The following is a 56,769-nucleotide window of genomic DNA, read 5'->3' as shown; positions in this document are numbered from 1 at the left end:
GCGACCGGCGTTCTCCAGGCAGTTCATCTCCGCGTGGTGGATGACGCTGCCATCTTGGACCCGGCGGTTGTGTCCCGTCGCGATGAGCTTCCCGTCGATGAAGAGGGCCGATCCGATCGGGATCCCGCCCGAGGCGGCTCCCGATCGCGCAGCGTGTATCGCCGGCAGCAGTTGGGCTCGAGGATCGTCGCTCATCTTGTCCGTGCCCTTCTATTACGCGGCCGGCCTCGGTCGCGATACTACGGTTGCGTTGTGTCCAACGTAGATCCCCTTCCCGATCATCCGGCCCCGGACAACCCGTCGGGAAAGCTCGTCCTGCTGCGTCATGGCGAGACGGAATGGTCGAGAGAAGGCCGGCACACCGGACTGACGGACATTCCCCTCACCGCGCGCGGGGAGGACCTCGCGCGGAGAGCCGGCCGGTTGGTCGCCGGCTACGACTTCGCACTGGTGCTGACCTCGCCGCTGCAGCGCGCGCGTCGCACAGCCGAGCTGGCGGGCCTGCACGCTGAGGTGGATCCGCTCCTCGTCGAGTGGGACTACGGCGGCTACGAGGGGCGCACAACGCGCGACATCCGTGAGGAGCTGGGTTACAACTGGAGCGCGTTCACGCACGGCGTGATTCGTGGCCGGACACCCGGCGAGACCGTGGAAGAGGTCGCTGCGCGCGCGTCGCGGGTGCTCACGCGAGTGCTGCCCGCGATGGCCGAAGGTGATGTCGCCCTGGTCGCGCACGGCCACATCCTGCGCATCCTGACGGCCGTCTTCCTGCGGTCTGCACCGCGCTTCGGCGCCCAGATCACGCTGGATGCCGGATCGGTGTCGGTCCTCAGCTTCTTCCGCGAGCAGCCCGCCATCCTGTCGTGGAACTACGGGCCCGAGCTGCCGATGGCGCCCTCGGAGTCATGAACCGGATGACCGGAACCGAGTCGCACCGGGTGCGCGGCGTCGTCAGCTCGCTGCTGGCCAGCGTCCTGTTCGGCGCGATGTTCTACCTCTACGGCGTCGTGGACGCGTCCGCGGAGTCGCAGTTCGGCTGGCGCATGATCGTCACCGTCCTCTGCTATGCGGCGGCTCTCGTGACGATGGCCGGACGGCGGGCGCTCGGGGAGCTGTGGACCGTCCTGAAGTCGGCCTGGTGGATGACGGTCGTCCTCGTCGCGCTGAGCGCGATGGTCGGCTTCCAGATGTGGCTTTTCGCCTGGACGCCGGGCCACGGGTACGCGCTCGACGCCTCCCTCGGCTACCTCTTGCTGCCGATCGCGCTCGTGCTCATCGGCCGGCTGTTCTTCCGGGAGCGCGTGAGCCGCCTGCAGTGGGTCGCCGTGGTGATCGCGGTGGTCGCGATCGCGGCGAAGATCGCGTTCACGGCGGCGGTGTCGTGGGTGACGTTCGCGATCTGCATCGGGTACGCGGTCTACTTCATGGTGCGGCGGCACACGCAGCTCGACCTGCCCGCGACGTTCGGTGCGGAAGTCGTCATCCTGCTCCCCGTCGCCATCCCGTTCGTGCTCTTCGCGCCCGCAGCGATGACGACCGGGGGCGCGATCGCCGTGATCGCGGCCGGGTTCGCGGGGACGCTCGCAATGACGGCCTACCTGACGGCATCCCGTCTGCTCGCGCTGCCCCTCTTCGGCCTGCTCACGTACGTCGAGCCGGTGCTGATGTTCGTCGTCGCGCTTCTGCTCGGCGAGCGGCTCAACGCTCTCGACATCGTCGTCTACGGGCTGCTGGCGGTCGCCCTGACCGTTCTGGCCGTCGACGGGTTCCGGGCCTCTCGAGGATCGTCGGCCGTCGAGGGTCCTCTCTGAGGAAGCCCTCAGAAGGCGATGGGAGTGAGCCGCGCTCGCACGAACAGCCCTCGGAGCGCCAGCGATCCGCCGGGTCGGAGCAGCGCGGCGTCGAGTCGATTGCGGGTGTGCCCGTTGACCACGCAGTCATCCCGGAGTGCGACGAGGACCACGGTGCTCCGATCACCCGAGGTGACCGCCGGGGCGTCGCTGAGTTCGATGTCCACGCTCCACGAATCCCGCCGCGTCATGACGTTGAGATCGAGGAATCCATCGTGGTTCGGGCGGGCGGACACGTCGTCCTCGCCGTCGAACGTCACGATCTGCTCGGGCGCGAGATGGAGTGCGCGGCCGTTGATCGTCAGATCGACCCCGCCGGTGCCGAGGGCCACCTGATCGCGGCGCACGCCGGGATAGGAGCTGTACGGCTGGGTGCCGCTCAGCTCGGCGATGCTGACGCGCCACGTCCACGCGCCGGCCGCGTCCGCGTCATCGAACACGGGCCGCGTGACGCCGAGCCCGTTCTTCCACGGACGCGGCTCGATCAGCGCGTAATCCACGTACGTCGGGGTGCTCACGCGATGATCGTACGCCGAGTTCACCCGCCCGGCGCCCGGGTCAGGGCAGTGTCATAAGTCGCGGTCGAAGAGTTTTCTCTGCAGGTCGCGCACCTCGTCCGCGAGGTCCGGATCGGGGCCCGAGACCGGGATGCCGGGGGCGATCGCGGGGATCGGAAGAGGAAGCACGGGGGATGCGGCCGCACCCCATTCCGCGCGCCAGGCACTCAGCTGCTCCGTGCTCGTCGCGTAGACGATCCGGCCGAGTCCGACCCACGCGTGTGCGGCGCTGCACATGGGGCAGTGCTCTCCCGAGGTGTAGACGACGCTCGCGGCGCGCTCGGTCGGCGACAGGTTCGCGGCCGCCCAGCGCGCGATCTCGAACTCGGGATGCCGCGTGGCATCCCCGCCCGACACACGATTGCGATCCTCGAAACGGACGGCGCCGGCGGCATCGATGAGCAGCGATCCGAACGGTTCGTCTCCGTCGTCCAACGCCTCGCGTGCGAGATCGACGCAGCGCCGCAGGTGCCTGCGGTCGACGGCGGACAGGGGTGGATGCAGGTCGGGGGAGCTCATGACGCCACCGTACGCGAGTGGCAGACAGGCCTGGCGGCTTGTCGGATCGAGGCATCCGAGCGCGGTCCTCGCGCCCGGCGCTCGACCGGAGAAAATCGACCGATCTAGGATGAGAGGATGCCTCGCCGAGTGGCAGATCTCCGCGGCCGGGCGCAGTCGCACCGGATGCGTCTGCTGCGCGGCGTTCCGTGCCGATGGCGCGGCTCGGAGCCGGAGGGGCCGCAGGCGCGAATGTGATCGTCGTCTCGGCGGTCCTCGTCGTCGCGACGCTCGTCGTCATGACGGCAGGCTGGGTGCCGCCGGTGATCGCGCTCGGCGGAGCGATCGTCATCGCGGGGCTTCTCGGAATCGCCCCCGCCAGCGCGCTGTTCGGCGGTCTCAGCAATCCCGGGGTGATCACGGTTGCGGCCATGCTCGTGATCGCGAAGGGCATCGTGCAGACCGGAGTCGTATCCCGGGTCGCGCAGACCCTGCTGCGGACGACGAGATCTGCGGTGGGCGCGCTTCTGCGGCTCGTCGTCCCCGTCGGCGTGGCGAGCGGCCTCATGAACACGACGCCCATCGTGGCGATGCTCATCCCCGCCTCACGCACGCTCGAGCAGACCCGGGGCATCCCCGCCCGTGAGGTGATGCTGCCGATCGCCCACATCACGACCCTCACCGGGACGATCACCCTGATCGGGACCAGTTCGAACCTCCTCATCGCCGGCATCGCGGGGGAGCGGGGCGTCTCGATGACGATGCTCTCGTTCGCTCCGATCGCGCTGCCCGCCGCGGTCGTCGGCGCAGCCGTCGTGATCACCTTCGGTCCGCGGATGCTGCGCGCAGACCAGGCTCCCTCGGCGCCGCGGCTCGACTGGCGGGTGGAGGTGGCGGTCGGCGATCGGGCGCTCGTCATCGGGAGAAGCGCGTCGCAGGTCGGCCTCGACAGCGCACGCGACTACAAGCTGCTCGCCATCCTGCGCGCCGGTCGGACGCTTCCCGCCGCGACTCCCATCGCCGAAGGGGATCGACTCGTGTTCGCCGCCTCCGAGGCAGGCATCCCCTCCCTGTGGGAGAGCCCGCACCTGGGGCACGCATCCCACCGTCTGTTCGCCGTCTCGGTGAAGGCGGGGGTGACCGGCACCCTCAACGACCTCAGCGAGTCGACCGACATCGACGTGATCGCCGCCCGTACCCGGTCGCTGCTGCGTGCGACCGATCTCCGCGCGGGCGCGACGTGCTACGTGACGGCTCCGTCCGCCGAGGTCGTCGATGCCAGCGAGTACGTCGCCCTGTGGCAGAACGCGGGAAGTCGTGCACCGCAGCCGGGACGCACGTGGACCGCGCTGCTGATCCTTGCGGCGGTCGTGCTGACGGCGTCGTTCGGGCTCGCGCCCATCGAGTTCACGTCGATCGCCGGGGCGATTCTGATGGTGCTCACCCGGGTGCTGACTCCGCAGTCGGCGGCCCGCGCGCTCGACTGGAACACCCTGTTCATCCTCGCGGGCTCGGTGGGGCTCGGCGCCATCGTGATCGAGAGCGGTCTTGCGTCGCTGATGTCCGCCGCGATCAGCCGGATCGTCGGAGATGATCCGGTTCTCGTGGTCGTCGTCTTCGCGATCGTGACCGCGCTGCTCACCAACGTCATCTCGAACGCGGCGGCGGCATCCATTCTGACTCCCGTTGCGATCACCGTCGCCCTCACCGCGCACGTGGATCCGGTCGTCCTCCTCGCCGTCGTCGGAACGTGCATCTCCTTCACGTTCCTCAACCCCTTCGCGCACCAGACGAATCTGATGGTGATCGGCCCGATCGGCTACACCACCGGGCAGTTCGTGCGTGTCGGGATCCCGGTCCTGGCTGCGGGGCTGCTGGCGACGTGCGTCACCGGGGTCCTGTTGGCGTGACCCGCCGCATCGGCCCCGCCTACGGCGTGCACACGTAGAGGCCGGAGACGCCCGCATCCGTCACTTGCGTGCAGTTCTGCTGGACCCACGAGCGGATCTGCGCGGCGTCGCCCGATTCGGACTGGCCGACTCCGCCGCCGAAGCCGCCCTGATCCGAGACCATCACATACTTCAGCTCCCCGCCCGCGACGAGCGTCTGGAACGCCGCGAACGTCGGCGCCGGATCGGTTCCGTTGAATCCGCCGATCGGGAGCACCGCCTGCCCGCCCGAGGCGGTGATGAGGCTCGCCGCGCTCTGCGCGCCGAAGACGGCGACCAGGTACTTCGCCGACCCGCGGTTCTGCTCGAGGTAGGACAGGAGGGTGGAGGATGCGGCATCCCCCTGCCCGCCGCCGAAGCCGCCGCCCTGGCCGGCACCGCCGGGGGCGCCCTGCGCGGGCACGCCGTTCTGGCCGCCGGGACCGCCCTGCCCACCCGGCGCACCCTGACCGTTCTGTCCGCCCGGGCCCGCCTGCCCGCCTTGGCCGTTCTGCCCGCCGCCGATGCGCGGTGCGCCCTGCCCGCCGAATCCGCCGGCGCCGCCGAACCCGCCCATCCCGCTCATGTCGGAGACGCCCCCCGCGACCGGGTTGATGGAGCTGGGATTCCAGATCGTGACGACCGACCATGCGAGCGGTGTGAGGAGCATCGCGATGCCTGCGACGAAGGGCGTGACAGCGCGGACGACACGCTCGCGCTCCCATCCGATCATCGCGATCGCGACGCCCGCGGCGAGGAACTGCATGACCGCGAACACGGTCGAGTATGCGGCTCCGGCTGAGGCGTACGCGAAGGAGATCACGAGCGCCGTGACGGCCGCGGTGCTGACGAGTGCCATCTGCGCCCAGCGCACCCGACGGCGGCGGGCGACCGCGAACGCGACGCCGAGCGAGAGCGCCATCGGGATGGCGAGTGCGGCCGTGTAGAACTGGTGCATCCCGGCGACGACGGAGAACATGCCGGCGAACGTGACGAGCCAGACGCCGAGGAACACCGTCACCGCGGGTCGCCAGCGCAGCACGGCGAGCACGACGATCCCGAGGATCGCGACCGGCAGCAGCCAGGCGATCTGCCCCGCGAGCTGCTCGTTGAAGAGACGGAACGCGCTCGCGTCGCCTGAGAACGGGGGAGTGAACGATCGGTAGGCGGAGGCATCCGCCGTGCTGTCGCCGAAACGGCCGAGGCCGTTGTAGCCGAACACCATCTCCCACGGATCGTTGTGCAGCGTCGACCCGATGTAGGGGCGAGCGGATGCCGGCACCAGGGAGACGATCACGATCCAGACGAGCGACGCCGCGAGACTCACGGCACCCGCGACGATGGTGTGCCAGATCTTCCGGATCCACGGCTGCTTCGTGCAGAGGTACGCCGCCGCCAGCGCCGGCCAGACCGCCCACGCCTCGAGCATGTAGGTCTGGAACGACAGCGCGATGAACAGTCCCGCGATGAGGAGCCAGCCGAAGCTCGGGCGGGTGAGCGCCTTGACGGCGGCCCATGCGGTCAGCGCGAGTCCGAGGACGAAGAAGGTCTCGGGCTGGTTCGAGCGCGAGACCGCGACGAGGATCGGGGTCGTCGCGACGGCGGCACCGGCGAGGAGGCCGGCGGTCGGACCGGCGAGCCGCTTCCCGGCGAACGCGGTGAGCAGCGCGGCGCCGACCGCCGCGAGCGCGTTCGGCAGGATGATCGTCCACGTGGAGAACCCGAACAGCTTGACGAACAACGCGGGGATCCAGAAGGAGCCCGGGATCTTGTCGAGCGTCACCGTGCCGGCCGGATCGAACGCGCCGAAGAAGAAGTTCGACCAGTCCTGGCTCATCGACAGGGCGATCGAGGCGTAGTACTCCGATCGGGAGCCGCTGCCGACGCCCCAGACCGTGAGACCGGCAGCGAGCAGAGAGAGGATCACGAGGCCCCATACCCACACCGACCCGAGGCGCCGCGCAGGCCGAGCGGCCAACGCGGTCACGGGTGTGGCGAGCGGCGGGCCCGGTACGGCGGGGGCGGGCGGGATGGTGATGGTCATGAAGCGAAGGTATGCGCCGGATCGCGGTGCGCTCTTGGTGCCGCTTATGCGATTCCTGTGGGGGCCCGGCGGCATACTGGGCCGATGAGCGATGGAGCTTTCGGTGCCGCGCAGAGCGCCGAACTGAGGGAGCTGCGCCGACGCGCCTACGGGCCGGGCGCCGACATCTTCGACGATCCGGTGGCACTCGCGCGCCTCGAGGAGCTCGAGCAGGCGACCACCCGGACGGCGGTGGTCGTGGCTGTCGCGGACGCCGGCTCTTCACCTCCCGAGTCCGAGGCTGTCCCCGCCATCGGCCTCATCGCCGAGACGCCGTCGGAGCTCGAGGATCCGGTTCCCGCGACAGATCTTGCGGCCGTCGAGACGCACGCTCCATCCGAAGCGCTCCCCGCGGAGGCGGGCGGGGCGGATCGCGGCAGCGCGACCGAGACACCGCAGGATCAGCAGACCGCCGAAGGCGCGCCGGCATCGCCGCGACGGGCGGCCCTCCGTCGCGTCGTGTCGCGCGCGACCGGCACGCGACGCCGCCGGGTCGTGTTCGGTGTCGCAGCGCTCGCGGCGGCCGCGCTGGCCGGCGGGGCGGTCGGATGGGCGACGGCGCAGCCGAAGGTGGACCGCGTGCTCGCCCCGACGTCCGAGCGGCGGGCGATCGACACGGAGAACGAGCAGTACCTGACGGATGTCTACGGCATCCGCGGCAAGCTGCGCGGCCATGAGCGCATCGGCGGACTGCGGGTGTGGACCGCCGAATCCGAAGCGGGCTCGCCGTGCCTGGTCGTCACGTCGAACGGCGTCCCGGACTATGTCCTCGGAGTCGGGTGTGCGCCGGCGCCCCTCCTCGCGTCCGTGGACATCCAGATCTTCCCGGGCATGGTGGACACCGGCCTCGGGCTGCGCGACCAGTCCGTCATCCGCTTCGTCCGCGCAGGCGATGACGTCCGCGTCACGATCGGAGCCGTGCCGCCCGTCCTGTCAGTTCAGTGAGGCTCTCCCGGGCCAGACGCTCGTAGTCGAGGTTGTCGTCGCTGCCGGCGACCAGGAGCGCCGTGATGGCCGCCGCCCAGGCGCGCCCGCGCACCCACGTGTCCGCGTCGACATGCGGCGAGGCATTCATGAACGCGCGCCTGCCGGGCCCGTCGAAGACGAGCCACGCGGCGGCGAGGTCGTAGGCAGCGTCTCCCGCGGTGATGTCGACGAAGTCGATGATCGCCACGAGCTCGTCGTCCCGCGCGATCAGGTTGGCGGGGTGCGCGTCCCCGTGGATCCACACCGGCGCGCCCTCCCACGCAGGGGCCGCGAGTCCCGCCTCCCACGCCGCGACGAGGGCCGCGTGCTGATCCGGACCGACCCGCTCCGCGCAGGCTTCGAGTCGCGTGGCGACCACCTCTGCACGGTCGGCGAACGGAACTCCGCGATAGGGATTGCGCGGATGCCACTCGGGGGCGGGGGAGTGCAGCGCTCCGAAGGCGGCGGCGAGACGCGCTGCCCACCCGCGTCGGCGCTCGCGGGAGACGTGGATGCCGGAGGTCCCGGCGAAGAACGGCACCACGGTCCACGTCCACGGGTAGCCGGCGGCCGGCGCTCCCGTCGCCACGACCGCGGGAACGCGGACGCCGGTCGCCTCGACGGCGGGGGCGACTGCGGCGAGCGAGCGCGACTCGCCGTCGAGCAGCGCCGCCACCTCCGCGCGCCGCGGCAGGCGCACGGCGAGGTCGTCGCCGAGCCGCCAGATGCTGCAGTCCCAGCCGTCCGCGACATGCGCGATCGGCAGGTCCGCGGCATCCGGGATCCCTTCGATCGTGCGTACGAGCGCGCGCACGAGGTGCGCGTCGATCGGGGTCTCCGCTGCGGGTCGGCCTGCCATGTCAGACGTCGGCGGAGTCGCCGGGATCGAGCTCGACGTACTCGCCGCCGTTCTGCTCGACGGCCCACGCGAGCCGCGCGCGGTGCATCACCAGACCGATCATCGACAGGGTCATGTCGTGGGTGCCGAACAGCCGCCGCGGTTTCACGGCGAGGACGTAGTCCATGGCCTCGCCGATCTTCAGCCACGGGGCGCCGACCGGCGCGGCGAGCAGCTTCACATCGACACCCTCGGGAACCGCGTACGAATCACCGGGGTAGTAGAACTCGTCGTTGACGAGGACCCCGACGTTGTCCACGACCGGGAGGCTCTTGTGGATCACGGCGTGCTTTCCGCCGAAGAACCTCAGGGTGAACGGGTCGAGCTCCACGGTGTCGCCCGGATGGACCTCGGTGACGTCGAAGGCGGACGCCGCGGCCACGACGCCCGCAGGACCGAAGATCGGGATCGGGCCGGTGTACTTGAGGATCCGTTCGAGGTGCTCGGGAGTCCAGTGGTCCTGATGCTCGTGCGTGATGACGATCCCGACGACGTCGTGGAGGTCCGTGAAGGGGGAGGTGAACGATCCGGGATCGATGATGAGCGCCTTGCCGCCATCCTCGACCAGCAGCGCGGCGTGTTCGTGCTTCGTGACTCGCATGCTCCGAGTCAAGCGCGCGAGAGCCGCCGCGACAAGCGAGAAGCCCGGTCCAGTGGACCGGGCTTCTGGTGTTGGTGACCCCAGCGGGATTCGAACCCGCGTTACCGCCGTGAGAGGGCGGCGTACTAGGCCGCTATACGATGGGGCCGCTTACGCAACCGTTCAAGTATGACATGAGCGGAGGCGCAGTCAAAATCGAGCGGCCCGCCTCCTCATTCCGTCGGTGGCATGGACGGGCGTGCTCGCCGACGACGCCGCAGGACGACGATTCCCCACACGATGAGCGCGATGACGGCCGCCACGGCGAGCCACGGCAGGAGGAACCCGATCACCACCACGACGCCGTTGAGCGAGGCGACGAGGGCGTTCCACCCGGCGACGAGCCCGGAGCCGAATCCGGCAGCGTTCGCCGGCGTCGCGGCAGCCTGGGGGAGAAGCGTCACGGTCAGCGTCGACATGGCGACCTGGTCGTCGAGCGCCTTCAGCTGCTGCTGTTCGGATTCGAGCGTCGCCTGCCGGTCGGCGAGGGCGCTCTCCGCGGCGAGGAGATCGGCGACCGACCCGGCCTTGCCCATGAGCTCCGTGAGGCGGGCGACGGATGCCTCGGATGCGGCGACCCGCGCCTGCAGATCGATCGTCTGATCGGTGACGTCCTGCCGGTCGATCGTCGACGCCTCCACCTGTCCGAGACCGGCGAGCGAGGTCACGAGATCGTCGAGCTTGTCGGCCGGCACGCGCACCGTGATCCACGCGCCCGACGCCGGGGGAGCCGCAGTATCGGTGGATCCGCCCGGCATCGGCACGAGACCGCCGTTCGCGGGCGACTGGATGCCGCTCCCGGTCGCCGGCAGCGGCGTGACGCCCGTCTGCCCGATGTTCATGCTCTGCACGTACCCGTCCTGCGCCTTCGCCGCGGCGCCGATCCGGGCGGCGCTCGTGCGGACGTCGTCGACGCGCAGGGTCGCGGTCGCCGTGGTCACGACGGCCCGTTGCGACGTCGTCGTGGAGCCCGACGAGCTGTTCGAGCCTGACGAACCCGACGAGCCCGCCGAGCCCGATCCGCCCGAGATCGCGTCGGCGGCTCCGTTGTTCGGCAGTGCACCGGGCTTTGCCGGCTGCGGCGCGACGACGAACGCGCCGCTGGAACTCGCGGACCCGAACCCGATGAGGCCTGCCGCCGGCACGATGGCGATCGCGACGACCAGGACAGCCGCGACCGCCCCGACGACGGTCCAGACACGGCGCCGATGACGCCGGGAGGCTCGCTCCCGGGCGATTCCCGAGAAGACGCGACGCTCGACCCCGTCGATCTGTGCGTCGTCGACGTCGGGGAGCCGGGGGAGCCCTGCATTCGTCTCGTTCGTCATGATCCCTCCCGCGCGGTGGCGCGCAGCCTGGTGCGGATGCGCGAGAGACGATTGCGGACGACGCCGTGCGACACGCCCAGTGTGTCTGCGGCGGCCTGGTAGCCGTAGCCCTCCGCGGCGCACAGCCGGAAGATCTCCCGATCCAGCTCGCCCAGCCCTTGGACCTCGGCGAGGATGAGCTCGACCAGTTGGGTGTCGGCCACCTGCGCGGCGACGTCGATCGGGGCGGGCACGAGCTCCGCGTGCGCATCCGACGCGAGGCGCCGCCGCTCCCGCTGGATCGTCCGCAGGCGGTTCGCGGCCTGGAAGCGGCAGATCGTCGCGAGCCACGGCAGCAGCGAGTCGCCCGCCAGCGCGAAGCCCGGGAGCTTCCGCCACGCGACGAGGAAGGTCTCCTGCAGCACGTCCTCCGCATCCGACGCGTTTCCCACGATCCCGTGCGCGAGCCAGTACACGGGCTTCGCGTACGCGCGATAGATCTCGCGGAACGCGAGCTCGCTCCCGCCGCCCGCAAGGGCGGTCAGCTCGGCGTCCGAGCGCAGGGGAATCGGCATCGGTCCTCCGGCCCGCGAACCTACGGTCCGCGGCTCTCATTGTCTCTCTCAAGAAGTGTCCCGACCCGCCGAATCGTCTCAGACCCGGAGCAGGGAACCGGTCGCCCGGGTATCAAGCGGGGGCACGACGCCCTCTTCCGAAGTACGAACGTCTGATTTCGGAGGACGCCATGTCGAATGCGAATGTCACCCTCACCGACGTGCTCGACCGCGGGATCCTCGCGGTACCCGGCGTCGCCGACTCCGTCGCCGCAGCGGCCCTGGCCACGCCGTCCGATGTCGATCAGGTCGTCAAATCGGCCTTCTCGAAGGTCGACATCGTGGCGGTGGATCCGGGTCTCGGCGAAGCCATCCTGCAGGCACTCGACCCCGCGGGGCGGGCGTCCGCGGTGATCAGCGCGAAGTATGCCGAGCTGGGCGGCGCAGGCGGGATCCTCGGGCCGACATCCGGAGCCGTCACCGTGTGCGCGGACGGATTCGGCTACTACCGCCACTTCCGGAGCGGATCGATCTTCTGGCATCCCGCCGCCGGTGCGCACGAGGTGCACGGACCCATCCGTGCCAAGTGGGCGGCGCTCAGCTGGGAGCGCGGCTTCCTCGGCTACCCGACGAGCGATCAGCAGCCGGGCGCGGACACCGATCAGCGCGGCGACTTCAACACGTTCCAGGGCGGCGCGATCCACTGGTATCCGCCCGGGATCCGCGGAATCCTCAGCGGCGTGGAGGTCGCAGTGAACGACGTCACGGCGGCCGCGATCGGGATCGCCACCGTCGGCTCCGCATCGGCGACACCCGTCGCCGCACCGGTGTCCGCGGTAGCGGCCGCCGTGCCGATCTCGAGCGCCATCGCCGCTGCGGCCCTGCCGTCCACCCGATTCGTGACGGTCGACGGTCCCGGGATCGAGGCCGCGCAGTTCCTCGGCAAGCTCGACCAGATCGGCGTCGGGGCCGGCATCCACCTGCCCGGCGAGGCTCCGATGGAGCTCGGCAGCAGCGCGGGCGCCTTCGAGGTGCACGGCGAGATCGGCGTGCACTACCGTGCGCTCGGCGGGTCGGGGAGCGTGCTGGGCTACCCGACGACCGACGAGACGGGCACGCCCGACGGCATCGGCCGCTACAACCACTTCCAGGCCGGCTCGATCTACTGGACCCCGGGCACCGGCGCGCACGAGGTCCACGGCCTGATCCGCTCCTTCTGGGCGGCCGCGGGATGGGAGCGCAACGCGGCGCTCGGCTACCCGGTCTCCGACGAGCTCATCCCGGATCGCCGTATCGGCCACCGCTTCCCGGAGCGCCGGAAGAAGGCGCTGGGCCTGCCGCCTGACGTCCTGAAGCTCCCGATCGATGCCGTCGCCTCCGGGTTCCCGCGCTCTGTGGTGAACACGCCGGCCGTCACGGCCGCCCCGGTGTCGCCGGTGGCGCGGTTCAGCCGCTCCGTCGCCGCGGCGACGGAGATCCAGGCGGCGGAAGGGTTGCGGCCGGATGCCGCATCCATCGCCGCGGCATCCGCATCGGCCGGTGCTGCCGCCCCGATCTCTGCAGCGCAGCGCGCGGGCGTGTTCTCCGGCGTGGACGCGGGAACCGTCGTGCACATCGATCCGAACATCGGCGCGGGCATCGCCCCGCTGGACGATCCCGCATCCGAGCCCGGCCCCGTCCCGAGCGAGAACCGCTTCGGCGACTTCGAGAACGGCGTCGTGTTCTGGGTTCGCGGGGCGACCGCCGCCCGGCAACTGCAGCCATGGGCGACGTCCGCGGACGGAAACGCCATGAAGCGCTCCCCGGCCGAGGTGCTGGTCGCATTCGAGTCCATCCTCGTGCCCGCACTCGGCGGGCTCGACGGATTCGCCTATGCCGGATCGGCGTTCGTCGGGACCACCGGCTATTCGGCAGACGGAGCATCCGTGCACAATCGTGCGCACCGCTTCATCGCGACGCTCAACACGACCTCGTCGGGCAGCGGCGGCCTGTTCGGCGGCCTCTTCGGCGGACTGACGCTGCCGATCCAGGTCGAACTCGACGTCGAGATCGCCTTCGACCCGCAGCGACGCGAGGTCGTCGCCTACCTCACCGGATGGAGCGGCGGCGACGCCGGAGGTCCGTCGCTCGTCCGGCAGCTGCATCCGAGGCTCGACACCCTCCTGTACCGACGCGTCGAGCTCATCGACATCCCGGACACCGAAGACGGCAACCCCATCGCGCTCCTGTCGGCCAAGACCATGCCCGACGGCACGGTCGCCCTCTTCGTCGAGCCGCGCGACCTGTTGGTCGCACCCGGTGTGCTCACCGGCATCCATGACGGCATCACGTCCGTGATCAACCGCTGATTCGGAAGGACACGCTCATGCCTCTCAGCGACAGCCGCTTCACGGCACTGACCTCTGTTCCGCTCGCCGACCCCGCGCAGGCGTCGGTCGCGCTCCAGGCGCAGCGGATCACCCCGACCGAGTTCGGGCCGGTCTTCGCCCGCCTGAACGCGAGCGACACCGCGAGCGCCATGCGGTTCTCACAGGCGTACCTCGGCTCCATCGAGACCCGCGATCAGGCGGCGCAGTTCTTCGACCAGGTCGCGCGCGCGCCGATGGAGGACCGCCTCACGATCCTCGCCGCGAACCGCGCGACCGCCGGACCCGCGATCGTGTCAGGTATCTCGCTCCTCGGCGAGACACAGGCCGCCGTCGTGATGAAGGACTTCGTCATGCCGGGCGGCGTGGTCGATCAGGGCGCGATGACCACGGTCGCGTCGTGGCTCGTGGATGCGGGCGCCGCGCTCGCGAAGGCGGGCGCACCGCTGCCACCGGCGAATCCGACCACGGACGGCCTGCTGGGCGACGTCGGCGACTTCCTCGGCGGGGTCGTCAGCGGCATCGGCGATGCGCTGGGCAAGATCGTCAACTCGATCATCGACGCGTTCAAGGGCGGCATCCAGGCGATCGGGGCGACGCTCGCGGCCATCACCGACTGGGCCGGCGACGTCGCCAAGGACATCGTGCTCGCGGTGATGAATGCGGGCAAGTCCATCGGCGACCTCCTTCAAGGCGCGCTGGCCGCCGGCTACAACATCCTCGTCAACATCGCCAAGGGCGTGATCGCCGCCGGCTACGCCCTCGGCGACATGCTGCAGGCGGGACTGAACTTCGCCGCCGACGTCCTCGCGAACGTCGTGCACGCGATCCTCGATGCGGGGCAGACGCTCGCCGGCATCGTCGGCTGGCTGGTCGGACAGGCGATCGACGCGATCGGCAAAGTGCTGCAGGCGCTGCTCGCGATCGGACAGGATCTCGGCAGCATCCTGGGATCGGCGCTCGCTTTCGGCGCCGCGTTCGTCGTGGATGCGATGAACGCGCTGATCGCGATCGGCCGCGCCGTCGGGGAGATCATCGTGGCAGCGGTGACGCAGCCGACCTCGCTCCTGGACACCATCGTGCGTGCGGCGGTCGGTCTCGGGCAGACCCTCGCCGGGATCGTGTCGGATATCGCGAACCGGGGCATCCAGTTCGTGCGGGCGGTGGCGGCGTCGATCGCGCGCGTCGCGTCGAGCCTCGTGCAGCTCGGCGGCTATCTCGTCAGCGCGGCGGTCGACGTCGTGCGCGAGATCGTCGCCGGCGTGCTCGACGCCGGAAGGATCCTGGGCGACCTCATCGTCGCCGTCGCGACCGCGGGTTTCGCGGCGGTCCGCAAGATCGTCGCCGCCGCGTTCGACCTCGGACGCACGCTCCTCGAGGTCGCGCGCGACTTCGTGAACCTCGTCGGGCAGGCTCTCGTCGACGCGGTGCATGCGGCGTTCGATCTCGGGAAGACGATCGCGGAGTTCGCGATCGCGACGATGTCGACCACGTGGGATCTGGCACGGCGGCTGGTGGATGCTGCCCTCAAGGCCGGCGCGGCCGTCGCCTCGCTCCTGACGACAGCGCTCGCTCAGGGATATCTCGTCTTCCGACGCATCCTGAAGGCCGTCTTCTCGGTCATGGGACCGCTCGGCGCGGCGCTCGACTGGCTCATGACGCAGGCGGAGGACGTCGCGGCGCTCGCATGGCGCACGGCCGTCGAGATGATCGAGGCGGTGGGCCGGAACATCGGGGAGGCGCTCGACTGGGCGCTCGCGAAGGGGACGGACGCGCTGCAGGCCGTCGTCGCCGCGATCGAACAGGTGGGCATGGTCGTCTCGGACGTCATCGCGTGGGCGGTGAAGGCCGGTGACGCGGCGATGGAGTTCGTCGGCGAGGCGCTCGTGAAGGCGGGGCACACCGTCGAGGGCGTCCTGGTCTGGGTCGAGCGCAGCGGCATCCCGGCGATCGCGGCCGCCGTGCGCGGGATGCTGAAGGCCGGCGCCACCGTCCTGGACCTCATGGCCTGGGCGACCCAGCGCGCGATCGAAGTCGTGGTCGACGTGGTGAAGACACTCCTGGAATCGGGGGCGACCATCGCCGACCTGCTGCTCGCGACGATCGCGAACCCGGGGGACGCCTTCAAGAACCTCGTCGCAGCGCTCGACCAGCTCGGCCGCACGGCCAAGGAGCTCCTCGCGGCGGCGATCGTGCAGCCCACCGAGGATCTGTTCCGCAAGGTCGTCGACACCTTCAAGCAGCTCGGCAAGACGGCTCTCGAGGTGATCATCGCGGCGGCCGACGCCGGCGCCGCGGCTCTCGCGCTCGCATTCGCGCTCCTGCTCGACTGGTTCCCCGGCGAATATCGGCCGCTGACCGCGACCGAGCGTGCCGATGCCGTGGAGACGTTCGGCAGCTCCATCCCGCTCGACGACGTGCGCTTGTCGGTGAAGTCGTTCGCCGTCGACTTCATCGAGTGGGTCAACGGCGGCCGCGCGGTCACGACGATGAAGCTCATCAACTTCGCGTCGTGGGAGACCCTGACTCCGGACACGCTCGTGCACGAGATGACGCATGTGTGGCAGGGCGTCGTGGACGGGCCGATCTACATGGTGGAGGCGCTCGAGGCCCAGCTCGTGGGCCAGGGGTACAACTACGGATACACCGACTCCACGACGGGAGACGGCGCTCAGGCCGCGCTCACTGCCGCCGGGGGCGACCTCTCGCACTTCAATCGGGAGCAGCAGGCGCAGATCATCATGCACTGGTGGCACCGCCGCTTCGAATCGACGCCGCCGCTCGAGACGGTCGAGTGGGATCCGTACCAGCGTGTCGTCTTCGCCTGATCCGGATCGCGCGTGCCGTGCCGGGAACATCCTGTTCGTCGGCACGGCGGGCGCGCTCGAGCGCGCGGGCGCCCTCATCGCGGCCCATGCGGCGCGGCGACCCGTGCGCACGTGCACCGCGCGGCCGGAAGAGGAGGCCTGGCGTCGGGAGCTCCGTGACGCGGGCGCGGTGATCCTCGTCGCCGATCCGGCCACGTGGGTCGGCGACGCGATCGAAGGGGTGTGCGTCGAGACGGACGGCAGGCACGTGGTCGCGGGCGTCATGCCGGACGATCCTCGCGCGTTCGCCGCGGCCGCCGCCCTCCAGCGCCGCGCGGGTGCAGGTCTCGGCCCCGTCGCCCTGCTCTCCGGCCATGAGGACCACGTCCGCGCCCGCGTCGGGCCGCTGGCGGAGGCGCTCCGCGGCGGATCCAGCGAGGTCTACGACCTGCCGAGCGCGCGGGTGGACCGGACCGCGATGCTGTCGGCGCTGGGCGCCGGCCCGGGGCTCGCGATCTACACGGGCGAGGGTACGCCGCGGGGGTGGACGGGGTATCGCCACGTGCAGTCGTGGGAGCTCGCGCAGGCGAGCTCGGCGCCGATGGGCGCCCTCGTCTCGCTCAGCTGCTCCGGATCCGCCGGGATCGGCAGCATCCGCGCTCTTGCCGAGACCGTCGTGGAGTCGGGGGCCGCGGCGAGCGCGCTCGGCGCCGTCGGTGCGGTGGCGCGCGCGGATGACGAAGCACTCGGGATGCTGCTCGCCCGCCGGTTCGCGGACGGGGCGACGTGCCTCGCGGACCTGGTCGTGCCGGTCGTCGCGCAGCTCGCGCTCTTCCGCATCTCCGGCGACCCCCTCGCCCCCTTCGTGGGGGCACCGGGATCGGATGACGCTCTGCGGGGCGTCGAGGCCCCGGCCGTCGCCGCAGAGCTCGCTCCGGTCGACTGGAGCTGAGGGCACGTCCCCGCGGCGTCCGCCGGTGCGCGGCCGCATCCCGTATCCTGGGAGGGCGAGGGGGAGTATTCCGCACACTCGCGCACTCGTCATCACGAGCTCCGTCGGAGGAGCTCCGGGTGCGCACCGCCGTTCGGCGGGGGGGAGAGACTCTCGACGATCCGTCGACCCCCGAAAGGCTCCCCTCCATGGATTTCGTGATCCCCGCGTGGTTCGAGATCACCGCGATGATCGTCCTGGTTCTGATCCTCGCCGCCGACCTCCTCCTCATCCTGAAGAGACCGCACATCCCGTCGATGAAGGAATCGACGCTGTGGGTCGTGTTCTACGTGGCGCTCGCGCTCGTCTTCGCCGTCCTGCTGTTCTGGGCGACCGGCAGCGCGGATGCCGCGGGCCAGTTCGTCGCGGGTTGGCTGACCGAGTACAGCCTGTCCGTCGACAACCTCTTCGTCTTCGTCCTGCTGATGGGGCAGTTCGCGGTGCCGCGCCGCTACCAGCAGGAAGTGCTGATGGTCGGGATCATCATCGCCCTCGTGCTGCGGGGGATCTTCATCCTCCTCGGCGCCGCCCTCATCGAGAACTTCGTCTGGATCTTCTACGTGTTCGGCGCCTTCCTCGTCTTCACTGCGTGGCGGCAGGCGTTCCCAGGAAAACAGGAGGACGACGCCCACACCGAGGCCGGCATCGTGCGGTTCCTCCGGCGGTTCATCGACATCAGCGACCACTACGACGGATCGAAGCTGCGCACGCGTGTGAACGGCAAGGCGATCTGGACGCCGATGGTCCTCGTGTTCCTCGCGATCGGGTTCACCGACCTCCTCTTCGCCATCGACTCGATCCCGGCGATCTTCGGCATCACCCAGAGCCCCTTCATCGTCTTCGCGGCCAACCTGTTCGCGCTCATGGGTCTGCGCCAGCTCTACTTCCTGCTCGGCGGTCTGCTCGACCGACTGAAGTATCTGCACTACGGAATCGCGTTCATCCTCGCCTTCATCGGCTTGAAGCTCTTCGCTCACGCCCTCCACGAGAACACCGTGCCCTTCATCAACGGCGGGAACCCCGTGGACTGGGCGCCCGAGATCTCGACCTGGATGTCGCTTCTCGTGATCGTCGCGGCGATGGCCGTTGCGACCGTTGCGAGCCTCATCTCGTCCCGGCGTGAGCAGAATGCTCTGAAGACCGAGGCAGGCACCCGCGGCGATTGAGCGTTCTGTCGGGTGGTAGCCTGTCTTGGTGCGGATCGCTCGCCTTCTCCTTAGCGGCCGCGACGAGTCCTAGTTCCCAGGCCTCCCTCGTCGCGGAGTTCATCGCGGGCTTGATCCCCCATTCCGAGGAGAACGACAGCACATGAGCACGCCTGTTTCCAACGCATCCGCCATCCCCGAGCGCCCGCGCACGCTCGCCGAGAAGATCTGGGACGACCACCTCGTCGTCAAGGGCGAGGGCGGCGAGCCGGACCTCATCTACATCGACCTGCACCTCGTGCACGAGGTGACGAGCCCCCAGGCGTTCGACGGACTGCGCGCCGAGGGACGGCCCGTGCGCCGGCTCGATCTCACGATCGCCACGGAGGACCACAACACCCCGACGCTCGCGATCGACAAGCCCATCGCCGACCTCACGAGTCGCACGCAGATCGAGACGCTGCGCCGCAACGCGGAGGAGTTCGGCGTACGCCTGCACTCGCTGGGCGACAAGGAGCAGGGCATCGTCCACGTCGTCGGTCCCCAGCTGGGGCTCACGATGCCGGGCATCACCGTCGTGTGCGGTGACAGCCACACCTCGACCCACGGCGCGTTCGGCGCGATGGCGTTCGGCATCGGCACGAGCGAGGTCGAGCACGTGCTAGCGACCCAGACCCTCCCGCTGAAGCCGTTCAAGACGATGGCGATCACGGTCGAGGGCGAACTGAAGCCGGGTGTCACCGCGAAGGACATCATCCTCGCCGTCATCGCGAAGATCGGCACCAACGGCGGCCAGGGCTACGTGCTCGAGTACCGCGGCAGCGCCATCCGGTCGCTGTCGATGGAGGGCCGCATGACGATGTGCAACATGTCGATCGAGGCGGGTGCGCGCGCCGGAATGGTCGCGCCCGACGAGACGACGTTCGCCTATGTCCAGGGCAAGCCGCACGCCCCGCAGGGTCAGGACTGGGAGGATGCGGTCGCCTACTGGCGCACGCTCCCGTCCGACGAGGGTGCGGTGTACGACGCCGAGGTGTTCCTCGACGCGAACGAGCTCGAGCCGTTCGTCACGTGGGGCACGAACCCGGGCCAGGGGGTATCGCTGAACGACGCGGTGCCCGCGCCCGATCAGTTCGACGACCCCAACGAGCGGGCCGCCGCCGAGCGTGCGCTCGAGTACATGGACCTCGCCGCGGGCACGCCCATGAAGGACATCGCGGTGGATGCCGTGTTCATGGGCTCCTGCACCAACAGCCGCATCGAGGACCTGCGCGCCTTCGCGTCGGTCATCGCAGGCCGCAAGAAGGCGGACGGTGTCCGCGTCATGGTCGTCCCGGGGTCGGCGCGCGTGCGCCTGGAGGCGGAGGCCGAGGGCCTGGACAAGGTCTTCATCGACTTCGGCGCCGAGTGGCGCTTCGCCGGCTGCTCGATGTGCCTGGGGATGAACCCCGACCAGCTCGCCCCCGGCGAGCGCTGCGCATCGACGAGCAACCGCAACTTCGAGGGCCGTCAGGGCAAGGGCGGACGCACGCACCTCGTGTCGCCGCTCGTGGCCGCGGCCACCGCGGTGCGCGGGACGCTCTCCAGCCCGTCGGATCTCGGACCGATCGCGACCGAACAGACCGTGACGACTGGAGCGGAGGCCTGACATGGACAAGTACGAGACGCACACCGGTGTCGCCGTTCCGCTGCGGCGTTCCGCGGTCGACACCGACCAGATCATCCCCGCCGTCTACCTCAAGCGCGTCACGAAGACGGGCTTCGACGACGCGCTGTTCGCCAGCTGGCGTCAGGACCCGGAATTCATCCTGAACCAGGACGCGTACCGTTCGGGCTCGATCCTCGTCGCGGGACCCGATTTCGGCACCGGCTCCAGCCGTGAGCACGCCGTCTGGGCGCTGCGCGACTACGGATTCCGTGTCGTGCTGAGCCCGCGCTTCGCGGACATCTTCCGGGGGAACGCGGGCAAGCAGGGGCTGCTCGCCGGTGTCATCAGCGAAGCGGATGTCGAGCGTCTGTGGGCCGCGATCGAGGCGCAGCCGGGGGTGGAGATGACCGTCGATCTCGAGGCGCGAGAGGCGGTCCTCGGCGATATCCGCGTTCCGTTCGAGATCGACGACTACACTAGGTGGCGGCTCCTGGAGGGGCTCGACGACATCGGGCTGACCCTCCGCAACGAAGACAGAATCGCCGCCTACGAGGCGCGCCGCGAGAGCTGGAGGCCGCGCACCCTGCCGGTGCAGCCCCATCCGACCGCCTGATCCGACATAGTGAGGCTTCCTGCATGACACTCCTCCACGACACCATCTCGGCCGACGGGCGCAAGGGAGGGGCAGGCGAGATCCTCGCGATCCGCGGCGGCCGTCCTCTGCGCGGACGGGTCGAGGTGAAGGGCGCGAAGAACCTCGTCACCAAGGCGATGGTCGCGGCGCTCCTGGGGGAGAGCCCCAGCATCCTCCGCGACGTGCCGGACATCAGCGATGTCGCGGTCGTCCGCTCCCTGCTCGAGGTCCACGGTGTCCGCGTACAGGAAGCGGACGAGCCCGGCTCGCTCATGCTCGATCCGCGTGACGTCGAGTCGGCGCACATGGAGGAGATCGACGCGCACGCAGGGGCGTCGCGCATCCCGATCCTCTTCTGCGGACCGCTGCTGCACCGCCTCGGCCAGGCGTTCATCCCCGACCTCGGCGGATGCCGCATCGGCGACCGCCCGATCGACTTCCACCTCGACGCGCTCCGCAAGTTCGGCGCCATCGTGGAGAAGCTGCCCGCCGGCATCCGTCTGTCGGCGCCCACGGGGCTCCGCGGCGCGAACATCCACCTGCCGTATCCGAGCGTCGGTGCGACCGAACAGGTCCTGCTGACCGCGGTGCGCGCGCAGGGCACCACGGAGCTGCGCAACGCGGCGATCGAGCCAGAGATCATGGACCTCATCGCGGTGCTGCAGAAGATGGGCGCCATCATCACGGTGGAGCCGAGCCGCGTCATCCTCATCGAGGGAGTCGACCGGCTCGAGGGCTACGAGCACCGGGCGATCTTCGACCGCAACGAGGCCGCCAGCTGGGCGAGCGCCGCGCTCGCCACCGACGGCGAGATCTTCGTCGGCGGAGCCAAGCAGCCGGAGATGCTGACGTTCCTCAACGTCGTGCGCAAGGTGGGCGGCACGTTCGACATCCGCGAGGACGGCATCCTGTTCCGTCGCGGCGGCGACCTCCGTCCCGTCACGGTGGAGACCGACGTGCACCCCGGGTTCATGACCGACTGGCAGCAGCCGCTGATCGTCGCGCTCACGCAGGCGCACGGCGAGTCGATCGTCCACGAGACCGTGTACGAGAACCGCTTCGGCTTCACCGACGCGCTCGTGAAGATGGGCGCCGACATCGTCGTGCACCCCCACGGCCTGCAGGACGGGCCCCGTCGCGTCCCGCGCCGCAGCCTCGAGCAGGCAGCCGTCATCAACGGTCCGACGCCGCTGGTCGGCGCTGACATCGTCGTGCCCGACCTCCGCGGCGGCTACAGCCACGTCATCGCGGCGCTCACGGCCGAAGGCCGGTCCACCGTGCGCAACGTCGGCATCATCCGTCGCGGCTACGAGAAGTTCTTCGACAAGCTCACCGCCGTCGGCGCCGACTTCGACGTCATCGGGTGACGTCGGTGTCGAAACGCCCGCGCGCGTCGCGCGAGAAGACGCGACCCAGCATCTTCTGGCCGCTCGCGGCGATCGTGGTGCCGATCCTCGGCATCTTCGTCAGCATCCGCGTCGAAGGCGCCGAGAAGCTTCCTCGCGAGGGTGCGTACGTGCTGGCTCCGAATCATCACAGCGAGTTCGACCCGCTGATCGTCGCCGCCGCGGTGTGGCGTGCCGGGCGTGCCCCGAGGTTCATGGCCAAGGAGAGCCTCTTCCGCGTGCCGGTGCTCGGCTGGGTGCTGCGTGCGACGGGCATGGTGCCCGTCGCCCGCTCCTCGTCGGCCGCCTCTGCCAAGCAGACGCTGGAGACCTCCGAGATGCTCGTCGAGCACGGACGTGGGGTCATCGTCTATCCCGAGGGCACGCTCACGCGCGACCCCGACCTGTGGCCGATGCGCGGGAAGACCGGTGCCGTCCGCCTCGCGATGGCCGGCGGCCTCCCGGTGATCCCGATGGTGCAGTGGGGCGCCCAGGCGATCATGCCCCGCTACGGCAAGCTCAGCCTGTGGCCGCTGCGCAAGCGCATGACGGTCGTCATCGGAGACCCGATCGATCTCTCTGCGTACGAGCGCGACACGCCCCTGCATCCGCACGCCCTCAACGAGGGGACGGACGCCGTCATGAACCGCCTCGCCGAAATGCTCTCGGAGGTGCGCGGCATCCCCGCTCCCGCCGAGCGCTGGAATCCCGCTGCGCACGGTCAGAAGGAGACGGGCCGCCTTGACTCCTAGAACCGACCATCGCGGTGCCGCTCCCAGGGTGACTGTGCTCGGTTCGGGAAGCTGGGGCACGACATTCGGCAAGATCCTCGCCGACGGCGGCGCCCAGGTGACGATGTGGGCGCGCCGCCCCGAGCTCGCCCACGAGATCGCCGAGGCGAAGCGCAACAGCCAGTACCTCCCCGGCATCAATCTGCCCAGGTCCATGACCGCCACGGCGCATCTGTCGGAGGCGATCGACGGCGCGACCCAGATCTACCTGTCGATCCCGAGCCAGACGGCACGGGAGAACCTCAAGGCCCTGCGCCCCCTCATCGCGCGGACGGATGCGCCCATCGTGTCGCTCATGAAGGGCGTCGAGAGGCGCACGGGCCTGCGCATGAGCCAGGTCATCGAGCAGGAGCTGCAGTGCGATCCCGACCGCATCGCGGTCGCATCCGGTCCGAACCTCGCGCTCGAGATCGCGCGCGAGCAGCCGACCGCCGCGGTCATCTCCTCGACGAGCCTCGAGACCGCCGAAGCGGTCGCCCGGCGCGCCCGGAACGCCTATTTCCGCACCTTCGTCAACACGGACGTCATCGGCACCGAGTTCGGCGGCGTGCTCAAGAACCTCATCGCCGTGGCCATCGGCATCGTCGACGGCGTGGGCTACGGCGAGAACACGAAGGCATCCATCATCACGCGCGGCCTCGTCGAGATGACCGACTTCGCCGTCGCGCAGGGCGCGCATCCCGAGACCCTGCAGGGGCTCGCCGGCCTCGGCGACCTCATCGCGACGTGCCAGTCGCCCCTCAGCCGCAACAACACGGCGGGGCGGCTCCTCGGTCAGGGGTACAAATTCCAGGACGTGGTCAAGCAGATGCAGCAGACGGCGGAGGGGCTCGCCTCGGTCGCGCCCGTCCTGCAGCTCGCGAAGCAGGCGGGCGTCTCGATGCCGATCGTCGAGCAGGTCAAGCGCGTGCTCGACGGCACGATGAACCCGCGCGAGATCGCCCCGCACCTGACGACCGACGACGACACCCCACGTGGGGAGAGGACCGACTATGGACAAGCCGGCAGTGGCGGTGCTCTTCGGCGGGCGCTCCAGCGAGCACGCGATCAGTTCCGCCACGGCGGGCGGGGTGCTGAAGGCGATCGACCGTGACCGCTTCCGCGTCGTCCCGGTAGGCCTCACGCGCGACGGAGCCTTCGTCCTCGAGGACGACGAGCCGGCGAAGTTCGCGCTCGACCCCGCGCGCATGCCGGAGGTCGCCGACAACGGGACGCGCATCCTGTGGCCCGAGGCCTCCGGCGTGCGCGAACTGCGAGTGCGCCGGGCGGACGGATCGATCGAGAGCCTCGGCGGGGTCGACGTCGTGCTGCCGATCCTGCACGGCCCGCACGGCGAGGACGGCACGATCCAGGGCTTCTTCGACACGCTCGACCTGCCCTACGCGGGCGCCGGCGTGCTCGACTCCGCGCTGTGCATGGACAAGCACTTCATGAAGGTCGCGCTCCAGGCGGCGGGCGTCCCGGTCGCGCCGTGGGTGACGGTCCGCAAGGGGCAGGATGCGGCGGCTGCCGCCCTCGCGGCGGGCCTGAGCCTGCCGTGGTTCGTCAAGCCCGCGCGCGCGGGCTCGAGCGTCGGCGTGTCGAAGGTCCACGACCTCGGCGAGCTCGACGAAGCGCTGCGCGTCGCCTTCGCGGAGGACTCGAAGGTGCTCGTCGAGGAGGGCCTCGTCGGCCGCGAGGTCGAGCTCGGCGTGCTCGAGAGCCGCTGCGGCGCGCCCACGCGCGTGTCGCTGCCCGGCGAGATCGTCCTGACGGCGCGCGAGTTCTACGACTTCGAGGGCAAGTACCTCGGCGGCGACGGCGTGGAGGTCGTGTGCCCGGCAGACATGTCGGACGCCGATACCGCGGCGCTCCAGGACATGGCGGTGCGCGCATTCGAGGCGGTCGACGGCCGCGGGCTCGCGCGCGTCGACTTCTTCCTCACCGCGAGCGGGCCGGTGGTCAACGAACTCAACACCATGCCGGGATTCACCCCGATCTCGATGTTCCCGAAGGTGTGGATCGCGGGCGGCATGACCTACGGCGAGCTCATCACCGACCTCATCGAGACCGCGCTCGCCCGCTGACTACTTGGACGGGGTCGCCGGGGCGGTGCACTGATCGCCCGTCGTCGGCAGGCGACCGCCGTTCACAGCGATGCTGATCGAGTTCAGCACGGCGTTGAAGTCGACCTTGCTGGTGTCGACCATCACCTGGATCGCGGGCTTGCGGCCGAACGTCGTGACGGTCGCGACGTGGTTCTTGCCGTCGGCGACGATCCAGTCGACGCCCTGGAAGGCGACGCACGGGAGCACGGTCGGGCCCGGCACCGCGACGCCGCACGCGAGGATGACCGAGGACGGCGGCCCACCCCACGACGCCGTGGCCTGCGCGTCCGTCCAGACGCGATCGGCAGTCGAGACCGCGTCCGGCAGGCGGACCATGACATCCGCGCAATGCGGGTTGTTCGCGTCGTCGGCAGGGGCGAGCGAGACGGTCGACGTGCACCCGGCGAGTGCGAAGGTCGCAGCCAGCACGGCAGCGGCACAGGCGAGGATACGGCGGGCGCGGGTCACCCCTCCAGGCTACGCCGGGCTACGGTGGAGGGATGACCGCGCCCGATCCGACCGGCCCTGACCCGACCGTCGGGGAACTGTCGGAGGGCCGCATCCTCGGCCGCATCCTGGAGCGCATCGGCGCCTCGGCGGCGGTCGTCGGCCCGGGTGATGACGCAGCGGTGCTCGCGGTCCCGGACGGGCGTGTCGTCGCGACGGTCGACACGCTGGTGCACGGCCCGGACTTCCGGCTCGCCTGGTCGAATGCGTTCGATCTCGGGTTCAAGGCCGCGGCGGTGAATCTCGCCGACGTCGCCGCGATGGGCGCACGCCCGACGGCGCTGCTCGTCGCTCTCGCGATGCCCGACGACACCCGGCTCTCCTTCGTGGAGGGGCTCGCCGAAGGGCTGCGTGCGGGGTGCGCCGAGCTCGCGCCCGGATGCGCCGTCGAAGGCGGAGACCTGACGGTCTCGGCGACGCTGACGATCGCGGTGACGGCGCTCGGCGTGCTCGACGGCAGGGAGCCGGTGCTGCGCAGCGGCGCTCGCGTGGGCGACGTCGTGGCGATCGCGGGGGAGACCGGGCGCGCTGCGGCGGGACTCCGCATCCTGTTCGACCGCTTCCGGGATGCCGAGGGCGTGCCGGTCGCGATCGATGCGGACGCGCTCGGCCGCGATGAGCAGGAGGCCGTGATCGCGCAGCTGCGTCCGCATCCACCCGTCTCGCTCGGACCGGTCGCGGCGGATGCCGGGGCGACGGCCATGATGGACGTGTCCGACGGGCTCGCGCTCGACGCGCGGCGGATGGCGACGGCCTCCGGCATCACGATCGACCTGCATGCGTCTGCACTCGGCTCGGATCTGCACGGTGCGCTCACCGGCGGCGAGGACCACGCGCTGCTGGCGTGCTTCCCGCCCGGGGCGGTTCCCGCGGGCTTCCGCCCGATCGGCGTGGTCGTCGCGGCGGGTCCGTCACCCGTCAGCGTGGACGGCACGCCGTACGAGGAGCGCGGCGGGTGGGACCCCTACGCCGATTGGGATGCCGGCCGGGGCTGAGTCACACGTGCTCGGCCCACCACAGGGTCGTATCGCCGTACTTCTTCGAGCGCGACACCGTCATCCCGTCGGGCAGCGACGGCTCCGGCGAGCGGCTGGCCCGTTCGATCACGATGATGCCGGCGTCCCGCAGTCGGGGGGTGAGCCGGGAGAGTGTGATCGCGAGCTCCGCCTCGCCGAGGTCGTACGGAGGGTCGACGAAGACGAGATCCCACATCGTCGCGCCGGTCGCGAGGAACGCGTCGGCGGCGACGCGATGCACGCGGATGGCCGCATCCCGCCCGAGCGCCTTGGCGACGCGTGCGGCGTTGCGCTGTGCGACCGTCGCGGCGCGCGCCGACTTCTCGACGAGATCGGCCGTCGCAGCCCCCCGGCTCAGGGCTTCGAGCCCGAGGGCGCCGGAGCCCGCGTACAGGTCGAGCACCGCCGCCCCGCGGAGCGCATCGGCGGATTCCAGCGAGCCGAACAGGGACTCGCGCACGCGGTCGCTCGTGGGGCGGGTGCCGGCGTCGGGGACGTCGAGCGTGAGCGAGCCGGCGCGGCCGGCGATGATGCGGGTCACAGCGACAACCTATCGGCCCGGACGAGGCGGGACGGATGCGGACCCCCGATGTCGCACGGCGCGGATAGTCTGGGCGCGATGAGTCAGCATCTCCTCCCGCGCACATCTCCCGAATCGCGGGGCGTCCCGAACGGTGCTCCGGCGGCGACATGACGGGTTACACGCTGGATGCGCGGCTCGACGGCGCCGTCGGCGGCAAGACCGCCAAGGCGCTCGAGCGCGCCTTCGGCATGCGCACGGTCGGCGACCTGCTCTCGCACTACCCGCGCCGGTACGCCAAGCGCGGAGAGCTCACCCCGATCTCGTCGCTGCGCGTGGGCGACCTCGTCACGATCGTCGCAGAGATCAAGAGCGCTTCTGAGCGGCGGATGCAGAACCGCCGCGGCAGCATCGTCGAGGTCGTCATCGGAGACGGCCAGGGCGAGGTGTCGCTGACCTTCTTCAACCAGGCCTGGCGGCTCGGCGAGCTGCGCGCCGGACGGCGCGGCATCTTCGCGGGCAAGGTCGGCGAGTATCGCGGCGGGCTCCAGTTCGCGCATCCCGAATACCAGCTCCTCGACGACGAGTCCGAAGCACGGATGAACGTGGAGGCCTACGCGAACCTCCCGATCCCGATCTACCCCGCGACCTCGGCCCTGTCGACGTGGCAGATCCAGAAGACGATCGGGCTGATCCTCGACGGGCTCGGCGAGGTGCCCGATCCGCTGCCGGAAGACCTCCGCCAGCGGCACAAGCTCCTGACCGCGCGCGACGCACTGCTGCGCATCCACCGTCCCGACTTCGACGACCAGATCCCGCCGGCGCGACGCACGCTCCGGATGCACGAGGCGCTCGTCCTGCAGACCGCGCTCCTGCAGCAGCGGCAGTTCGTGCGCATGCTGTCCGCCGTGAAGCGCGAGCCCGGCGGCCTGCTGGAGCGGTTCGATGCGGAGCTGCCGTTCCCGCTCACTCCCGACCAGGAGTCGGTGGGCGCCCAGGTGGCGGTCGATCTCGTGGGCGACTGGCCGATGAATCGCCTCGTCCAGGGCGAGGTCGGGTCCGGCAAGACGCTCGTGGCGCTGCGCGCCATGCTCCAGGTGGCTCAGTCCGGCGGCCAGTCCGCGCTCATCGCGCCGACGGAGGTGCTCGCCGCGCAGCACCTTCGATCGATCGCCAAGATGCTCGGACCGGAGCTCGCCCCGCAGCTCATGCCGACGCTCCTCACCGGGCAGATGGGCGCGGCCGAGCGACGCAAGGCCGCACTGCGGGTCGCGGCCGGGCAGGCGCTCATCGTCGTCGGGACGCACGCGCTCCTCAGCGATTCCACGACCTTCGCCGATCTCGGGCTCGTCGTCGTCGACGAGCAGCACCGCTTCGGCGTCGAGCAGCGCGAGACCCTCAGGGCGAAGGGCACCAGCCCGCACGCCCTCGTCCTCACCGCGACCCCCATTCCGCGGACGGTCGCCATGACCGTGTTCGGCGACCTCGACGTCTCCACGATCCGCACGATGCCGCAGGGCCGCGCGGGCATCGACACGTTCGTCGCCCCGCTCGACGAGAAGCCGGGCTGGTTCACCCGCGTGTGGGAGCGCGCTGCGGAGGAGGTGGCGAAGGGGCACCAGGTGTTCGTCGTGTGCGCAGCGATCGACGCGGAGTCGTCGTCGGCGGCGTCGAAAGACGACGTCGAGCCCGCGGACGCGCCCGTCGCCGGTGAATCGGCGAAGGCGCGATGGGGCGTCGTGCAGGCGGCCGACCTGCTGTCACGGCATCCGTTGTTCGCAGACCTCAGGGTCGAGATCCTGCACGGCCGGATGTCCGGCGAAGAGAAGGACGCCATCATGCGCGCCGTCGCGGCGGGGGAGGTCGACGTCCTCGTCGCGACGACGGTGATCGAAGTCGGCGTCGACGTGCCGAACGCGTCGACCATCGTCATCCTCGAGGCCGACCGGTTCGGCGTCTCGCAGCTCCACCAGCTGCGCGGACGTGTGGGGCGCGGTTCCGTCCCCGGCCTCTGCCTCCTCGTCACCGAGGCGCAGCTCGGCACGCCCGCGCGCGAGCGCGTCGAGGCCGTCGCGGAGACGCTCGACGGCTTCCAGCTCGCCGAGGTCGACCTCGAGCTGCGCGGCGAGGGCGATGTGCTCGGCGACGCCCAATCCGGTGCCCGGACGTCCCTGCGCCTGCTGCGCGTGGTGAAGGACGGCGATCTCATCGCCCTCGCACGCCAGGAGGCCGAGCGCATCCTCGATGCCGATCCCGTGCTGAAGATGCATCCGGGTCTGGCGTCCGCCATCGAACGGCGTCTGGATGCGGCCGAGCGCGCCGCCATGGCGCGGAACTGAGCGGCGAGCCCGACGCTTTAGGCTGGATGCCGTGAGCAACCGCATCGCCGTCGTCCCCGGTTCGTTCGACCCCCCGACCCTCGGTCACCTCGATGTGATCCGCCGCGCCGCATCGCTGTACGACACGACCCACGTCGTCGTCGTCCACAACCCGGGCAAGGAGGCGATGCTGCCGATCGCGCAGCGTCTCGCGCTGCTCGAGCAGTCCATCGCCGAGGGCGGCGTCGAGGGCGACGTCGTCGTGTCCTCCTGGGCCATGGGTCTCCTCGTCGATTACGCGACGGATGTGGGCGCAGGCGTGCTCGTCAAGGGGATCCGCTCGCAGGTGGATGTCGCGTACGAGACGCCGATGGCGATCGTCAACCGCCACCTCGCCGGCATCGAGACCGTCTTCCTCCTGCCGGACCCCGCCCATGCGCTCGTCTCGAGCTCGCTCGTGCGGCAGGTCGCGGGTCTCGGCGGAGACGTGTCGCCGTTCGTGCCGGACGCCGTCGCACGCTTCCTGGACACCGGCGCGCGAGGCATCTGAACGTCGCTCGGCGAACAAGCCCTTCCCAGCCGTCCGCCGGTAGAATCCCCGGGTGAGGAATCGCAGACCCGGACCGTTCAGCGTCAACGTGCGCGACATCGTCCGCAAGCCCGGAGAGATGCGCGAGATCGAGCTCGACCCCGTCCTGACGGAGCGCTGGGGCGAGGGACTCGTCTCCGTCCCCGAGGGCGAGCAGATCGAGATCGATGCCCGTCTGGAGTCGGTCCACGAAGGAATCCTGGTGTCCGCGACGATGCGTGCGGACTACGCCGGAGTGTGCGGACGATGCCTGACTGACATCGCCGCGCCTGTCGAAGTCGAGTTCCAGGAGCTTTTCGCGTATCCTGGAGAGGAAGCGAGTGACTTCGAGGTTCAAGACGACCACGTGGATCTTGAAACCGCGGTCAGGGACGCCATCGTCCTCTCGCTTCCGTTTCAGCCGGTCTGTCGGCCTGATTGCCCGGGACTCGATCCCGAAACAGGCGAATTGCGTGCCGACAGCGCCGATGCAGAACCGCGAGAGCCCCTCGATCCACGCTGGGCAGCGCTCGCCGGTTATGCGGAGGAGCCGGCTGACGGCTCGGGCTCCGAGTCGACACCCCAGACCTAGGAACGAAAAGAGAAGAACCATGGCAGGCAACCCCCCGAAGCGCAAGGTCTCGCGCTCGAACACCCGCTCGCGTCGCGCGCAGTGGAAGGCCGAGGCTCCCGCCCTCGTCAAGACCATCGAGAACGGCAAGGTCGTCTACAGCCGCCCGCACCAGGCGAAGGTCGTCACCGACTCGCAGGGCACGGAGCTGTTCCTCGAGTACAAGGGCCGCAAGGTCGCCGACGTCTGATCAGCGTTCCGTGACGGACCGAGCGCACCAGCGCGAACTCCTCGAGAAGCTCGGGGTCGATATCGACCCCGAGCTTCTTTCTCTTGCACTGACCCATCGTTCGTGGGCATACGAGCACGGCGGCGTGCCGCACAACGAGCGCCTCGAATTCCTCGGCGACTCGGTGCTCGGCCAGGCCGTGACGGTGCTCCTGTACACGACGCTGCCCGACCTCGACGAGGGGTCGTTGGCGAAGCGGCGCGCGAGCGTCGTGTCGACGGTCGCCCTGGCAGAGGTCGCCCGTGGCATCGGGGTGGGGGAGTACGTCCTCCTCGGGCGTGGCGAAGACCGCACCGGCGGCCGCGACAAGGACTCGATCCTCGCCGACACGATGGAGGCCCTGATCGGGGCCACGTACCTCTCGGCGGGCCAGGATGCGGCGACCACTCTGGTCCGAGGACTCGTCCGCCCGCTGCTGGCGGACCCCGAGCGGTACGGTGCGGCCGTCGATCCGAAGACGGCGCTGCAGGAGATCGCGGCGCGACTCGGCCTTGCCGCGCCCGTCTATGACGTGACCTCCACCGGCCCCGACCACGACCGCACCTTCACCGCGACCGTGTCGGTCGGCGACCTGTCGACCGAGGGCACCGGCTCCAGCAAGAAGCACGCCGAGATGGCTGCCGCGCTCACCGCGTGGCACGAGCTCAGCGGGCGTCCGGGCAGCGACCGCTAGTGCCCGAGCTTCCCGAGGTCGAGGTGGTCCGCGCCGGCCTCGCTCCCGCGGTCATCGGCGCCACGGTCCTCGCGGCGACGGTGCTCGACGAGCGCGCGCTCACCCGCCACGCGGGAACCGCCGCGGACTTCGAGGCGCGCCTGACCGGCGCGTCCTTCACGGGCGCCGCGCGCCGGGGGAAGTTCCTGTGGCTCTCCGTCGACGACGGGGCGCACGCCGTCGTCGGCCATCTCGGGATGAGCGGACAGCTGCTGCTGCGCTCCGCAGGTGCATCGCCGGAACGGCACGAGCGAGTGCGGCTCGACATCGCGCACCCCGAGCACGGCGAGCTCGCGGTCGTCTTCAGCGACCAGCGCACGTTCGGGTCGCTCGCGATCGACGATCTCGTCGCCACCGCCGACGGGGCTCCCGCCGGCTGGGGGACGGATGCGGCGGTCCTTCCCAGCCAGGTCGCGCACATCGCGCGCGATCCGCTCGACCCGGCATTCGACGACGACGCCTGGCGCGCCGCGCTCGGCCGGAAGAACTCCGCGATCAAACGCGTGCTGCTGGATCAGTCGGTCGTCAGCGGCATCGGCAACATCTACGCCGATGAGTCGTTGTGGGCTGCCCGCATCCATCCGGAGACGCCGGCGAAGGCGCTGTCGACGCGTGCCGCACGCCGGCTCCTCCTCGAGGTGCGCGCGGTGCTCGAGAAGGCCCTCGCTGAAGGCGGCACGAGCTTCGACGCGCAGTACGTCAACGTCAACGGGCAGGCAGGCTACTTCGCGCACTCCCTCAACGCCTATGGACGCACCGGCCAGCCGTGCCCGCGCTGCGGACGGCCGATCGTGCGTGACGCGTTCATGAACCGGTCGAGCCATTTCTGCCGGCACTGCCAGCGGATCGTCCGCGTCAGCTGAGCGTCTGCTCTCCGTCAGCCATCGGAGAGACGAGGTGCCCCTCGCCTCCCCGATGATCACGGGTGAGCTCGACGTCCATCAGAGCGCCTTCTCCCAGGCGCCGGCACACGAGACCGGAACGAACCCGATGGCCTCGTTGATGTCGAGCATCGGCCGGTTCTCCTCCGCGTTGAACGTGGAGATCCGCGGCGACTCCGGCGTGACCTCGCGCCAGCGCAGGATGTTGCCCGTCTTCACGATCGTGCCGAGGCGGTGACCGCGGTGCTCCTTCACGACGAGCGTGCCGTACTGCGCCGTCGCCGCCGTCGGGTCGTCGTCGCCGATCACGAGTTCGTTGTAGGCAACGATCCGGCCCGTCGGAACGTGGACGACGGCGGCGACCGAGACACGGAGACGCTGCGCCCGCTGTCGCGCGTCGCGGCGCTCGATGCGCGCGGCATCCCAGTCCTGCTCCTCGATCTCCAGCGATCCGGCCGGCACATCGGTCGCCATGCGCGAGAGCGCGTACGCGTAGCCGTCCCGGTACTCGGGCGGAGTCGGGCTCGTCCACTCGACATACCGGTAGTCGGGGCCGGCGAATGCGACCGCATCGTCGAACGCCCGCTGCACGGGAGCCGGGTCGGCCTGCAGGTCGAAGACGCTGTTGCGCTCCACCTGACCGAGCGCGAACCCGTTGCGCAGCATGCACCGCGTCTGCGGGTCGTCGGCCGGAACGGAACCCCAGCCGCTCGGCGGTCGGATCTCATCGCCGGACGAGACGGGCCGGTGGACGGTGAAGATGTGGATCTTCGTGCGGCCATGCTCCCGCGCCGCATCCTCGACGGCGGCCATCAGGACCTCTTCGGCGCCCGATCCGCGGTACTCGGGCAGGACCTGGAAGTCCGCCTCGGCCGTGACGGTGCCGGGCTGCGTCGCGATCGACAGGACTGCGACGCCCGCGGTCGTGTCACCAGCCCGCACCATGAGCGGAATGTTCAGCCAGTCGGCGTCGGCGCTCCACGCGCCGAACAGCTCGGCGGCCGTGTAGTCGAGGTCGCCGTGCCCGGCGTCGTGGCGCGTGGTGAGGTTGGCGACGCGCACCCATTCGCGGAGGTCCTTCGCCTCCGGTGCATCGAGTGATGCCGGGATGGGCAGACGTGTGATCCCGAACGTCATCGTCGTGGTCATGTCAGTTCCTTCTTCCATTCGCCCTCGTAGGACTCGGGCAGGAATCCGATGGCTTCGTTGATGTCGAGCATCGGACGGTTCTCTTCGGCGTTGTAGGTGATGACGCGAGGCGACGCCGGGGCGATGTCGCGCCAGGCGAGCAGCCCCGCGCACTTGACGAGCATCCCCAGCCGGTGGCCACGGTGGGCCCGCGCCACGAGGGTGTCCTCCTGGGACGTCGCGGCCGAGAGGTCGGTGCCGATGACGAGCTCGTTGAACGCGACGAGGTCTCCGCTCGCGATGTGCTGCGCCGCCGTCACGAGCATCGTGCGGTCTGCATCGACGTAGGTGCGGTCGTGCTCGGCGACGCGCGCCGCATCCCACTCCTCCTCGTCGTACTCCATCTCGGCTGCCGGGGCGTCGGTGATCATCGCCGCCTTCATCGCGCCGTAGCCGGCGACGAACTCGGTCGGCGTCGGCACCGTCCAGGAGACGACGCGATATCCGTCGGCGGCGGCCCGCGCTTCGTCGCAGAGTTCGGCGAGGCGTGCGTAGGTCTTATCGTCGAGCGGAAGCGCGCTGACGCGCACCACCTGCTCGAGCCGGTATCCGCGATTCTGCAGGAATCGCGCGGCCCAGTCGTGCGGGATGCTCCCGAATCCGGTGGGACTCGGGATGCGGGCGCCCTCGGCGTGCGGGTGCTCCGCGGCGGTCTGCAGCACGGTGCGTCCGTGCTCGCGGGCGATCCGCTCGATCATCTCGTACGCTGCGGTGCCGATGCCCCGACCCCACGCTGCGCGGAGCAGCTCGACGCGCCAGAGACCGACGCGCGAGCCCTCCTCGAGGGGGAGATCGAGACCTGCCCGCCCGACGAGCTCCCCGCCCCACATCACGTTCCAGAAGAGACGCTCCACGTACGGGGTGGGCTGCAGGGCGGGCAGGAGCTCGCCGGGTGTCACATCGTTGTCTCCGTGCCCCGAGATCTCGCGGTACACGAGGTTCCGCACGCGGACCATGTCCACGAAGTCGGCGGCAACGGGGGCGTCGACGGACGCGGGTACGGGCATCGGTCGCAGTTCGAGACCGGTCATGGTGTTCTGCATCGGACTCTTCTTCCGGCTGGGGATGCAGCGGCGCGGGTGTGCCGCGCCGCTGCATCAGTCGAGGTGGCTCCCGAGGATCGTCGCGCGCAGAGCGGTGCGTTCGCGGTGCTCGCGCTTGCGTGCGTCCTCGAAGCGGCGGGAGTGGTGCTGCCGATCGCCGACACGGGCGGCCACGTGTGCGCTGTGCACGAGAAGCCAGACCGCGAGGCGGAGCGAGACGCGCTCGCTCAGCGGCAGACGGTTGTCGATGGTCGTGGGATCCACGACGTAGACGGCGGTGTCGCGATCGGTCGATCGGACGGTGGTGAGTGCGGTATGCATGATGAACCTTCGAAAGGGGAGGGCTGTGCCCTCGGAATCCAGGGATGTGCCTGTCCGCCGAAGAAGAGGCGGGGGAGGGTGCGCGGAATACGCGCGGGCCGAACGGATCGGCGTGCAGGAAGCCGTTCGCCGTGAGGCGAAGGACCCGGGCTCAGGATGTCGTCAGATGGACATCGGAGCGGCACCACGGAATGCGGAAGCCACCGGGCACACTCCTCCTGCAAAGCCGGCGAATGCCGGGTGCGCAGTGTCTGGTGTGTTCATGAACATCGGTGACCTCCTTTCGTCTCTGGATGCGGGTCACGACGCTAGCGCAGGTCTCGGGCTCTCGTCAAGGGCATGGACGAATCACGGCGTGTCGCGGATCCTTCGCTTGTGCGACGAGGGGATGCCCGTGCATCCTTGTCGAGCGCACGCTGAGGTGCGCACATCCTTCCGAAGGGAAACATGCATGGAAGAACCCGTCGAAGCCGCCGTTCCGACCGTCGAGCAGCAGCCCGCGGCTTCCGCGGAGATGTCGTCCTCGTCATCCGGACCGACCCCGCCGCCGCCACCCGCGTCGGTCACGGCGACCGCGGCCGCTGCAGCCGACACGCAGCCGGCTTCGAGCGCTGAATCCCTTCCGCCCGAACGGATCGGTCGCGGTCTCCTGTTCGCACTCCCCGTCGTGCCCGTCGGCGTGTTCCTCTGGGTGCTCATCTGGCAGTGGGGATTCATGTCCGCGATCGTGATGTTCGCCGTGTCCGCAGGAGCGGCGTTCCTCTACCGGAAGGGATCCGGCGGCCGGATCGGCTATCCGGGTCTGTGGGTCATCGTCGGGCTGACCGTCGTGACCCTCGTACTTTCGTTCCTCGGCGGCATCGCCGCGGACGTCGCCGAGTACATGGGGCTGTCGATGGCGAACGCGCTCGGGTCGAGCGACTTCTGGACTGTGTACTTCGACAATCTCTTCGCGAATCCGAAGATGTGGGACTCGTACACGAAGGACATCCTGTTCGCGGTCCTGTTCGCGGGTCTCGGCACCCTCGGCACCTTCCGGCGGGTGCTCGCACAGGCGCGCGCCGCCCACTGAGTCCGCGCGCCGCGGAATGACGCGGCGCGGCGGGTACCGTCCGGTACCGTGGGGATCGGCCGGCGCGCACCCGCGCGGCCGCGGTGAGCGTGCGAGGGGAGGGCGCATCCATGCACCTGAAGAGCCTCACGCTCAAGGGCTTCAAGTCCTTCGCCCAGCCGACCACCTTCGCGTTCGAGCCCGGCGTGACGTGCATCGTCGGGCCGAACGGCTCAGGGAAGTCGAACGTCGTCGACGCCCTCGCCTGGGTGATGGGCGAACAGGGCGCGAAGACGCTGCGCGGCGGCAAGATGGAGGACGTCATCTTCGCGGGCACCTCTACGCGCGGTCCGCTCGGACGCGCCGAGGTGACACTGACGATCGACAACGCCGACGGAGCGCTGCCGATCGAGTACTCCGAGGTGACGATCAGCCGCACGCTCTTCCGCAACGGCGCGAGCGAGTACGCCATCAACGGCGAATCGTGTCGTCTCCTGGACGTCCAGGAACTCTTGAGCGACTCCGGTCTTGGCCGCGAGATGCACGTCATCGTCGGCCAGGGGCGGCTGGACTCCGTTCTGCAGGCGTCCCCCGAGGACCGCCGCGGCTTCATCGAGGAGGCCGCCGGGATCCTCAAGCACCGGCGCCGCAAGGAGAAGACGCTGCGCAAGCTCGAGGCGATGGAGGCGAATCTCACGCGCCTGAGCGACCTCGCGGGCGAGCTGCGCCGCCAGCTGAAGCCGCTCGGGCGGCAGGCCGAGATCGCCAGGGAGGCGGCCACGATCGCCGCCGTCGTGCGCGATGCGAAGGCCCGGCTGTTCGCCGACGAGATCGTGGGACTCCGGGCAGAACTCGCCGACCACGCGCGCAGCGAACAGGAGCGCCACGCCGACCGCATGGTGCTGCAGGAAGAGGTGGAGACGGTGCGCGTGCGCATCGAACAGCTCGAGGAGCAGCAGCGCGCCGAGGGCGTCGACGAGGCACGCCGCGTGGCGTTCTCGCTCGAGCAGGTGCAGGAGCGCCTGCGCGGCCTCTACACGCTCGCCGGTCAGCGCCTGGCGCTCCTCGGTGCGGACGACGACTCAGCCGGTCCGCAGACGACCGTGACGCTCGCGGCCATCGACGAGGCGCGCGCGGAGATCGACGACGTCTCGGCGGGGCTCGGAGCGGCACAGGATGCGGCGGCGGCCGCCGCGCGCGAGGTGACGCGCGCGCGGGCCGAGCTCGACGCCCTCGACGCCGACATCGCCGCGCAGAGCGCGCTCGTCTCCGAGCACGACATGCGGATCACGTCGCTGCGCGGGCAGGCGGATGCCGCGGCATCCGCCCTCGCCGCCGTCGAGACCGCGGTCGCCCGCCAGCAGACCGCTCTGGATGCGGCGCTCGCGCGCAGGGCGCTGGCCGAGGAGGCACTGGAAGGGCTCGACCCCGACCTGGTCCCCGAGGGATCGTCCGCCGAGCACGCGGCGACGTACGAGCGCGCGCAGCGGGACGCGACCGACCTCGAGTCGGCCGTCGGCCAGCTGCGCGAACGCCTGCACGCCACGGAGCGCGAGATCGACGCGCTGCGGGCGCAGACGGCGGCGCTCGGCCGCGCTCTCGATGTGCGCAACGGCGCCACGGATCTCATCGCCGGGGGCGGAGACGGCATTCGCGGCATCGTCGGCGACCACGTCCAGGTGCGGCCCGGCTACGAGACCGCGATCGCTGCGGTCCTCGGGCCGCTCGCAGAGGGTGTGCTCGTAGACACCCGCGCCAATGCTCGCAGTGCGGCCGAATCGGTCCGCGGCGCCGACATCGGCGTCGTGGACATCGCGATCGCGGACGCCGCGGCCATGCGCCCGCGGCTGCCGGCACTCGCCGGAGTCGTTCCGGCTCCCGACGTCGTGACCGCGCCCGAGGGCGTCTTGGGTCTCCTCGCCAATGTCGTGATCGTCGACGACCTCGACGCAGCGCTGGCCGCCGGTCCGCGCCTGGCCGAGGCGGAGCTCGGTCCCGTCACGCTCGTGACGAAGGCCGGCGAGGTGATGACGGAGTACTCGATCCGTGCGGGTTCGGGTGCCGGCCGATCGCGCCTCGAACTGACGGCGGAGCGGGATGCCGCGGCCGAGCGTCTGTCGGAGATCGCGGTCGTGGCCGACTCGCTGCGCGAAGCCCTGAACGAGCGCGCCGGGGAGCTCGAGGCCGCGCGACGTCACACGAAACAGACTCTCGAGGCGCTCCGCGCGCATGATGCGGCGCTCGCCGCCCACACCGAGCGCGTCAACCGCGCCTCCGTGACCCACGAGGCGGCGGTCGCGGAGTGCGAACGCCTGGAGGCCGGTCTGCGGCAGGCGCAGGGCGCGGTGGCGGAGGCCGAGGCCGCCGCACGCGTGGCGCACGAGCAGCTGACGACGGCGCTCGAGGCGCCGCGGCCGATCCTCGATGCCTCGGCTCGGGACGGCGTCCTCGATGCGCTGGAGCAGACGCGCGACGCTGAGATGCGGGCGCGCCTGGACGTCGAGACGATGAAGGAGCGGATCCGTGCCGGCGAGGCGCGGGTCGCAGGGCTCGAGCGGCAGCGCGAGCGCGAGCGCGCCGCCGCGGAGGAGGCCGCCCGCCGTGCGGTCATCCGCCGCATGCAGCGCGAGGTGGCGGCATCCGTGGCCGATCGTCTTCCGCCGCTTCTCGATTCGGTCGACCGCTCCGTCACCCAGGCCCGCGTCGAGCTCGCGACCGCCGAGACCGCGCGCACCGCGGTGACCGCCGAGCTCGGCCAGCTGCGCGCCCACGAGCTGTCCGCGCGGGAGAAGCTCAGTGGGCTGACCGAGAGCGTCCACGGCCTCGAGCTCCAGATCCACGAGAAGCGGCTGCATGTCACGAGCATCCTCGAACGGGTCCAGTCGGAGCTGGGGCTCGAGGAAGACATTCTCGTTTCGGAATATGGTCCCGACCAGGAGATCCCCGCCGGCGAAGAGGATGCGGAGCCCATCGCCTTCGACCGTGCGCAGCAGAAACGGCGCCTCCAGGAGGCGGAGCGCAAGCTCGGGCAGCTCGGCCGCGTGAACCCGCTCGCGCTCGAGGAGTTCGCCGCCCTGGAGCAGCGGCACAAGTTCCTCGTCGAGCAGCTGGCCGACCTCACCCAGACGCGCACGGACCTGCTGACGATCATCGAGGAGCTCGACGAGCGGATGGTGGCGATCTTCCTCGCCGCGTTCGACGATACGAAGGCCGCGTTCACGCAGGTCTTCCCGATCCTCTTCCCAGGCGGCACGGGCCACATCGCGCTCACCGACCCGGACAACCCGCTGACGACGGGCATCGAGGTGTCGGTGCGTCCGGTCGGCAAGAAGATCGAGCGGCTGTCGCTGCTGTCCGGCGGTGAACGGTCGCTGGCCGCCGTCGCGCTCCTCACCGCGATCTTCATGGCGCGGCCGAGCCCGTTCTACATCCTCGACGAGGTCGAGGCTGCCCTCGACGACGCGAACCTCGGGCGTCTGCTGGGCGTGTTCGAGGAGCTGCGCGCATCGAGCCAGCTGATCGTCATCACCCACCAGAAGCGCACGATGGAGATCGCCGACGCCCTGTACGGCGTGTCGATGCGCCAGGACGGCGTCTCCGCGGTGGTCGGCCAGCGGGTCGTGCGCGAGCGCGCGTCGGCCTGAGCGCGTGCTCGTAGCCTGAGCGCGTTCTCGTAGGCTGGAGCCATGGCAGAGAGCTCCTGGTCGCTCGGCCGCGCCCTGCGCGGCCTGTTCGTCAAGCCCACGATCGACGACAACACGTGGGACGACCTGGAGACGGCGCTCCTGACGGCGGACTTCGGTCCGGACGTCACCGAGCGCATCGTCGACGAGCTGCGTGAGAAGGTCGACCGCTACCGCACGACCGACCCGAAGGACCTCCAGCGGATGCTGAAGGAGACCCTCGAGGAGCACTTCGCGAAGTTCGACACGACGCTGAAACTGACGGAGCGGCCGGCGGTCGTGCTCGTCGTGGGCGTCAACGGCGTCGGCAAGACGACGACGATCGGCAAGTTCGCGAAGTTCCTGCGGGGATATCAGCGGAGCGTCGTCGTGGGCGCGGCGGACACGTTCCGCGCCGCCGCCGTCGACCAGCTCGCGACGTGGGCGCAGCGATCCGGAGTCGCGATCGTCCGCCCCGAGCGCGAGGGCCAGGACCCGGCATCCGTCGCCTTCCAGACGATCGAGTACGCGATCAAGACCGGCACCGAGATCGTCATCGTCGACACCGCCGGGCGCCTGCACACCAAGGGCGGCCTCATGGACGAGCTGACGAAGATCCGCCGCGTCATCGAGAAGCAGGCGCCGATCAGCGAAGTCCTCCTGGTGCTGGACGCGACGACGGGGCAGAACGGCGTGATGCAGGCGGAGGCGTTCCTCGAGCACGCCGGCGTCACCGGACTCGTGCTGACCAAGCTCGACGGCTCCGCGAAGGGTGGATTCGTGCTCGCCGTGCAGGAGCGCACGGGCATCCCGGTCAAGCTCCTGGGTCAGGGCGAGGGCATCGACGACCTCACCGGATTCACTCCGCACGTGTTCGTCGCATCGCTCGTCGACTGAGGGCGCACGACGCGCCGGGCGCCGGTCTACCGGATCGGCCTCGACCCTGGTTCTATGGGGATATGGCGATCGAGCACGACTTCTTCGGACTCCTCGAGTCGGGGCCCGACGGATCCATCTTCTGGTCCGAGACGGTCGAGCTCGGCGACCAGGCGGTGACCGTCGACCTCACGGCCCCGGACCAGGACGACGTCTCGCAGGCCGCGCTCGACGTCGCGGCAGCGATGGTGTCCTCGCTCGAGGCGCTCGACCTCTCGGCGCGCAACGCGATGGTGTCCGAGCTCGACGACCGCACGAGCGAGGTGACCGAGTACATCCTGCAGCAGCAGGAGCTGCTCGGCGACGACCTCGAGAGTCTGCTGGTGGATGTCTCCGGCGACCTGCACATCGATGTCATCCGCTCGCTGCAGTTCATGAGCATGACGATCCTCGCCGACGAGCACGGCGGCACGGACCCGTTCGCCGTTCTCGAGTACGCGCTCGACCCGGAGGCGACCGACGACGTGCTGCTCGTGAACCTCGACTCCGACGGATCGGTGCTGTCGGTCACAAGCGCCGACTGACGCGTTTCCGCGGGGCGAGGGCCGCCCGTGCTGCCACGTCCCCGTCTCTCCTCGCTGACTTGCGGCGAAGTGCGGGAATGGGCGCCGCCGATGCCGCCAAATCCCGCAAGTCAGCGAGGGATTACTCAGACGGCCTGCGCGAAGGTCACGCCGTCGCCCGCGATGTCGCGTGCGAGATGCGCGAGGTCCTCGGGGATGTCGCGTCCCTTGGCGAGCATCGACTGCGCCCACAGGCGGCCGGCGCGGTACGACGAGCGCACGAGGGGTCCCGCCAGCACTCCGAGGAAGCCGATGCGCTCCGCCTCCTCCTTGAAGCCGACGAACTCATCCGGGCGGACCCATCGCGCGACCGGCAGGTGACGCGGCGACGGCCGCAGGTACTGCGTGATCGTGATGATGTCGGTGCCGGCGTCGTGCAGGTCCTGGAGGGCCTGGACGACCTCCTCCGGCTCCTCGCCCATGCCGAGGATGAGGTTCGACTTCGTGATGAGGCCGGCGTCGCGCGCCTGCGTGAGCACGTCGAGGGAGCGCTCGTACCGGAATGCCGGGCGGATGCGCTTGAAGATGCGGGGGACCGTCTCGACGTTGTGCGCGAACACCTCCGGACGCGCGTCGAACACCTCCTGCAGGAGCTTGGGCTCGCCATTGAAGTCGGTCGCGAGCAGCTCGACGCCCGTGCCCGGGTTCTGCGCGTGGATCTGACGCACGGTCTCTGCGTTCAGCCACGCGCCGCCGTCAGGGAGATCGTCGCGGGCGACGCATGTCACCGTCGCGTAGCGCAGCTGCATCCGCGTCACGCTCTCCGCGACCCGGCGCGGTTCGTCGATGTCGTAGTCGGCGGGCTTGCCGGTGTCGATCTGGCAGAAGTCGCAGCGGCGAGTGCACTGCGAGCCGCCGATGAGGAAGGTCGCCTCGCGGTCCTCCCAGCACTCGTAGATGTTGGGGCAGCCGGCCTCCTGGCAGACCGTGTGCAGACCCTCGTCCTTCACGAGCGCGTGCAGTGCCTGGTACTCGGGGCCGAGCTTCGCCTTCGTCTTGATCCACTCGGGCTTGCGTTCGATGGGCGTCTGGGCGTTGCGGACTTCGAGGCGCAGCATCTTGCGCCCGTCCGGTGCGGCGGTCACGCGACCGCTCCCGCGTATTCCTCCTGGAAGACAGCGGTGACCGTGTCGAGGATGTCGCGCGGCGCGATGTCCGCGCCCACGATCTCGCTGACCGTCGTGACGCCGGCGTCCGTGATGCCGCACGGGATGATGCCGCGGAAGCCCGCGAGCGTGTTGTCGCAGTTCACGGCGAAGCCGTGCATCGTCACGCCCTTCTCGACGCGCACGCCGATGGCGGCGACCTTGTCCTCGGACAGGGGGCGGCGCACCCACACGCCGCTACGCCCCTCCACCTGGTAGCCGTCCACGCCGTGCACGCGCAGGGCCGCGATGAGCAGGCGCTCGATGCGACGCACGTGGGCGACGACGTCGACAGGGTCGCCGAGCCGGACGATCGGGTAGCCGACGAGCTGTCCCGGTCCGTGCCACGTGATCTTCCCGCCCCGGTCGACGTCGACGACGGGCGTGCCGTCCTGCGGCCGCTCCTGCGGCTCGGTGCGCTTGCCGGCGGTGTACACGGGCTCGTGCTCGAGCACGATCATCGTGTCGGGGCGGGTGCCGGCGACGACGTCGGCGTGGATGCGGCGCTGCAGCGCCCATCCGTCCAGATAGGGGACGTAGTCGGGGGCGAGCCCGGCCTCCAGGATCTCGAGCACGATGCTCCTTCGCTCGCGGCGCTCGTGGCGCGTTTGTGGATCGCGTCCAACAATACGCCACGAAGGCCGTCAGGCGGCGAGCGATGCTGCAGGAACACCCCACTCGGCGAGCGCGCGACGACCGTCCGGAGTGACGACGAGTCCGCGGCCGCCCGGAATGCGGCGCACCCAGCCCGCGTCGAGGAAGCGGGTGCCGATGGCGGAGCCGAGCGCGCCCGCGAGGTGCGGGCGCCGCTCCGTCCAGTCGACGCACGGGCGTGCGGTCCGGCGCTTCGACGGGACGAGGAGGATGCCGCGGGCGGCGACGCCGACGCGGCCGGCATCCGTGAGGTCCAGGTCCGGTTCCGTGAGCCAGCCGCGCTCGACCATCGCTGCGGTGAGGGCGACGCCCAGGCGTCCCGCGAGGTGGTCGTAGCAGAACCGCGCCTCGGCGAGCGACTCGGCTTCTCGCGTGCGCCGGAACGAGAGCGGCGGAGAATCCGGGCAGAGGTGGCCGAGCTGCTCGAGGGCCGCAGCGACCCCGCCGTCGGCGAGCCGGTACATCCGGTGGCGACCCGCGGGGGAGCAGTCGACGAGTCCTGCGTCCAGGAGTGCGGCGAGATGCTCGCTCGCCGTCGACGCGCTGATGCCGGCCGCATCCGCCAGCTCGCTGGCCGGCCGCGTCGAACCGTCCATGAGGAGATTCAGGATGTCGGAACGCGCCGGGGCCGCGAGCGCCCGGCCGATGGCGGTGAAGTCCTTCGTCATGCCTGCGACGGTACTCCGCCATGCTTCGGCGTGTCCCGAAGCATGGCCGCGCCGTAACGTGCCCAATAGGGTGGCCTCATGCCGACTGAACCGCGAGCCGGAAGACCCAAGGTGTCGTCGCGAGAGACGCTCGCGGAGGCCGCGTGCGAGCTCTTCCTCGAGCGCGGATACGCGGCCACCTCGGTCGGCGACATCGCTGCGCGTGCGGGGGTCAGCCGCTCGAGCTTCTTCAACTACTTCGCATCGAAGGCCGACATCCTGTGGTCCGGTCTCGATGAGCGCCTCGACACCGCAATATCGCGATTGGAAGCGGGGGATGCCGTCGGCGCAGCACTCTCAGCGGCGCTGGCGGGGTTCGCCCCGGACAGCCTCGCCCTCGCGATCGTCAACGCCGAGCCCATGGGGCTCGAGTCCGAGCTGCCGCGCGAGGCCTCGGTTCGTCGCGCACGGCTTGCGGAAGCCGTCGCGCGCCGTCTCGGGCGCGACGGCGTCGAACGGATGCGCGCCGAGATCGCCGGAGCGGCGTACGCGGCCGCCGTGCTCTCGGCCGTGTGGGCGTGGGCGCACGAGGGCGCGGGGCGGGCGCCGTTGCAGCCGACGATGCAGCGCGCGCTGGCGATGGTGCCGGGCGTCGTTCCCGAGAGTCGGGTGTCGCAGCTGCGCGTGGTCGTGCGCGCCGACGATCTCGATCGCGCAGTCGCGTTCTATCGCGACGCGCTGGGTCTCGTCGAGCAGGAGTCGTACGACGGCGACGAGGGGGCGCGCGTCGTGATCCTCGGCGCGGGGCGTGCGACGCTCGAACTCTCGAACCCGGAACAGGTGCGATTCATCGACCGCGTCGAGACCGACGGTGTGACGAGCCCGCACATCCGCCTCGCCTTCGAGGTCGAGGATTCCGCGCTCGTCACGTCGGAGCTCGAGGCGGCCGGAGCCGAGATCCTCGCCTCCGCGCGCGAGACGCCGTGGCGTTCGGTCAACGCGCGTCTGACAGCCCCCGCGGATCTGCAGCTGACACTCTTCCAAGAGCTCGGGCCCGAGAGCTGAGGATCTTCGGCGGACGCCGGACACGTACGGGGCAGCAACCCTCGCCACGGAGGAATCGTGACTCGTGCGGAGGCTGGTGAGCGTCGCGGATGCGGCTTTTCGGCATCGCCCGGAGCACCTTCCTCACTCAGACGCGCAGGCAGCGCCGGCGCTTCCCCGGGGCATCCTGAAATGGTCCACCCCACCCCGCGCCCCCACCACGACCGACCGCCCCGTCGCAGTCCGCTTCACCGACACCGACGACCGCCACCCTTCTGAACACGTACGCTGTCGCGCGGCGCTGCGCCGCGAGGTCTACTGGTACACCGGCCGGAGACGAGGGACGATGGTGCGACAGGGCACTTCGTCGTGGGAGGTCATCGTGGATTCGGCATCCGCACCCGCCATGCACTGGACGGTCGCCCTCATCGGCGCGACGGGTTCAGGAAAGACGATGCTCGCGGAGGCGCTGCTGCACCGCGCGGGTGCGATCCCGCGATTGGGCTCGATCGAACAGGGCACGACGGTGTGCGATCACGAACCCGAGGAGATCGCGCGCGGCACGACGCTCGCGCTGTCGCTCGCGTGGCTGTCGTGGCGTGTGGGCGATGCAGAGCACGGCATCACACTCGTGGATACGCCTGGCCACCCCGACTTCGTCGGCGCGATGGACGCGGCTCTTGCCGTCGCCGATGTAGCGGTGGTCGTGGTCAGCGCGGTCGACGGAGTGACCGCCGGCACCCGCGCGGCGTGGACCGCAGCCGAGGCCGCTGATGTCCCGTGCATCGTCGTCGTGACGCAGGAGGATCGCGCGCGCGCCTCGTTCCGTGATGTCCTCGGGCGGCTCCGCGAGGAGTTCGGCGACCGCGTCTGGGCCCTGGAGCTGCCGGTGGGCGAGGCGCAGGCGTTCCTCGGCATCGCGGATGTGCTGACGGAGCAGGCGCTCTTCTACGGCGCGGACGGCCGTCACCGCGAGCAGCCGCTGCCAGCCGAGCTCGAGGAGGAGGAGCACCGCCTGCACCGGGAGGTCACCGAGGAGATCGTGTCGCGGGACGATGAGCAGCTCGAGGCGTACCTCGAAGGCAGCGAGCCGCCGGCGGGCGAACTAGAGCACACGCTCGCCGGTGCGGTCGCAGCACGTGAGGCGGTTCCGGTCATGGTGTGCTCGGCCGCAACTGGTGCCGGGGTGGACCACGTCCTCGATCTCGTGTGCGGACTTGCGCCATCTGCGACGGGCCACGATGGCCGCATCGTGCTGGGCGCGGATGCGGACGGAGGGGGAGGCGTCGAACACGGCGTGGCCCCCGATGTCGCGGGCGAGACGCTGGTTCATGTGTTCCACACTGTCGCCGACCCCTTCGTGGGTCAGATGGCGATGCTGAAGGTCCTCTCCGGAGTCGTGCGCCCAGGCGATCGGCTGCGCAACGCGACCACGGGCGTGGAGGATCGGATACCGGGTCTGTTCCGCCTGCGGGGCGCAGAGCATCTGCCGGTCGACGCGTTGCGCGCCGGGGAGGTCGGAGCCGTCGCCAAGCTCACTGGCGCACTGTCGGGCTCGCTGCTGTGGAGCCGGACGCAGACCGGCGCCCGCCCCGTGCGCCTGCCGGCGCGGCCGCCTGTCTTCGCAATGAGCCTGCAGCCGGTGTCGCAGTCGGACGACACCAAGCTCACGACAGCGCTCGGCCGTCTCGTCGCCGAGGATCCGACGCTGGTGGTCGAACGCTCCGGGGCAGACACCATCCTGCGCGGCCTCGGGGACACGCACGTCGCCGTGGCCGTCGAGCGGTTGGCCCGGGTGCTCGGCGTGCACGTCACGACGGCCGCGGCGCCGGTCGCATACCGCGAGACGATCGCGCGCGATGCGTCGGCCGAGGGCAAACTCAAGAAGCAGTCCGGGGGACACGGGCAGTTCGCCGTCGTCATGGTGCGGGTGTCGCCGCTTCCTCCTGGCGAGGGTTTCGAGTTCGTGAACTCCGTCGTCGGCGGCTCCGTGCCGCGCTCCTACATCCCGGCCGTCGAGAAGGGCGTGCGCGATGCGCTAGCAGCGGGCGGCTCGCTCGGGCACCCCGTCGTTGACGTGCGCGTCGAGCTGTTCGACGGCAAGTCGCACTCCGTGGACTCCTCGGATATGGCCTTCCGCACGGCGGCGGCAATGGGAGTCAAGGCGGCGCTCGCCGAGGCGGGCGGGATCCTGCTCGAACCCGTGTCCACCGTCGTTGTGACCGTGCCGACCTCCTTGCAAGGGCAGGTGCTGACGGATCTTTCCGGGCGGCGCGGCCGCGTCGCCGGGACGGAGACGGACTCCGACGGGCGCACCCGGGTCGTCGCGACAGTGCCGGACGCGGAGCTGACGCGCTATGTGCTCGACCTCCGTGCACTCACCGGCGGGCACGCCGAGCTGACGCTCACCCCCGAGGGCTACGAACAGGCGTGAGAAGAAGCCGACAAGGCCGTCAGTACTCCAGACGGCGTTGTGCGGGCCACCGTCGTTGTGGGCGATCACCATTCCCGGCTCCCAGACCCGCCTTCGCGCCACAGCGCATCGGGCGGCGGACGAAGTGGCGGACGGCACGATGGTACCCAGGCACGCACACGGGCGACCCGATCCGCGAAGTCGGGGCACAGCGGGCTCCCGTAGAATCGGGGGATCATGGCTACTTTCGGCACCCTCTCCGATCGGCTCACCGAGACCTTCCGCAACCTCCGCACCAAGGGCAAGCTCACGCCCGCGGACGTCGACGGGACGGTCCGGGAGATCCGCCGCGCGCTGCTCGACGCCGACGTCGCGCTGCCGGTCGTCAAGGAGTTCACCGCGAAGGTGCGCGAGCGCGCCCTCGGCGACGAGGTGAACCGTGCGCTGAACCCGGCGCAGCAGGTCGTCCAGATCGTCAACGAGGAGCTCATCGCGATCCTCGGCGGCGAGCAGCGCCGCCTGCAGTTCGCCAAGAACCCTCCGACCGTCATCATGCTCGCCGGCCTCCAGGGCTCCGGCAAGACGACCTTCGCGGGCAAGCTCGCGAAGCAGCTCGAGAAGGACGGCCACACGCCGCTCCTCGTCGCCGCCGACCTCCAGCGCCCGAACGCCGTGAACCAGCTCCAGGTCGTCGCGCAGCAGGCGGGCGCCGCGATCTACGCGCCGGAGCCGGGCAACGGCGTCGGCGACCCGGTCGCCGTCTCGAAGGCCGGTGTCGAGCAGGCCCGCCGCCAGCAGCATGACATCGTCATCATCGACACCGCCGGCCGCCTCGGCGTCGACGCCGAGATGATGAAGCAGGCCGCCGACATCCGTCGGGCCGTCGACCCGGACGAGGTCCTGTTCGTCATCGACGCGATGATCGGTCAGGATGCCGTCAACACGGCGAAGGCCTTCCAGGAGGGCGTCGACTTCACAGGCGTCGTCCTCTCGAAGCTCGACGGCGACGCGCGCGGCGGTGCGGCGCTGTCGGTCGCCTCGGTGACCGGCCGTCCGATCATCTACGCGTCGATGGGCGAAGGCCTCGACGACCTCGAGCCGTTCTACCCCGACCGCATGGCCAGCCGCATCCTGGACCTCGGCGACATCCTCACCCTCATCGAGCAGGCGCAGGCCGCGTTCGACGAGGAGGAGGCGCGCAAGGTCGCCGAGAAGATCGCGAACGACCAGTTCACCCTCGAAGACTTCCTCGACCAGCTTCAGCAGATGAAGAAGATGGGCTCGATGAAGAAGATGCTCGGGATGCTGCCCGGCATGGGCCAGATGAAGCAGCAGCTCGACAACTTCGACGAGAGCGAGATGGACCGCACCGAGGCGATCATCCGCTCGATGACGCCGGGTGAGCGCCGCAACCCGAAGATCCTCAACGGCTCGCGGCGCCTGCGCATCGCGCGCGGATCCGGGATGACGGTCACCGACATCAACCAGCTGATCCAGCGGTTCGACCAGGCGTCGAAGATGATGAAGACGGTCGCGCGCGGCGGTGTGCCGAACATCCCCGGAATGGGCCCCATGGGCAAGCCGGGCTCGTCGACGAAGCGCGGCAAGCAGCAGCAGAAGGGTCGCTCCGGCTCGCGTTCGGGCAACCCGGCGAAGCGCGCCCAGGAGAACGCGGGCATCGCAGCGGCCGCTCCCGCCGCCCCCACGGGCTCGGGCTTCGGTCTCGGCGGAGGCGCCCCGAAGGGGGCGCCGACGGAAGCCGACATGGCCGAGATCCAGAAGCTCTTCGGCAACCGCTGACACGACTCGCCGCTGCCGGGGGGATGCGCCCTCTGCCGCTAGCCTGAGACATCTGGGGTCCGCACAAGCTGTGCGGACCCTTTGATGTTCCAGGGGGTCTGTCATGACGGTGATCGAGGCGTTCGAGCGCGTCGCACCAGCGTTCGTCGAGAGTTCGACCGGCCGGATCGCGAAGTATCCGCGCGCACGGTGGCGACGGTGGATGCTGCGTCTGATCGCGGCGCTTCCGTACATCGCACTGGCGGTCTGGTTCGACATCGCATCGCACCAGACCTGGGCGGGAACCGCGAACGCGGAGCTCGCGGAACGTGTGGGCGGCATCGCGTGGAACGGGTCCGGCATCGGAGTTCTGGCCTCCCTGTACCCGCCGATCTCGAGCATCGTCGCGCTCGTCGTCCCCGGGGGCGCCCTCGGGCTCGGGATCGTGGGCGCGCTGATCGCCGGATTCATGCTCCAGATGGTCATCCAGGCGCTGCAGCGGAAGGATTTCCATCCGGTGGCGCGCATCGTGTTCGCGCTGTCGCTCGCGCTGACGCCGACCTTCGCCTACCTCGTGACGACGAACCTCCAGGCCGCCCTCGGCCTCCTGTTCTTCGGCCTCGGCATGATCGACGTGGTCCGGTTCGTCACCTACGCGAACACGCAGGCCGGCTTCCGCGCCGGCATCCTCTTCGCCTGCTCGGCGTTCAGCGACACGACCGGCCTTCCTGCCGCGGTCGTCGCCGCGGTGGCCGGCGCGCTCATCATCCAGTCGCGGCGCGGGGCACGCCTCGCGAACGCCGTCGTCCTGGTGTTCCCGACGCTCGCTCTCCTCGGGGCGCTGGCCCTCCTCGGCGTCGCGTTCGGAGCGGGGCCCTTCGCCATGGTGCACGGGAACCTGACGTGGGATCCGGTGCGCGCCGCCACGTATGTCGACTCGCTCGGCGGGCTTCGGGGGCTCGTCTACCTCTCGTCGACCCTCATCGTGGTGCTGACCGCCGTGCTGCTGCGGCATGCGCGCGTCGGCCTCGTCGCCGTGCTCCTCACCGCGATGATCGGCCTCGCGTTCATCGTCGGACTCACGCCCCCGGGCTTCGCGGGCAACAACTACGTGATGATGCTGCTGCTGGCCGTGGCGATCGTGCCGACGCCCAAGTCGCGGGTGCAGGCGGTCTTGACGGTGTGCGTATCCCTGGCGCTCTGGACCATCGGGTGGATCAACGCGTTCCAGCAGCCTGCGATCTCCCATTGGATCCACGTGCTGACGAACGGAGGCGCTTCATGACCGTGCTGGTGTCTGACAACGGGCTTCTGGACGCAGCCCTTCGCGAGCGATACGCGCAGGACGGATGGCTGCCTCTGCATCGCGACGGGGACTCCGTGGTCGTCGCATCCTCCGGCGGGACGGACGGGCGGCGCGCGGCGCGGATCGCGGCGGCGGTGGGATCGCCGGTGACGCTGGTGCCGAGGCCGCAGCGCGACATCGTGGCGGCGGTCGCTGCCGCGTTCCCGACCGAGATGGCCGATCAGGCCGCCGACAGTCTGTACGCGGCGAACCCGGCACTGTCGGCGAGGACCGTGCTGTCGCGGGGACAGAAGATCGGGGCCGTCATCGCGACGGTGGCCGTCATCGCCGCGCTCGCGCTGTGGACGCTGCCGACGGTCATGGTCCTCGTGGCGATCGCGAGCGTCGTCTTCCTCGCGAGCACGTTCTTCAAGTTCCAGGTCGCGCTCCGCGGCTCCCGGTACGACCTCGTCGACCGCGTCACGCCCGAGGAGATCGCGTCGCTCCGCGACGAAGAGCTGCCGATGTACACGGTGCTCGTGCCCGTCTTCCGTGAGGCGCGGGTGGTCGGGCGGCTCGTGGAGAACCTCGGTCGCCTGGACTACCCCGCGGACAAGCTCGAAGTGATCATCCTCGTCGAGGAGGAGGACGACGAGACGCGGGATGCCGTCGCCCGGTCGCAGCCCCCGGAGAACTTCATCGTGCTCACGGTGCCGAAGGGAGCCCCGCAGACGAAGCCCCGGGCCTGCAACGCGGGACTGCAGGTCGCGCGCGGCGAGTACCTCGTGATCTACGACGCGGAGGACGCTCCGGAGCCCGATCAGCTCAAGAAGACCGTCATCGCGTTCTCGCGTGCGGATGCGTCGACCGCGGTGATGCAGGCGTCGCTGAACTACTTCAACACGCGCGAGAACGCGCTGACGCGGATGTTCGCGCTCGAGTACAGCTACTGGTTCGACTACATGCTGGCGGGGCTGGATGTCGCGGACCTGCCGATCCCGCTCGGGGGAACGTCCAATCACTTCCGCACCGCGGCCTTGCGCGAGCTCGGCGGGTGGGACCCCTACAACGTGACGGAGGACGCGGATCTGGGAATTCGCGCGAGCGCCCTCGGCTATCGCGTGGGGGTGGTCAACTCCACGACGATGGAGGAGGCCACGAGCAGGATGGGCATCTTCATCGGACAGCGCAGCCGGTGGATCAAGGGCTATATGCAGACCGCGCTGGTGCATGCGCGGCAGCCCAGGAAGCTCATCGGTCAGATCGGATGGCGGCGGTTCTTCTCCTTCGCCCTCCTGATCGGCGGAACTCCCATCACGTTCCTGGGAGTGCTCCCGTTCACGGCGCTCACGATCGCATCCTTCTTCATCCCGTGGGCGGAGTTCGCATCCGCCCTGCCCGCGGTGGTGTTCTGGCTGTGCATCCTGAACTTCCTCATCGGGAACGGGCTGATGGTCTACCTGAACATGATGGGACCGTACAAGCGCGGGACGTTCTGGCTCGTCGGATGGGCGCTGCTGAACCCGGTCTACTGGCTGCTTCATTCGATCGCCTCGTACAAGGCGCTGTGGCAGCTCATGACGAAGCCGCACTACTGGCAGAAAACGGAACACGGCCTGTCGACGTTCGTCGACGCGCGGCCGGAGGCGATCGAGGCGGATACCGCGACTCTGGTCGAGCGCTGACCGGAGGAGGGTCCGGCGGGCGCGCTCAGAACGCGATGCCGACCGCGGCGAGCTGGGTGCGGACGGTCTCGGCGAGCACGCGCTGGCCGTCGGCGGTGGGATGCACGTCGTCGGACTGCATCCATTCGGGGTGTCCCTCGAGGGGCTGGCCGAGGTTGAGGTAGATGGCGTGCTCGGCCGCGGCCGCCCGCTGGATCGCGGTCGACGAAGACGCGACCTCCTCGGGCGGGGATGCCTGTTCGTTCCACACGGTGCTCAGCGCGACGATCGTGGCGCCGGGGACCGCGGTGCGCAGCGTCGCCATGGTGTCGGATGTCGCCTCGTCGATCGCGTCGTCCGATTGGCCCATGTCGTTGCTCGAGGACTCCACGATCACGAGTGTCGGCTGGGCGTGGGCGGCCTGGTCGATGAGCCCTGCGTAGTTCGTGCCGCACGTGCCGACGGCGATGAAGCCGGCACCGCTGCACGCGAGGTTCACGAGCGTGGACGGCGTGCCCGTCGCCAGCAGCTCCGGCCAGCCTTCATCGGTGTCGAGTCCCTGGGCGGCCATGATCGAGTCGCCGATCGTGACCACCACCTGCGGCGTCGACACCGATGCGGGGGCGGGGGTGGCGGTCTCCGAAGGCGTGGGGTCTGCCGAGGCGGTGGTCGTGTGCTTCGGGGACGCCGCGTGACGGGCCGACGGGGATGCCGCGGGCGTGTCGACGGCTCCGCATCCGACGAGCGTCACGGCGACGGCCGCGAGTACGACGGGGATTCGGGTGCGACGGGGGAACGGCATCCCCAGCACCGTACGCCCGGCGACTGGGAGGAGTCTAGGCGGAGCTTCTCAGCGTCCGAAGGCCGCCAGATGCGCGCGCAGCGTCGGGCCGCCGCGGAACTCGCGGATGAGATGCTGGACGACCGCGTGCAGATCGCCGTCCGCGGCATCCGCGACCGCCGTCTGCCGCGCGTAGCTCGCCCCCTGGGACATGATCGTCTGCAGTCCCGCGAACTCGCGGGCGCACTTCAGCTCGACGGCGATGTCGGCGAGGTCGTGCATCGTCTCGACGAGGTGGTCGCACACGGATCGCTCGGTGCCCGCGGCATCCACGATCACCCGCGCGTCGAGGCCGTATCGCGCGGCGCGCCATTTGTTCTCGCGCAGGAACCACGGCTGCAGGGAAGGGAGCTCGCGGCCCTCGTCGAATTCCCGCGAGAAGTGCTCCACCAGCACCTGCGTCAGCGCGGCCACCGCGGCGAGCTCAGGCAGCGTCGACATCCCGTCGCACGCGCGGACCTCGATCGTTCCCCACCGCGGAGCCGGCCGGATGTCCCACCGGACCTCGGTGGAATCCGCCATCACGCCTGTGCGCACCATGTCGTCGAGGTAGCTCTCGTACTCACGCCACGTGTGCAAGGGCCACGGGAGTCCCGCCGTCGGCAGCTGCTGGAACACCAGTGCCCGGTTCGACGCGTACCCCGTGCGCTCGCCCGCCCAGAACGGGCTGGATGCGGACAGCGCCTGCAGATGCGGCAGATAGATCGCGAGCGCGTTGATGATCGGGAACACCTTGCGGACGTCGTCGACGCCGATGTGCACGTGGATGCCCCAGATCATCATGTTGCGACCCCACCACTGGGTCCGCTCGATGAGCCGGTGGTACCGGGTCTTGTCCGTGACCTCCTGGTCGAACCACTGCGCGAACGGGTGGCTCCCGGCGCACAGCAGTTCGACGTCGAGCGGGTCGGTGACGCGCCGGACGGCGGCGATCGCGTCGGCGATGTCATCCACGGCGGTGGCGACCGTGTCGCCGACGCCGCTCGTGACTTCGACCGTGTTCGTGAGGAGCTCGCCGGTCACGTTGTAGCGCTCGTGCGCGGTCTCCTCGGCGAGCGCGGCGAGCACCTGCGGCGCGCGGGGGACCAGGGCGCCCGTCGCCTCATCGGCGAGCATGAGCTCCCATTCGATCCCCACCGTCGAGCGGGCGGATGTCGCGAACGGCACCGTCATGCGGCTCATCCTGGCACGCGCAGGCGACGCGGGATGGGACGATCTCCTCAGATGACGCCCGCAGGAGAGGGTGCCACTTACTATGTGACGTATGACACGTTCCACGGGGAGGGGCGTCATGAGCGGAACCATGCGGCTGCCGGAAGTGCAGAGCCTTCGCGAGCAGGTCGAGAAGACCCTCGCATCGCGCATCGTGACGGGGGAGTTCGGGCCGGGCATGGTGCTCACGGTTCCGACGCTCGCTGCGGATTTCGGCGTGAGCGCGACCCCGGTCCGGGAGGCGATGCTCAACCTCGCGCGGCGCGGTTTCCTGGCGCCCATCCGCAATCGCGGCTTCCGGGTGACCGATGTCTCGGTGGACGAGCTCCGCGAGCTCGGGGAGGTCAGGCGGCTGCTGGAGGCACCCCCGATGCGCACGCTCGCCGGGGCCCTCCCGCAGACTCTTGTCACGCGGCTGCGCGCCCTGGCGGATCAGATCGTGGAGAGCGCCCGGGACGGGCGGTTCGAGGACTACCTCGCCGCCGACACCGACTTCCACCTCGAACTGCTCGAGCAGGCCGGCAACAAGCGCCTCGTGGCGGTCGTGCGAGAACTCCGCCAGCAGACGCGCCTCGTCGGGCTCGTGAACCTCGCGGAGTCCGACGAGCTCGTCGCATCCTCGCTCGAGCACGGGGCGCTCGTCGACCTGCTGGTCGCGGGCGACGGCGCGGGCGCCGAAGAGCTCATGAGTCGTCACATCGGCCACGTCGCGGGCCTGTGGAGCGGCCGCGACGAGGACTGACCCTCCCCTCGCGAGCGGATTCGCGGCCGGAAGGTCACGGTCTGCTCACGACGCCTTGCGTCCTGCTGCGTGATATGTAATATGTCACACAGCGCCGCTCCCGGCGATGCAACGAGGCAGAAAGGGAACTCTCCCGATGAACGGATCCCGGCGCCGTGTGCGCCTGATGCAGATCGCCGCCGCAGTGGCGCTCGTCCTGACCACGGCCGGCTGCTCCGGCGGGCTCGCGGGCGGAGGGGCGACGGCGAGTTCGTCCGGCCCCATCAAGATGGGCATGCTCGCGCCGTTCTCCGGCAGCGAGTCGGCGTTCGGCGATTACATGAAGTACGGCGCGCAGCTCGCGATCAACGAGATCAACGACAAGGGCGGCATCGACGGTCGCAAGGTCGAGCTCGTCGTCGAGGACGACGCGTGCGACGCGACGACGGCGGTCGCCGCCGCGAACAAGCTCGTCACCGAGGGCGTCGACATCTCGGTCGGCGGCTACTGCTCAGGTGCGACGCTCCCGACGATGCCGATCTTCAACTCGGCGAAGATCCCGATGATCATCCCCGCCGCGAACTCGAACAAGCTCGTCGAGGCGAACATGCCCGGCGCCTTCCTCATCAATGGCACGGGCACGCAGCAGGCCGAGTCGGCGCTCAAGTACGCGCAGAAGATCGGCGCGAAGACCGTGGCGACGATCGACGACGCGACGGCGTACGCCGCAGACCTCGCGAGCTCGTTCCGCTCGCAGGCCGAAAAGGCGGGCGAGACGGTCGCGTTCAAGGCGACGATCACGCCGGGCGAGCACGACTACTCCTCGGTCGCCACGCAGCTCGCGAGCGCGAAGCCCGACATGGTCTACTGGACCGGCTACTACCAGGAGGGCGGCCTGATCGCCCGTCAGGCGAAGGATGCCGGCTACACGGGCGTCTTCATGGTGGGCGACGGATCCGTCGACGCGAAGTTCGCCGAGATCGCGGGCAAGGGCTACACCGACAACGTCGTGGGCACGTTCACGCAGACGCCGGACATGCTGAAGGGCGCCGACGCCTGGCTCGCCTCGTACAAGAAGGTCGCGGGCGCCGAGCCCGGGCCGTACTCGACGCAGTCGTACGACGCCGTGCGCGTCGCCGCGCAGGGCATCAAGGATGCCGGCTCGACCGACTTCACGAAGGTCGTCGCCGCTCTCACGGCGCTGAAGGACTTCAAGACCTTTGCCGGCCCGCTCACCTTCACACCGGAGCGCACGCCGTCCGCCGGCGGCTTCGTGATCGTGAAGATCGACCCGGCCACCGGCAAGTTCGTCCTCAAGGACGACCTGCAGGGCTGATTCCCGAACGGGCGGGGGCGGATGCATCCACCCCCGCCCGCTGTCCGCCCACTCGAACGGAAGGGAGTCCGCCGTCATGATGCAGCTCATCTGGAACGGCCTGATCGTCGGCTCGTTCTACGCCCTCGTCGCACTCGGCTACAGCATGGTCTACGGGATCATCAAGCTGCTGAACTTCGCCCACGGCGACATCTACATGCTCGGCGCGTTCGTCGGGTTCTTCGTCCTCAACTCTTTCGGGATCTCGAGCGCCTCGATCCCGATGCTGCTGATCGTGCTCCTCCTGTCGATGGTGACGACGGGGCTCATCGGCGTCGGCATCGAGCGGATCGCGTACCGCCCGCTGCGCAAGAGCCCGCGTCTCGCCGTCCTCATCACCGCGATCGGCGTCTCGTTCACGCTGGAGTACGGCATCCGCATGATCTTCGGGCCGAACCCGGAGGCGTTCCCCATCCGTCTGGAGTCGACCGGATTCGACTTCCTCGGCATGCGGATCACGGTCTCGCAGATCATCCTGATCGCGATCTCGGCCGTGCTGATGTTCGTCCTGGCCCACATCGTGGAGCGCACGCGCGAAGGCCGCGCGATGCGTGCGATCGCGCTGGACCCCGTGGGTGCTCAGCTCATGGGAATCAACGTCAACCGCGTGATCGCCACGGTCTTCTTCATCGGGTCGGCCCTCGCTGGCGCCGCGGGCGTGATGGCCGGCGCATACTACGGCTCGATCGACTTCCTCATGGGCTTCGT

The 56,769-nt window shown here is 70.1% G+C and carries 51 protein-coding genes and 1 tRNA gene (2 of these 52 running past the window's edge); 33 read left to right on the top strand and 19 right to left on the bottom strand.

Features of this window, described 5'->3' with window-relative positions; all coding sequences use genetic code 11:
* Window positions 1-195: the 5' portion of a nucleoside deaminase gene (locus QSV35_RS11935; protein WP_286288972.1), read on the bottom strand. 276 nt of this gene lie to the left of the window's left edge; only the first 195 of its 471 coding nucleotides appear in the window; its start codon is at window positions 193-195; its stop codon lies beyond the left edge, outside the window.
* A 57-nt stretch (window positions 196-252) separates the two neighbouring features.
* Between QSV35_RS11935 and QSV35_RS11930 the strand changes: the two genes are divergently transcribed.
* Together QSV35_RS11930 and rarD are read left to right on the top strand one after the other, a co-directional pair.
* Window positions 253-909, top strand: coding sequence for a histidine phosphatase family protein (locus tag QSV35_RS11930; RefSeq protein ID WP_286288971.1), 657 nt, complete (start codon window positions 253-255; stop codon window positions 907-909).
* A gap of 5 nt (window positions 910-914) precedes the next feature.
* Window positions 915-1,811: an EamA family transporter RarD gene (gene rarD, locus QSV35_RS11925; protein WP_286288970.1), complete on the top strand. Its 897-nt coding sequence runs from the start codon at window positions 915-917 to the stop codon at window positions 1,809-1,811.
* Window positions 1,812-1,819: 8 nt separating this feature from the next.
* Here rarD and QSV35_RS11920 read toward each other — a convergent pair whose 3' ends face one another.
* Together QSV35_RS11920 and QSV35_RS11915 are read right to left on the bottom strand one after the other, a co-directional pair.
* The gene (locus tag QSV35_RS11920; RefSeq protein ID WP_286288969.1) at window positions 1,820-2,368 is read right to left on the bottom strand and encodes a HutD/Ves family protein; all 549 of its coding nucleotides are present in this window, start codon (window positions 2,366-2,368) and stop codon (window positions 1,820-1,822) included.
* A 51-nt stretch (window positions 2,369-2,419) separates the two neighbouring features.
* Window positions 2,420-2,926, bottom strand: coding sequence for a nucleoside deaminase (locus tag QSV35_RS11915; RefSeq protein WP_286288968.1), 507 nt, complete (start codon window positions 2,924-2,926; stop codon window positions 2,420-2,422).
* A gap of 233 nt (window positions 2,927-3,159) precedes the next feature.
* On the opposite strand from QSV35_RS11915, the gene QSV35_RS11910 reads away from it, so the two are divergent.
* Window positions 3,160-4,815 (top strand): SLC13 family permease, encoded by a 1,656-nt coding sequence (locus tag QSV35_RS11910; RefSeq protein WP_286288967.1) that lies wholly within the window; start codon window positions 3,160-3,162, stop codon window positions 4,813-4,815.
* Window positions 4,816-4,834: 19 nt separating this feature from the next.
* Here the strand turns inward: QSV35_RS11910 and QSV35_RS11905 are convergent, their stop codons facing one another.
* Window positions 4,835-6,877, bottom strand: coding sequence for an ArnT family glycosyltransferase (locus QSV35_RS11905; protein WP_286288966.1), 2,043 nt, complete (start codon window positions 6,875-6,877; stop codon window positions 4,835-4,837).
* An 84-nt stretch (window positions 6,878-6,961) separates the two neighbouring features.
* Here QSV35_RS11905 and QSV35_RS11900 point away from each other — a divergent pair, with 84 nt between their 5' ends.
* Window positions 6,962-7,861 carry a hypothetical protein gene (locus QSV35_RS11900; protein ID WP_286288965.1) on the top strand — a complete coding sequence of 300 codons (900 nt, stop codon included), beginning with the start codon at window positions 6,962-6,964 and terminating at the stop codon, window positions 7,859-7,861.
* Here QSV35_RS11900 and QSV35_RS11895 read toward each other — a convergent pair.
* The 5 genes from QSV35_RS11895 to QSV35_RS11875 form a co-directional block, all read right to left on the bottom strand.
* Window positions 7,821-8,741: a phosphotransferase gene (locus tag QSV35_RS11895; RefSeq protein ID WP_286288964.1), complete on the bottom strand. Its 921-nt coding sequence runs from the start codon at window positions 8,739-8,741 to the stop codon at window positions 7,821-7,823. The genes QSV35_RS11900 and QSV35_RS11895 overlap by 41 nt on opposite strands.
* A 1-nt stretch (window position 8,742) precedes the next feature.
* On the bottom strand, window positions 8,743-9,381 hold the full coding sequence (locus tag QSV35_RS11890) for an MBL fold metallo-hydrolase (RefSeq protein WP_286288963.1): 639 nt from the start codon (window positions 9,379-9,381) through the stop codon (window positions 8,743-8,745).
* Window positions 9,382-9,453: 72 nt separating this feature from the next.
* Window positions 9,454-9,529: transfer RNA gene (locus QSV35_RS11885), tRNA-Glu, on the bottom strand.
* A 64-nt stretch (window positions 9,530-9,593) separates the two neighbouring features.
* A complete protein-coding gene (locus QSV35_RS11880; RefSeq protein WP_286288962.1) occupies window positions 9,594-10,748 on the bottom strand; it encodes a DUF4349 domain-containing protein in 1,155 nt (384 codons plus the stop codon).
* Entirely contained in the window at window positions 10,745-11,302 is a 558-nt protein-coding gene (locus tag QSV35_RS11875) for an RNA polymerase sigma factor (protein ID WP_286288961.1), read from the bottom strand. The genes QSV35_RS11880 and QSV35_RS11875 overlap by 4 nt, the downstream gene beginning before the upstream one ends.
* A 170-nt stretch (window positions 11,303-11,472) precedes the next feature.
* Between QSV35_RS11875 and QSV35_RS11870 the strand changes: the two genes are divergently transcribed.
* The 10 genes from QSV35_RS11870 (at window position 11,473) to QSV35_RS11825 (ending at window position 25,114) form a co-directional block, all read left to right on the top strand.
* Entirely contained in the window at window positions 11,473-13,629 is a 2,157-nt protein-coding gene (locus tag QSV35_RS11870) for an LGFP repeat-containing protein (RefSeq protein WP_286288959.1), read from the top strand.
* Window positions 13,630-13,646: 17 nt separating this feature from the next.
* Window positions 13,647-16,475, top strand: coding sequence for a hypothetical protein (locus QSV35_RS11865; RefSeq protein WP_286288958.1), 2,829 nt, complete (start codon window positions 13,647-13,649; stop codon window positions 16,473-16,475).
* Window positions 16,459-17,406, top strand: a complete 948-nt coding sequence (locus QSV35_RS11860) for a hypothetical protein (protein ID WP_286288957.1) — start codon at window positions 16,459-16,461, stop codon at window positions 17,404-17,406. The genes QSV35_RS11865 and QSV35_RS11860 overlap by 17 nt, the downstream gene beginning before the upstream one ends.
* Window positions 17,407-17,594: 188 nt before the next feature.
* A complete protein-coding gene (locus QSV35_RS11855; RefSeq protein ID WP_286288956.1) occupies window positions 17,595-18,611 on the top strand; it encodes a TerC/Alx family metal homeostasis membrane protein in 1,017 nt (338 codons plus the stop codon).
* A gap of 142 nt (window positions 18,612-18,753) precedes the next feature.
* A complete protein-coding gene (gene leuC / locus QSV35_RS11850; protein ID WP_286288955.1) occupies window positions 18,754-20,238 on the top strand; it encodes a 3-isopropylmalate dehydratase large subunit in 1,485 nt (494 codons plus the stop codon).
* Window position 20,239: 1 nt separating this feature from the next.
* Window positions 20,240-20,851, top strand: a complete 612-nt coding sequence (gene leuD / locus QSV35_RS11845) for a 3-isopropylmalate dehydratase small subunit (RefSeq protein WP_286288954.1) — start codon at window positions 20,240-20,242, stop codon at window positions 20,849-20,851.
* Between the two features lie 23 nt (window positions 20,852-20,874).
* On the top strand, window positions 20,875-22,239 hold the full coding sequence (gene murA, locus QSV35_RS11840) for a UDP-N-acetylglucosamine 1-carboxyvinyltransferase (RefSeq protein ID WP_286288953.1): 1,365 nt from the start codon (window positions 20,875-20,877) through the stop codon (window positions 22,237-22,239).
* Window positions 22,236-23,009, top strand: coding sequence for a lysophospholipid acyltransferase family protein (locus QSV35_RS11835; RefSeq protein ID WP_286288952.1), 774 nt, complete (start codon window positions 22,236-22,238; stop codon window positions 23,007-23,009). Before murA ends, QSV35_RS11835 begins: the two co-directional genes overlap by 4 nt.
* Before the next feature lie 34 nt (window positions 23,010-23,043).
* Window positions 23,044-24,141 carry an NAD(P)H-dependent glycerol-3-phosphate dehydrogenase gene (locus QSV35_RS11830; RefSeq protein WP_286289109.1) on the top strand — a complete coding sequence of 366 codons (1,098 nt, stop codon included), beginning with the start codon at window positions 23,044-23,046 and terminating at the stop codon, window positions 24,139-24,141.
* Complete coding sequence (locus tag QSV35_RS11825) at window positions 24,041-25,114, top strand: D-alanine--D-alanine ligase family protein (RefSeq protein ID WP_286288951.1); 1,074 nt, start codon at window positions 24,041-24,043, stop codon at window positions 25,112-25,114. The genes QSV35_RS11830 and QSV35_RS11825 overlap by 101 nt, the downstream gene beginning before the upstream one ends.
* Here QSV35_RS11825 and QSV35_RS11820 read toward each other — a convergent pair whose 3' ends face one another.
* Window positions 25,115-25,603, bottom strand: a complete 489-nt coding sequence (locus tag QSV35_RS11820) for a DUF3515 family protein (protein ID WP_286288950.1) — start codon at window positions 25,601-25,603, stop codon at window positions 25,115-25,117.
* A 32-nt stretch (window positions 25,604-25,635) separates the two neighbouring features.
* On the opposite strand from QSV35_RS11820, the gene thiL reads away from it, so the two are divergent.
* Window positions 25,636-26,637: a thiamine-phosphate kinase gene (gene thiL, locus QSV35_RS11815; RefSeq protein ID WP_286288949.1), complete on the top strand. Its 1,002-nt coding sequence runs from the start codon at window positions 25,636-25,638 to the stop codon at window positions 26,635-26,637.
* A gap of 1 nt (window position 26,638) precedes the next feature.
* Here thiL and rsmD read toward each other — a convergent pair whose 3' ends face one another.
* Window positions 26,639-27,199, bottom strand: coding sequence for a 16S rRNA (guanine(966)-N(2))-methyltransferase RsmD (gene rsmD, locus QSV35_RS11810; RefSeq protein ID WP_286288948.1), 561 nt, complete (start codon window positions 27,197-27,199; stop codon window positions 26,639-26,641).
* 149 nt (window positions 27,200-27,348) lie between these two features.
* On the opposite strand from rsmD, the gene QSV35_RS11805 reads away from it, so the two are divergent.
* The 6 genes from QSV35_RS11805 to mutM all read left to right on the top strand — a co-directional run bounded on the left by QSV35_RS11805 (window position 27,349) and on the right by mutM (window position 32,499).
* Window positions 27,349-29,517, top strand: a complete 2,169-nt coding sequence (locus QSV35_RS11805) for an ATP-dependent DNA helicase RecG (protein ID WP_286288947.1) — start codon at window positions 27,349-27,351, stop codon at window positions 29,515-29,517.
* A 31-nt stretch (window positions 29,518-29,548) separates the two neighbouring features.
* Complete coding sequence (coaD, locus tag QSV35_RS11800) at window positions 29,549-30,046, top strand: pantetheine-phosphate adenylyltransferase (protein WP_286288946.1); 498 nt, start codon at window positions 29,549-29,551, stop codon at window positions 30,044-30,046.
* A 118-nt stretch (window positions 30,047-30,164) separates the two neighbouring features.
* A complete protein-coding gene (locus QSV35_RS11795; protein WP_286289108.1) occupies window positions 30,165-30,656 on the top strand; it encodes a YceD family protein in 492 nt (163 codons plus the stop codon).
* A 19-nt stretch (window positions 30,657-30,675) separates the two neighbouring features.
* Window positions 30,676-30,885 (top strand): 50S ribosomal protein L32, encoded by a 210-nt coding sequence (gene rpmF / locus QSV35_RS11790; RefSeq protein ID WP_013586329.1) that lies wholly within the window; start codon window positions 30,676-30,678, stop codon window positions 30,883-30,885.
* 10 nt (window positions 30,886-30,895) lie between these two features.
* Window positions 30,896-31,597 carry a ribonuclease III gene (rnc, locus tag QSV35_RS11785; RefSeq protein WP_286288945.1) on the top strand — a complete coding sequence of 234 codons (702 nt, stop codon included), beginning with the start codon at window positions 30,896-30,898 and terminating at the stop codon, window positions 31,595-31,597.
* Window positions 31,597-32,499, top strand: a complete 903-nt coding sequence (gene mutM, locus QSV35_RS11780; protein WP_286288944.1) for a bifunctional DNA-formamidopyrimidine glycosylase/DNA-(apurinic or apyrimidinic site) lyase — start codon at window positions 31,597-31,599, stop codon at window positions 32,497-32,499. The genes rnc and mutM overlap by 1 nt, the downstream gene beginning before the upstream one ends.
* 78 nt (window positions 32,500-32,577) lie before the next feature.
* On the opposite strand, the gene QSV35_RS11775 is transcribed toward mutM, so the two are convergent.
* From QSV35_RS11775 to QSV35_RS11765, 3 genes are read right to left on the bottom strand one after another with little or no spacing between them, the layout of a single operon-like run.
* On the bottom strand, window positions 32,578-33,666 hold the full coding sequence (locus QSV35_RS11775; protein WP_286288943.1) for a GNAT family N-acetyltransferase: 1,089 nt from the start codon (window positions 33,664-33,666) through the stop codon (window positions 32,578-32,580).
* Complete coding sequence (locus QSV35_RS11770; RefSeq protein WP_286288942.1) at window positions 33,663-34,748, bottom strand: GNAT family N-acetyltransferase; 1,086 nt, start codon at window positions 34,746-34,748, stop codon at window positions 33,663-33,665. The genes QSV35_RS11775 and QSV35_RS11770 overlap by 4 nt, the downstream gene beginning before the upstream one ends.
* 54 nt (window positions 34,749-34,802) lie before the next feature.
* Window positions 34,803-35,069 carry a hypothetical protein gene (locus QSV35_RS11765; protein WP_286288941.1) on the bottom strand — a complete coding sequence of 89 codons (267 nt, stop codon included), beginning with the start codon at window positions 35,067-35,069 and terminating at the stop codon, window positions 34,803-34,805.
* A gap of 451 nt (window positions 35,070-35,520) precedes the next feature.
* On the opposite strand from QSV35_RS11765, the gene QSV35_RS11760 reads away from it, so the two are divergent.
* From QSV35_RS11760 to QSV35_RS11745, 4 genes are all read left to right on the top strand, one after another.
* Complete coding sequence (locus QSV35_RS11760; protein ID WP_286288940.1) at window positions 35,521-36,141, top strand: hypothetical protein; 621 nt, start codon at window positions 35,521-35,523, stop codon at window positions 36,139-36,141.
* 110 nt (window positions 36,142-36,251) lie between these two features.
* A complete protein-coding gene (gene smc / locus QSV35_RS11755; RefSeq protein ID WP_286288939.1) occupies window positions 36,252-39,764 on the top strand; it encodes a chromosome segregation protein SMC in 3,513 nt (1,170 codons plus the stop codon).
* Between the two features lie 42 nt (window positions 39,765-39,806).
* Entirely contained in the window at window positions 39,807-40,679 is an 873-nt protein-coding gene (ftsY, locus tag QSV35_RS11750) for a signal recognition particle-docking protein FtsY (RefSeq protein WP_286288938.1), read from the top strand.
* Window positions 40,680-40,741: 62 nt separating this feature from the next.
* The gene (locus tag QSV35_RS11745; protein ID WP_286288937.1) at window positions 40,742-41,242 is read left to right on the top strand and encodes a DUF2004 domain-containing protein; all 501 of its coding nucleotides are present in this window, start codon (window positions 40,742-40,744) and stop codon (window positions 41,240-41,242) included.
* Window positions 41,243-41,367: 125 nt separating this feature from the next.
* Here QSV35_RS11745 and lipA read toward each other — a convergent pair whose 3' ends face one another.
* The 3 genes from lipA to QSV35_RS11730 all read right to left on the bottom strand — a co-directional run bounded on the left by lipA (window position 41,368) and on the right by QSV35_RS11730 (window position 43,748).
* On the bottom strand, window positions 41,368-42,366 hold the full coding sequence (gene lipA, locus QSV35_RS11740; protein WP_286288936.1) for a lipoyl synthase: 999 nt from the start codon (window positions 42,364-42,366) through the stop codon (window positions 41,368-41,370).
* Complete coding sequence (gene lipB / locus QSV35_RS11735) at window positions 42,363-43,001, bottom strand: lipoyl(octanoyl) transferase LipB (protein WP_286288935.1); 639 nt, start codon at window positions 42,999-43,001, stop codon at window positions 42,363-42,365. Before lipB ends, lipA begins: the two co-directional genes overlap by 4 nt.
* A 69-nt stretch (window positions 43,002-43,070) precedes the next feature.
* Window positions 43,071-43,748 (bottom strand): ArsR/SmtB family transcription factor, encoded by a 678-nt coding sequence (locus QSV35_RS11730; RefSeq protein ID WP_286288934.1) that lies wholly within the window; start codon window positions 43,746-43,748, stop codon window positions 43,071-43,073.
* A 78-nt stretch (window positions 43,749-43,826) separates the two neighbouring features.
* On the opposite strand from QSV35_RS11730, the gene QSV35_RS11725 reads away from it, so the two are divergent.
* From QSV35_RS11725 to QSV35_RS11705, 5 genes are all read left to right on the top strand, one after another.
* Window positions 43,827-44,792 (top strand): TetR family transcriptional regulator, encoded by a 966-nt coding sequence (locus QSV35_RS11725; RefSeq protein ID WP_286288933.1) that lies wholly within the window; start codon window positions 43,827-43,829, stop codon window positions 44,790-44,792.
* Between the two features lie 361 nt (window positions 44,793-45,153).
* Window positions 45,154-47,205, top strand: coding sequence for an elongation factor G (locus tag QSV35_RS11720; protein WP_286288932.1), 2,052 nt, complete (start codon window positions 45,154-45,156; stop codon window positions 47,203-47,205).
* A gap of 216 nt (window positions 47,206-47,421) precedes the next feature.
* Window positions 47,422-48,984 (top strand): signal recognition particle protein, encoded by a 1,563-nt coding sequence (gene ffh / locus QSV35_RS11715; protein ID WP_286288931.1) that lies wholly within the window; start codon window positions 47,422-47,424, stop codon window positions 48,982-48,984.
* 103 nt (window positions 48,985-49,087) lie between these two features.
* A complete protein-coding gene (locus QSV35_RS11710; protein ID WP_286288930.1) occupies window positions 49,088-50,248 on the top strand; it encodes a hypothetical protein in 1,161 nt (386 codons plus the stop codon).
* The gene (locus QSV35_RS11705; RefSeq protein ID WP_286288929.1) at window positions 50,245-51,933 is read left to right on the top strand and encodes a glycosyltransferase; all 1,689 of its coding nucleotides are present in this window, start codon (window positions 50,245-50,247) and stop codon (window positions 51,931-51,933) included. Before QSV35_RS11710 ends, QSV35_RS11705 begins: the two co-directional genes overlap by 4 nt.
* Window positions 51,934-51,958: 25 nt before the next feature.
* Here the strand turns inward: QSV35_RS11705 and QSV35_RS11700 are convergent, their stop codons facing one another.
* Both QSV35_RS11700 and QSV35_RS11695 read right to left on the bottom strand, forming a co-directional pair.
* On the bottom strand, window positions 51,959-52,714 hold the full coding sequence (locus QSV35_RS11700; RefSeq protein WP_286288928.1) for an SGNH/GDSL hydrolase family protein: 756 nt from the start codon (window positions 52,712-52,714) through the stop codon (window positions 51,959-51,961).
* A 48-nt stretch (window positions 52,715-52,762) separates the two neighbouring features.
* The gene (locus QSV35_RS11695) at window positions 52,763-53,926 is read right to left on the bottom strand and encodes a glutamate--cysteine ligase (RefSeq protein WP_286288927.1); all 1,164 of its coding nucleotides are present in this window, start codon (window positions 53,924-53,926) and stop codon (window positions 52,763-52,765) included.
* A 118-nt stretch (window positions 53,927-54,044) separates the two neighbouring features.
* Here QSV35_RS11695 and QSV35_RS11690 point away from each other — a divergent pair, with 118 nt between their 5' ends.
* The 3 genes from QSV35_RS11690 to QSV35_RS11680 all read left to right on the top strand — a co-directional run.
* The gene (locus tag QSV35_RS11690; RefSeq protein ID WP_286288926.1) at window positions 54,045-54,707 is read left to right on the top strand and encodes a GntR family transcriptional regulator; all 663 of its coding nucleotides are present in this window, start codon (window positions 54,045-54,047) and stop codon (window positions 54,705-54,707) included.
* Between the two features lie 136 nt (window positions 54,708-54,843).
* Window positions 54,844-56,022 carry a branched-chain amino acid ABC transporter substrate-binding protein gene (locus tag QSV35_RS11685; protein WP_286288925.1) on the top strand — a complete coding sequence of 393 codons (1,179 nt, stop codon included), beginning with the start codon at window positions 54,844-54,846 and terminating at the stop codon, window positions 56,020-56,022.
* A 76-nt stretch (window positions 56,023-56,098) separates the two neighbouring features.
* A protein-coding gene (locus QSV35_RS11680) for a branched-chain amino acid ABC transporter permease (protein ID WP_286288924.1) crosses the window boundary here: on the top strand, window positions 56,099-56,769 show its 5' portion. It continues 217 nt past the right edge of the window; the window shows 671 of its 888 coding nt (coding positions 1-671); the start codon lies at window positions 56,099-56,101; its stop codon lies off the right edge, out of view.

Origin of the sequence: Microbacterium candidum (assembly GCF_030315975.1) — a bacterium.
In the GTDB taxonomy this organism is placed as follows: domain Bacteria; phylum Actinomycetota; class Actinomycetes; order Actinomycetales; family Microbacteriaceae; genus Microbacterium; species Microbacterium candidum.
Note: the sequence above shows the minus strand (reverse complement) of the source record. Positions and strands in the feature narration are given on the sequence as shown.

Coding starts and splice junctions, on each gene's coding strand:
- QSV35_RS11705 (WP_286288929.1), top strand. CDS start 50,245: ATGACCGTGCTGGTGTCTGACAACGGGCTTCTGGACGCAGCCCTTCGC.
- smc (WP_286288939.1), top strand. CDS start 36,252: ATGCACCTGAAGAGCCTCACGCTCAAGGGCTTCAAGTCCTTCGCCCAG.
- QSV35_RS11725 (WP_286288933.1), top strand. CDS start 43,827: ATGCCGACTGAACCGCGAGCCGGAAGACCCAAGGTGTCGTCGCGAGAG.
- QSV35_RS11855 (WP_286288956.1), top strand. CDS start 17,595: ATGGATTTCGTGATCCCCGCGTGGTTCGAGATCACCGCGATGATCGTC.
- QSV35_RS11775 (WP_286288943.1), bottom strand. CDS start 33,666: ATGACCACGACGATGACGTTCGGGATCACACGTCTGCCCATCCCGGCA.
- QSV35_RS11695 (WP_286288927.1), bottom strand. CDS start 53,926: ATGACGGTGCCGTTCGCGACATCCGCCCGCTCGACGGTGGGGATCGAA.
- QSV35_RS11765 (WP_286288941.1), bottom strand. CDS start 35,069: ATGCATACCGCACTCACCACCGTCCGATCGACCGATCGCGACACCGCC.
- QSV35_RS11805 (WP_286288947.1), top strand. CDS start 27,349: ATGACGGGTTACACGCTGGATGCGCGGCTCGACGGCGCCGTCGGCGGC.
- leuC (WP_286288955.1), top strand. CDS start 18,754: ATGAGCACGCCTGTTTCCAACGCATCCGCCATCCCCGAGCGCCCGCGC.
- QSV35_RS11905 (WP_286288966.1), bottom strand. CDS start 6,877: ATGACCATCACCATCCCGCCCGCCCCCGCCGTACCGGGCCCGCCGCTC.
- QSV35_RS11870 (WP_286288959.1), top strand. CDS start 11,473: ATGTCGAATGCGAATGTCACCCTCACCGACGTGCTCGACCGCGGGATC.
- QSV35_RS11825 (WP_286288951.1), top strand. CDS start 24,041: ATGGACAAGCCGGCAGTGGCGGTGCTCTTCGGCGGGCGCTCCAGCGAG.
- QSV35_RS11880 (WP_286288962.1), bottom strand. CDS start 10,748: ATGACGAACGAGACGAATGCAGGGCTCCCCCGGCTCCCCGACGTCGAC.
- QSV35_RS11710 (WP_286288930.1), top strand. CDS start 49,088: ATGACGGTGATCGAGGCGTTCGAGCGCGTCGCACCAGCGTTCGTCGAG.
- thiL (WP_286288949.1), top strand. CDS start 25,636: ATGACCGCGCCCGATCCGACCGGCCCTGACCCGACCGTCGGGGAACTG.
- QSV35_RS11895 (WP_286288964.1), bottom strand. CDS start 8,741: ATGGCAGGCCGACCCGCAGCGGAGACCCCGATCGACGCGCACCTCGTG.
- QSV35_RS11760 (WP_286288940.1), top strand. CDS start 35,521: ATGGAAGAACCCGTCGAAGCCGCCGTTCCGACCGTCGAGCAGCAGCCC.
- QSV35_RS11865 (WP_286288958.1), top strand. CDS start 13,647: ATGCCTCTCAGCGACAGCCGCTTCACGGCACTGACCTCTGTTCCGCTC.
- QSV35_RS11745 (WP_286288937.1), top strand. CDS start 40,742: ATGGCGATCGAGCACGACTTCTTCGGACTCCTCGAGTCGGGGCCCGAC.
- QSV35_RS11690 (WP_286288926.1), top strand. CDS start 54,045: ATGAGCGGAACCATGCGGCTGCCGGAAGTGCAGAGCCTTCGCGAGCAG.
- QSV35_RS11685 (WP_286288925.1), top strand. CDS start 54,844: ATGAACGGATCCCGGCGCCGTGTGCGCCTGATGCAGATCGCCGCCGCA.
- QSV35_RS11890 (WP_286288963.1), bottom strand. CDS start 9,381: ATGCGAGTCACGAAGCACGAACACGCCGCGCTGCTGGTCGAGGATGGC.
- QSV35_RS11730 (WP_286288934.1), bottom strand. CDS start 43,748: ATGACGAAGGACTTCACCGCCATCGGCCGGGCGCTCGCGGCCCCGGCG.
- QSV35_RS11875 (WP_286288961.1), bottom strand. CDS start 11,302: ATGCCGATTCCCCTGCGCTCGGACGCCGAGCTGACCGCCCTTGCGGGC.
- QSV35_RS11795 (WP_286289108.1), top strand. CDS start 30,165: ATGCGCGAGATCGAGCTCGACCCCGTCCTGACGGAGCGCTGGGGCGAG.
- rpmF (WP_013586329.1), top strand. CDS start 30,676: ATGGCAGGCAACCCCCCGAAGCGCAAGGTCTCGCGCTCGAACACCCGC.
- leuD (WP_286288954.1), top strand. CDS start 20,240: ATGGACAAGTACGAGACGCACACCGGTGTCGCCGTTCCGCTGCGGCGT.
- ftsY (WP_286288938.1), top strand. CDS start 39,807: ATGGCAGAGAGCTCCTGGTCGCTCGGCCGCGCCCTGCGCGGCCTGTTC.
- rarD (WP_286288970.1), top strand. CDS start 915: ATGACCGGAACCGAGTCGCACCGGGTGCGCGGCGTCGTCAGCTCGCTG.
- QSV35_RS11770 (WP_286288942.1), bottom strand. CDS start 34,748: ATGCAGAACACCATGACCGGTCTCGAACTGCGACCGATGCCCGTACCC.
- murA (WP_286288953.1), top strand. CDS start 20,875: ATGACACTCCTCCACGACACCATCTCGGCCGACGGGCGCAAGGGAGGG.
- QSV35_RS11700 (WP_286288928.1), bottom strand. CDS start 52,714: ATGCCGTTCCCCCGTCGCACCCGAATCCCCGTCGTACTCGCGGCCGTC.
- QSV35_RS11900 (WP_286288965.1), top strand. CDS start 6,962: ATGAGCGATGGAGCTTTCGGTGCCGCGCAGAGCGCCGAACTGAGGGAG.
- QSV35_RS11915 (WP_286288968.1), bottom strand. CDS start 2,926: ATGAGCTCCCCCGACCTGCATCCACCCCTGTCCGCCGTCGACCGCAGG.
- ffh (WP_286288931.1), top strand. CDS start 47,422: ATGGCTACTTTCGGCACCCTCTCCGATCGGCTCACCGAGACCTTCCGC.